This is a genomic window from Candidatus Thermoplasmatota archaeon, from assembly GCA_035540375.1.
Lineage (GTDB): Archaea > Thermoplasmatota > SW-10-69-26 > JACQPN01 > JAJPHT01 > DATLGO01.
Window position 1 is genome coordinate 1 of record DATLGO010000080.1, and the last position, 51,576, is coordinate 51,576.

At 69.5% G+C, this 51,576-nt stretch carries 46 protein-coding genes; 34 read left to right on the top strand and 12 right to left on the bottom strand.

Annotated elements, in window-relative coordinates; genetic code table 11:
* Positions 1–149: 149 nt before the first annotated feature.
* Positions 150–1,604 carry a dipeptidase gene (locus VM889_09680; GenBank protein ID HVL48814.1) on the bottom strand — a complete coding sequence of 485 codons (1,455 nt, stop codon included), beginning with the start codon at positions 1,602–1,604 and terminating at the stop codon, positions 150–152.
* Between the two features lie 110 nt (positions 1,605–1,714).
* Here VM889_09680 and VM889_09685 point away from each other — a divergent pair, with 110 nt between their 5' ends.
* The 4 genes from VM889_09685 to VM889_09700 all read left to right on the top strand — a co-directional run bounded on the left by VM889_09685 (position 1,715) and on the right by VM889_09700 (position 4,757).
* Positions 1,715–2,998 carry a cation:proton antiporter gene (locus VM889_09685; protein HVL48815.1) on the top strand — a complete coding sequence of 428 codons (1,284 nt, stop codon included), beginning with the start codon at positions 1,715–1,717 and terminating at the stop codon, positions 2,996–2,998.
* A gap of 43 nt (positions 2,999–3,041) precedes the next feature.
* Positions 3,042–3,413, top strand: coding sequence for a hypothetical protein (locus VM889_09690; GenBank protein HVL48816.1), 372 nt, complete (start codon positions 3,042–3,044; stop codon positions 3,411–3,413).
* A gap of 72 nt (positions 3,414–3,485) precedes the next feature.
* Positions 3,486–4,073 (top strand): hypothetical protein, encoded by a 588-nt coding sequence (locus VM889_09695; GenBank protein ID HVL48817.1) that lies wholly within the window; start codon positions 3,486–3,488, stop codon positions 4,071–4,073.
* 111 nt (positions 4,074–4,184) lie between these two features.
* A complete protein-coding gene (locus tag VM889_09700; GenBank protein ID HVL48818.1) occupies positions 4,185–4,757 on the top strand; it encodes a hypothetical protein in 573 nt (190 codons plus the stop codon).
* Between the two features lie 6 nt (positions 4,758–4,763).
* Here VM889_09700 and VM889_09705 read toward each other — a convergent pair whose 3' ends face one another.
* Both VM889_09705 and VM889_09710 read right to left on the bottom strand, forming a co-directional pair.
* Positions 4,764–5,741: a CapA family protein gene (locus tag VM889_09705; GenBank protein HVL48819.1), complete on the bottom strand. Its 978-nt coding sequence runs from the start codon at positions 5,739–5,741 to the stop codon at positions 4,764–4,766.
* Between the two features lie 49 nt (positions 5,742–5,790).
* Positions 5,791–6,780, bottom strand: a complete 990-nt coding sequence (locus VM889_09710) for an aminopeptidase (protein HVL48820.1) — start codon at positions 6,778–6,780, stop codon at positions 5,791–5,793.
* 95 nt (positions 6,781–6,875) lie between these two features.
* Between VM889_09710 and VM889_09715 the strand changes: the two genes are divergently transcribed.
* Complete coding sequence (locus VM889_09715) at positions 6,876–7,259, top strand: hypothetical protein (protein HVL48821.1); 384 nt, start codon at positions 6,876–6,878, stop codon at positions 7,257–7,259.
* Here the strand turns inward: VM889_09715 and VM889_09720 are convergent.
* Positions 7,243–8,817, bottom strand: coding sequence for a leucyl aminopeptidase (locus VM889_09720; protein HVL48822.1), 1,575 nt, complete (start codon positions 8,815–8,817; stop codon positions 7,243–7,245). The two genes, VM889_09715 and VM889_09720, sit on opposite strands and share 17 nt — an antisense overlap.
* A 214-nt stretch (positions 8,818–9,031) precedes the next feature.
* On the opposite strand from VM889_09720, the gene VM889_09725 reads away from it, so the two are divergent.
* Both VM889_09725 and VM889_09730 read left to right on the top strand, forming a co-directional pair.
* Positions 9,032–15,295 (top strand): PKD domain-containing protein, encoded by a 6,264-nt coding sequence (locus VM889_09725; protein ID HVL48823.1) that lies wholly within the window; start codon positions 9,032–9,034, stop codon positions 15,293–15,295.
* 87 nt (positions 15,296–15,382) lie between these two features.
* Entirely contained in the window at positions 15,383–20,713 is a 5,331-nt protein-coding gene (locus VM889_09730; protein ID HVL48824.1) for a PKD domain-containing protein, read from the top strand.
* 5 nt (positions 20,714–20,718) lie between these two features.
* Here the strand turns inward: VM889_09730 and VM889_09735 are convergent, their stop codons facing one another.
* Positions 20,719–21,870: an acyl-CoA dehydrogenase gene (locus tag VM889_09735; GenBank protein ID HVL48825.1), complete on the bottom strand. Its 1,152-nt coding sequence runs from the start codon at positions 21,868–21,870 to the stop codon at positions 20,719–20,721.
* Between the two features lie 124 nt (positions 21,871–21,994).
* On the opposite strand from VM889_09735, the gene VM889_09740 reads away from it, so the two are divergent.
* The 13 genes from VM889_09740 (at position 21,995) to VM889_09800 (ending at position 33,377) form a co-directional block, all read left to right on the top strand.
* Positions 21,995–22,726 carry an NYN domain-containing protein gene (locus VM889_09740; GenBank protein HVL48826.1) on the top strand — a complete coding sequence of 244 codons (732 nt, stop codon included), beginning with the start codon at positions 21,995–21,997 and terminating at the stop codon, positions 22,724–22,726.
* Position 22,727: 1 nt separating this feature from the next.
* Positions 22,728–23,456, top strand: a complete 729-nt coding sequence (gene fabG, locus VM889_09745) for a 3-oxoacyl-ACP reductase FabG (protein HVL48827.1) — start codon at positions 22,728–22,730, stop codon at positions 23,454–23,456.
* A gap of 56 nt (positions 23,457–23,512) precedes the next feature.
* Positions 23,513–24,454, top strand: coding sequence for an ABC transporter ATP-binding protein (locus VM889_09750; GenBank protein HVL48828.1), 942 nt, complete (start codon positions 23,513–23,515; stop codon positions 24,452–24,454).
* A 7-nt stretch (positions 24,455–24,461) separates the two neighbouring features.
* Positions 24,462–26,255 (top strand): PrsW family intramembrane metalloprotease, encoded by a 1,794-nt coding sequence (locus tag VM889_09755; protein HVL48829.1) that lies wholly within the window; start codon positions 24,462–24,464, stop codon positions 26,253–26,255.
* Entirely contained in the window at positions 26,252–27,379 is a 1,128-nt protein-coding gene (locus VM889_09760; GenBank protein HVL48830.1) for an ABC transporter permease subunit, read from the top strand. The genes VM889_09755 and VM889_09760 overlap by 4 nt, the downstream gene beginning before the upstream one ends.
* Positions 27,380–27,419: 40 nt before the next feature.
* Entirely contained in the window at positions 27,420–27,839 is a 420-nt protein-coding gene (locus tag VM889_09765) for a hypothetical protein (GenBank protein ID HVL48831.1), read from the top strand.
* 62 nt (positions 27,840–27,901) lie between these two features.
* A complete protein-coding gene (locus tag VM889_09770) occupies positions 27,902–28,555 on the top strand; it encodes a translation initiation factor IF-2 subunit beta (GenBank protein ID HVL48832.1) in 654 nt (217 codons plus the stop codon).
* A gap of 410 nt (positions 28,556–28,965) precedes the next feature.
* Positions 28,966–29,982, top strand: coding sequence for a PPC domain-containing protein (locus tag VM889_09775; protein ID HVL48833.1), 1,017 nt, complete (start codon positions 28,966–28,968; stop codon positions 29,980–29,982).
* An 88-nt stretch (positions 29,983–30,070) separates the two neighbouring features.
* Complete coding sequence (locus VM889_09780; protein HVL48834.1) at positions 30,071–30,850, top strand: electron transfer flavoprotein subunit beta/FixA family protein; 780 nt, start codon at positions 30,071–30,073, stop codon at positions 30,848–30,850.
* A complete protein-coding gene (locus VM889_09785; GenBank protein ID HVL48835.1) occupies positions 30,847–31,797 on the top strand; it encodes an electron transfer flavoprotein subunit alpha/FixB family protein in 951 nt (316 codons plus the stop codon). Before VM889_09780 ends, VM889_09785 begins: the two co-directional genes overlap by 4 nt.
* On the top strand, positions 31,794–32,213 hold the full coding sequence (locus VM889_09790; protein ID HVL48836.1) for a cupin domain-containing protein: 420 nt from the start codon (positions 31,794–31,796) through the stop codon (positions 32,211–32,213). The genes VM889_09785 and VM889_09790 overlap by 4 nt, the downstream gene beginning before the upstream one ends.
* A gap of 41 nt (positions 32,214–32,254) precedes the next feature.
* Positions 32,255–32,836, top strand: coding sequence for a methylated-DNA--[protein]-cysteine S-methyltransferase (locus tag VM889_09795; GenBank protein HVL48837.1), 582 nt, complete (start codon positions 32,255–32,257; stop codon positions 32,834–32,836).
* Positions 32,837–32,876: 40 nt separating this feature from the next.
* Positions 32,877–33,377, top strand: coding sequence for a hypothetical protein (locus VM889_09800; GenBank protein ID HVL48838.1), 501 nt, complete (start codon positions 32,877–32,879; stop codon positions 33,375–33,377).
* Here the strand turns inward: VM889_09800 and VM889_09805 are convergent, their stop codons facing one another.
* On the bottom strand, positions 33,378–33,881 hold the full coding sequence (locus tag VM889_09805) for a hypothetical protein (GenBank protein HVL48839.1): 504 nt from the start codon (positions 33,879–33,881) through the stop codon (positions 33,378–33,380). It lies immediately after the preceding gene.
* A gap of 10 nt (positions 33,882–33,891) precedes the next feature.
* A complete protein-coding gene (locus VM889_09810) occupies positions 33,892–34,323 on the bottom strand; it encodes a roadblock/LC7 domain-containing protein (protein ID HVL48840.1) in 432 nt (143 codons plus the stop codon).
* A 116-nt stretch (positions 34,324–34,439) separates the two neighbouring features.
* On the opposite strand from VM889_09810, the gene VM889_09815 reads away from it, so the two are divergent.
* The 5 genes from VM889_09815 to VM889_09835 all read left to right on the top strand — a co-directional run bounded on the left by VM889_09815 (position 34,440) and on the right by VM889_09835 (position 37,648).
* On the top strand, positions 34,440–35,411 hold the full coding sequence (locus VM889_09815; protein ID HVL48841.1) for a hypothetical protein: 972 nt from the start codon (positions 34,440–34,442) through the stop codon (positions 35,409–35,411).
* Positions 35,412–35,526: 115 nt separating this feature from the next.
* Complete coding sequence (locus VM889_09820; GenBank protein HVL48842.1) at positions 35,527–35,781, top strand: hypothetical protein; 255 nt, start codon at positions 35,527–35,529, stop codon at positions 35,779–35,781.
* Positions 35,778–36,008, top strand: a complete 231-nt coding sequence (locus tag VM889_09825; protein ID HVL48843.1) for a hypothetical protein — start codon at positions 35,778–35,780, stop codon at positions 36,006–36,008. The genes VM889_09820 and VM889_09825 overlap by 4 nt, the downstream gene beginning before the upstream one ends.
* Positions 36,009–36,326: 318 nt before the next feature.
* Positions 36,327–36,776 carry an arsenate reductase ArsC gene (locus tag VM889_09830; GenBank protein ID HVL48844.1) on the top strand — a complete coding sequence of 150 codons (450 nt, stop codon included), beginning with the start codon at positions 36,327–36,329 and terminating at the stop codon, positions 36,774–36,776.
* Positions 36,773–37,648, top strand: coding sequence for a CHAD domain-containing protein (locus tag VM889_09835; protein HVL48845.1), 876 nt, complete (start codon positions 36,773–36,775; stop codon positions 37,646–37,648). Before VM889_09830 ends, VM889_09835 begins: the two co-directional genes overlap by 4 nt.
* Here the strand turns inward: VM889_09835 and VM889_09840 are convergent.
* From VM889_09840 to VM889_09855, 4 genes are read right to left on the bottom strand one after another with little or no spacing between them, the layout of a single operon-like run.
* Positions 37,634–38,368: a thymidylate kinase gene (locus tag VM889_09840; GenBank protein ID HVL48846.1), complete on the bottom strand. Its 735-nt coding sequence runs from the start codon at positions 38,366–38,368 to the stop codon at positions 37,634–37,636. The genes VM889_09835 and VM889_09840 overlap by 15 nt on opposite strands.
* Positions 38,365–39,060: a dTMP kinase gene (gene tmk / locus VM889_09845; GenBank protein HVL48847.1), complete on the bottom strand. Its 696-nt coding sequence runs from the start codon at positions 39,058–39,060 to the stop codon at positions 38,365–38,367. The genes VM889_09840 and tmk overlap by 4 nt, the downstream gene beginning before the upstream one ends.
* A complete protein-coding gene (locus VM889_09850; protein ID HVL48848.1) occupies positions 39,047–40,594 on the bottom strand; it encodes a Ppx/GppA phosphatase family protein in 1,548 nt (515 codons plus the stop codon). Before VM889_09850 ends, tmk begins: the two co-directional genes overlap by 14 nt.
* Before the next feature lie 50 nt (positions 40,595–40,644).
* Positions 40,645–41,649 (bottom strand): phosphate uptake regulator PhoU, encoded by a 1,005-nt coding sequence (locus tag VM889_09855; protein ID HVL48849.1) that lies wholly within the window; start codon positions 41,647–41,649, stop codon positions 40,645–40,647.
* 216 nt (positions 41,650–41,865) lie between these two features.
* Here VM889_09855 and VM889_09860 point away from each other — a divergent pair, with 216 nt between their 5' ends.
* The 6 genes from VM889_09860 to VM889_09885 are packed head-to-tail and all read left to right on the top strand — an operon-like array spanning position 41,866 to position 47,766.
* Positions 41,866–42,804, top strand: a complete 939-nt coding sequence (locus tag VM889_09860) for a phosphate ABC transporter substrate-binding protein PstS family protein (protein HVL48850.1) — start codon at positions 41,866–41,868, stop codon at positions 42,802–42,804.
* A gap of 55 nt (positions 42,805–42,859) precedes the next feature.
* Entirely contained in the window at positions 42,860–43,780 is a 921-nt protein-coding gene (gene pstC / locus VM889_09865; GenBank protein ID HVL48851.1) for a phosphate ABC transporter permease subunit PstC, read from the top strand.
* Positions 43,780–44,673, top strand: coding sequence for a phosphate ABC transporter permease PstA (gene pstA / locus VM889_09870; protein ID HVL48852.1), 894 nt, complete (start codon positions 43,780–43,782; stop codon positions 44,671–44,673). Before pstC ends, pstA begins: the two co-directional genes overlap by 1 nt.
* A gap of 4 nt (positions 44,674–44,677) precedes the next feature.
* The gene (pstB, locus tag VM889_09875) at positions 44,678–45,547 is read left to right on the top strand and encodes a phosphate ABC transporter ATP-binding protein PstB (protein ID HVL48853.1); all 870 of its coding nucleotides are present in this window, start codon (positions 44,678–44,680) and stop codon (positions 45,545–45,547) included.
* A gap of 1 nt (position 45,548) precedes the next feature.
* Positions 45,549–46,229, top strand: coding sequence for a phosphate signaling complex protein PhoU (phoU, locus tag VM889_09880; GenBank protein ID HVL48854.1), 681 nt, complete (start codon positions 45,549–45,551; stop codon positions 46,227–46,229).
* Between the two features lie 43 nt (positions 46,230–46,272).
* Positions 46,273–47,766, top strand: a complete 1,494-nt coding sequence (locus tag VM889_09885; GenBank protein HVL48855.1) for a mechanosensitive ion channel family protein — start codon at positions 46,273–46,275, stop codon at positions 47,764–47,766.
* Positions 47,767–47,769: 3 nt separating this feature from the next.
* Here VM889_09885 and VM889_09890 read toward each other — a convergent pair whose 3' ends face one another.
* A complete protein-coding gene (locus VM889_09890; GenBank protein ID HVL48856.1) occupies positions 47,770–50,517 on the bottom strand; it encodes a PAS domain S-box protein in 2,748 nt (915 codons plus the stop codon).
* A gap of 98 nt (positions 50,518–50,615) precedes the next feature.
* On the opposite strand from VM889_09890, the gene VM889_09895 reads away from it, so the two are divergent.
* The 3 genes from VM889_09895 to VM889_09905 are packed head-to-tail and all read left to right on the top strand — an operon-like array spanning position 50,616 to position 51,342.
* Complete coding sequence (locus VM889_09895) at positions 50,616–50,747, top strand: hypothetical protein (GenBank protein ID HVL48857.1); 132 nt, start codon at positions 50,616–50,618, stop codon at positions 50,745–50,747.
* Positions 50,744–50,941, top strand: a complete 198-nt coding sequence (locus VM889_09900) for a DUF167 family protein (GenBank protein HVL48858.1) — start codon at positions 50,744–50,746, stop codon at positions 50,939–50,941. The genes VM889_09895 and VM889_09900 overlap by 4 nt, the downstream gene beginning before the upstream one ends.
* A complete protein-coding gene (locus tag VM889_09905; protein ID HVL48859.1) occupies positions 50,938–51,342 on the top strand; it encodes a topoisomerase in 405 nt (134 codons plus the stop codon). The genes VM889_09900 and VM889_09905 overlap by 4 nt, the downstream gene beginning before the upstream one ends.
* Positions 51,343–51,576: the final 234 nt, after the last annotated feature.

Consider the following 51,576-nt stretch of genomic DNA (forward strand, 5'->3'; position numbering starts at 1 on the left):
TCCATGAGGGGGTGAATAGGGGGTGAATAAGAATGCCGGACCCAGCCCTTGAGGCGCCATGGCGGCGAGGTTGCATAAGTGTTTGGAACCGCGACCGCCGCACGCGGTTTGACCTGTGTTTCCTGTGGATTACGTGCGGCGGGTCCACGTCACCGGCGCCCTCTCGCGCGGGCCTTCTTTGGCCGCTTCGCGCGGCCCGCAAGCGACGCGGGCGTCTCCTTCGCGAGCGCGTCGAAGAACCGGACCGAGGCCTCGATGCCCCGCTCGAAGTTCGCGACGCGGATGTGCTCGTTCGGCGCATGCAGGTTCTCGTCGTGGAGGCCGAAGCCCATGAGGACGGTGGGGACGCCGAGGACGTCCGCGAACGTCCCGACGACCGGGATGGAGCCTCCCTCGGCCGCGAACACGACCTTCGTTCCCGGGAAGGCGCCTTCGAGGGCGCGCACGCCGGCGCCGAGCGCGCGATGGTCGATCGGCACCTTCGCCGGGGGGTTCGCGCTCGGCTGCTCGACCTTGAAGCGGATGCCGGGCGCGCGCTTCTCGAAGTCCTTGACGAACGCGCGGAACCGTCTTCCGACCTTCTGCGGGTCCTGCCTCCCGACGAGACGCATCGAGACCTTCGCGTGGGCCTCGTTCGGGAGCACGGTCTTCTGACCCGCGCCGATGTACCCGCCCCAGAAGCCGTTGACTTCGAACGTCGGCCGCACGGTGGTGGCCTCGATGGGCGTCCAGCCCTTCTCCACGAAGAGCTTCCCGAGACCGAGGGACCGCCGATACTTCGCCTCGTTGAACGGCAGCTTCGCGAGGGCCTTGCGCTCGTCGGCATCGACCTCCGCCCCTTCGTAGAATCCGGGGATGAGCACGCGGCCCGTCTTCGGGTCCTTCGCGGCGGCGAGGAGCTTCGCGAGCCACTCGACCGCGTTCGGGACGGCGCCGCCGAACGTGCCCGAGTGCAGGTCGCCCGCGGCGCCGCGCGCCGTGACGTAGAAGTAAGCGAGACCGCGCAGGCTGTAGACGATGGAGGGGTGCTTCTCGTCCCACATGGAGGAGTCGGAGATGAGGACCACGTCGGCCGCGAGCCGCTTCGCGTGATCGCGCACCGCCTGCTCGAGGTTGCGGCTTCCCACCTCCTCCTCGCCCTCGATCATGAACTTCACGTTCACCGGCAGGCGTCCGTTCGCGGCGAGGTGCGCCTCGACGCCCTTGATGTGCGTGAACATCTGACCCTTGTCGTCCGTCGCGCCGCGCGCGTACACCTTTCCGTCGCGCACCGTGGGCTCGAAGGCGGGCGAGTGCCAGAGCTCGAGCGGCTCCGCAGGCTGGACGTCGTAATGGCCGTAGACCAGCACCGTCGGGGCGCCCTCCGCATGGAGCCAGTCGCCGTAGATCCAGGGGTGGCCCCGTGCGTCGCGCGCGCCGGTCGGAACGACCTCGACGTTCTCGAGGCCCGCCCGCCGCATCGCATCCGCGACCCACGTCGCGGCGCGCTCCATGTCCTTCGCGCGCTCGGGTTGGGCGCTCACGCTCGGGATGCGCAGAAGCTCAAACAGCTCCGCGAGGCTCGTCTCGCGGCGCGCGCGGGCGTGCGCGACCGGGTCCGGCATGGACATCGCCACGGCGCGGGGGCAGTATAAAACCCCTCGACACGGACCGCGCCTTGGCGCGGGGCGCGCCTTCATGAGCCGGCCGACCGCTCGACGGGCGGGCTGACCCCTTGGCGATCGACCCGCTCCCGATCCTCGCGACGTTCGCCGGCGTGATCGCGCTCGGGTTCCTCGGCTACGTCCTTTTCGACCGCACCCGCATCACGGACGTCCTGCTCCTCATCGCCTTCGGCGTCCTCGTGGGCCCCGTGTTCGGCGTCTTCGACGTCGAGGGCTTCAAGAGCGCGAGCGGTCTCGTGGGCACGCTCGCGCTCATCGTCATCATGTTCGATGGCGGGCTCGGCCTCCATCTCCGCGACCTCGTCTCGGGCATCGCGCGCTCGACCGTGCTCGCGGTCGTGGGCTTCGTCGCGACGGTGGGGCTCATCGCGGGCGTCGGCCATTTCCACCTCGGCCTCGATTGGCCGGCGGCGGCGCTCCTCGGCACCATCCTCGGCGGCACGTCGGGCGTCATCATCATGCCGATCATCTCGCGCACGACCGCCGCGAACGGCACGCGCGTCCTGCTTTCGGTCGAGAGCGCCCTCACGGACGTGCTCTGCGTCATCGGCACCGTGACGCTCGTCGCCTTCTTCACGACGACCGCCGACGCGAGCTCGGGCGAGCGCGTAGGCGGAGCGCTCCGGAGCATCGCCTCGCAATTCTCGACGGCGATCGTGCTCGGCCTCTTCGGAGGCGTGGTGTGGCTGCGTCTCCTCAAGCGTCTCCAGTCGATGCGCTACAGCTACATGATCACGCTCTCGGCCATCCTCTTCCTCTACGTGGGCGCCGAGGCCGTGGGCGGCAACGGAGCGATCGCGGCCCTCATCTTCGGCGTCGTGCTCGGAAACGGCTTCATCATCGCGAGGAAGCTCGCCTTCGAGGGTCTCGAGTTCAGCGACCAGCAGCGCCAGTTCCAATCCGAGGTGGCGTTCCTCATCCGCGCCTTCTTCTTCGTGTACCTCGGCGTCATCCTCGACCCCGCGCTCGTCCTTCAGACGAGGTTCCTCGTCGACGCCGCCGTCATCCTCGCGGCCGCCCTCGCCGCGCGCGTGCTCGCCGTCTCGCTCGCGACGCGCGGAGACGGCGAGACCTCGAAGGATCGCGGGCTCATCACGCTCCTCTTTCCCCGCGGCCTCGCGGCGGCGGTGCTCGCGGGCCTCCCGGCGGCGGCCGGCGTTCCCGGCACGGAGAGCTTTGTAGCCCTCGCGTTCATCGTCATCGTCGCGACGAACCTCGTGGGCACGGGGGCCGTCGTCGGCTACGAGATGAAGAAGCGGCGGATGGTCGACGTGCCTGTCGTCGCGCCCACGGCCGAAGCGCCGGCATCCGTTCCCGACGAAGCCGCCCGCTGAAGGGGCCACAAGGCATTCCCTTCGCGAACCGCCACGAAGGACCATGCCCGAGCAGCCTTACGAGGAGAAGGACGACACGGCCGGGCCCGCGGCGAAGCGAGCCATCGGGACCGTCGCGCGCGAAGGGCGGCCCACCCCAGAAACGCGCACGGGCGAACCGATGGACCGCACGCTTTCGCGGCGCATCGCGCGATCGCACGGCATCCCGACCGATCTCGACCTCCGGCTCGACAGCCTTCGGTTCCCCGCGGCGAAAGCCACGCTCGAGCGCGCCCTCGCGGACGCCGAAGGCGACGTCGGGACGGGCTGGCGCCGTGTCCGCGACCTCGTCGAGCGCCTCCCCAAGGACGAGTACGCCTCCGGCAAGGAGGTCCGCCAGGCCCTCGCCCGCCTCGCCGGGGAGGACGTGCGATAGGTCGATGGGTCCGTTCGCCCGCCGCCCAACCTCAAGCGAGGGCAGAAGGCCACCCCGCGCCTCGTGGGGTCGATGAACGCGCGAAACCCCCTCGCGAAGCGCCTCGGAAACGTGACCGCCCTCCTCGCCCTGCTCGCGGCTGCGGGCACCGGGCAGGCCATGTACATCGAGACACCGCTCCTCATCGACGCGCCCCACCGCGTCGACGTCGGCGACGTCATCGACATCACGATCATGCCCGCGAACGACACGCATCGCGCCGCCTTCGCGGGGCGCGTCGTGAGGATCGTCGCCGTCGACTTCGAGACGAACACGCTCACCGTCATCGTTGAAGCGCTGACGCTCGACGCGTCCGCGAGCGCGAAGTTCCAGTGGACGGTGCCCGCCGAGCGCGACGCGCAGAATCTCGAGATCCGCGTCCTCGCCGCGAAGGAGACGGTCGCCTTCAAGCACGTCGTCGTCGGCGACGCGGAGGAGATGGCCTTCGCCCTCGGCAAGGGCAACCTCGAGTCGCAATCCGGCCCCGCCGGGGACAAGACGGCCGACCGCCCGGTCGACGAGCGGCCCGCGGCCACGCCCGGGGCGGGCCTCGTGGTGGCCCTCGCGGCCGGGCTCGTCGCCGCCGTCGCCGTCGCCGCCGCGACCGTGCGCCGCAGGTAGAGTGCCTCCAACTCCGGGCGCCCGGGCGACCGGGCGCCCGGTCGTCTGGAGGGTGGGCGCGCGCCCAACCTGGAGCCAAATCCCTTATTCTTCGACGCCCTCCCGGATCGCATGAAGTTCCGAGCCCTGGCCCTCGCGGCCATCGCGACCGCGCTCTTCGCCGCCCCGGCGGCGCAGGCCATCTACATGGTGACCCCCCTCACGATCCAGGCCGACGAGGGGACCGCGAACGTCGGCGACGCCGTGCCCATCACGGTGACCGCCTACAACGACTCGACGCAGGCCGACTGGGCCGGCAAGACCATCGCCGTCCGCCTCTTCGTGGTCGAGACCGAGGAGGAACACCTCGTTCTCGAGTCCCTCGCGCTCGACGAGAAGGCGGCCGCCGCGTTCACGTGGGACGTCCCCGCGTACGCCGACGACAAGAACGTCGTCCTCCTCCTCAAGAGCGACACGAACGAGACGCTCGCGCGGCGCGACTTCGCGATCGGGGACGCCGAGCCCATCTACCGCCTGATGGCGGAAAGCGGGCCCGGCAACGAGAAGGTCTCCCGCGACGACAGCGCGCTCGACACGGGCGCCCCGCCCGCCTCGCCCTCGCGCACGCCTGGCCCCGCGGCCCTCGCGCTCGTCGGCGCGGGCCTCGCGGCGGCGCTCGGCCTCGCGCTCGCGCGCCGCCGGTAGGCGCGATCAATGGGCGGCTCGCATGACGAGCCGCCCGCCCTCCTCGTCGAACCGGGATCCATAGGCGCGGGACCGCCGGTCGAGCGCGCGGCGGGTCGCCTCCGCGTCCTCGCCGGGCGCGAGGTCGACCGCCGCGCGTCGCGGGTCGATGAGAACGGGGGTGAGCCTCAACGCGCGCGCTTCGCCGTGACCGAGGTCCACCTCGTAGAGGAAAGAACGGTCGTTGCGCAGCCGTGGGTCCACCCGATAATCGTCCACGAAATCCCCCGTGTCGTAAAGGATGAGCGAGCGGCGTCGCCGCTCGACGCCCTGGATGACGTGGGCGCTCGTCCCCCAGAAGACGGCCGCCCCCGCGTCCACGACGGATCGCGCGAAGGTTTCGAACGCGCGCGTCGGTCGCGTCCTCATGTTCGGGCCCCAGTGCGCGGCCACGACCAGCGCGTCGCATGCCCGGTGGGCGCGGGCCACGCGCGCAAGCAGCGAACCGTGGGCCCGCGACCCGGGTTCGATCGGACACCACGCGACGCCGGGACGCGAGGGCCCCGCGGCCCAACCGGGCTCGTTGTCGGTGAAGGCGAGGAGACCGACCCGCATGCCGCGGGATTCCACGAATGCGGGCGTCCAGGCTTCATCCGCGTCGCGACCCGCGCCCGCGCGCGCGATCCCCGCGGCGTCGAGCCGCTCGAGCATGTCCACGAACGCTTCCGGTCCGTAGTCGAAAACGTGGTTGTTCGCGAGCGTCACCGCGTCGATTGCGGCCGCGCGCAGCGCGGCGATCGCCTCGGGGGGCGCCCGGAAGTTGAAGGTCTTATCGACCGGGGCGCCCCGGTTCGAGACGACGCATTCGAGGTTCACGAAGCGCAGATCGGCGGCGAGGAGCGCCGGAAGCGTCCCGCCCCAGACGTGCTCCGCGCCGGCCTCCCTCAGCCGTTCCCCGACATGGCGACCGAGCATGACGTCACCCGCAAGCGCGACCCTGGGCATGAGCGACCAGCGGGCGGCGGGACCGAATGTCTTCGCGCCGCTTCCTCGATCAGAGGACGTAGCGCCCTGCTTGCTGGACCCTCTCGCCGTCGAGCCACACGTCGGTCTCGAGGATGACGCAGTCGACGTGGGTCTTCTCGTGCCAGGGCGCGCCCGTCTCCTCGGGATACGGGTTTCCGAACGCGACGTGGACGCCCACGATCTTCTCGTCCTGGAGGAGGTTGCCGACGAGCCGCGTGAGGCCCAGGTTCGTGCCGAGCGCGAACTCGCCCGCCCGCGCCGAGTTGGGCCCCGTCTGCAGATAGGCGCGGAACTCGGCGACGACCTCGGGGGTGCCGCCCGCGATGCTTTCGAGGTCGACCCACGAATCGCGCACGTCGAAGCGCACCGGAGGCACGAGCTCCCCGTATTTCTCGGAGAAGAAGTCCCCGAGCAGGTTCGTGACGACGCGCCCGTTCATGCGGTACGGCGCGGTGTACGTCTCGCCCGCGGGAAGGTTTCCCCAATCCCCCCTGCGGTGGAACTTGCCGGTGTCGGCGAGCCACTTCCAGTCGCTCTTGAACTCGACCGAGAAGTCCGTTCCGTTCGGGTTCGTGACGCGGGCGGTGCGCGCGCGCTTGGCTCGCTCGAACACCTTGAGGGTGAGCGCCTCGACGGCGTCGTAGTCCGCGTTCATGCCCTCCTCCATGAGGACGCGCGTGACCCCGGGCATGTGGCCGTGCCGGGCGCGACCGCGGATGTACTTGCGGAATTCCATCCGCGCGGGCAGCTCGCCCTTCACGCTCGCGGCGGCCCAGACGGTGACGTCCGCGCGGGAAGCGGCTTCGGCGAGCGCCTTGGGGACCTCCTTGAGCGGTCGCGCGCCGAGGTCGTCGAGATCGAAGCGCTCGACCGCGTCCGTCGCCGCGCGCGCGTGACGCTCGATCGCGTCTCCGATGTCGCGTGTCGATCCATCCGTCACGAGGACGACGCGCTCGCCGCGCTTGACGGCGAGGCACGTGGTCACGACGTTGCGCGCGCCCTGGTCGAGGGAGCCCATCGCGCCCGGACCGGGAGGCGTCTGGATAAGGGTTCCCGTACGGGCCCCGGGCCCGAGCCGCTGGCTTCAAGGTCGGCGCCGCGCGTGGGCGCGCGATGCGTCTCCTGTCCAGGCCCCGCGTGGCGGCCTCGATCGCGCTCGAGCGCGACCACGTCCGCGTCGCCCTCCCCCCCGCGGCGCGCGCGCTCGCGCTCAAACGGGACATCCTCGTTCCGTATTCGACGATCCGCGAATCGATCGCGACCGACGCCCCGTGGCCGGGCATCTTCGCGTTCAGGGTCGGAACCCACGTGCCGGGCGTCGTGTGCCTCGGCCGGTTCTGGATCGACGGCGAGAAGCGGTTCTACGCGTTCACGAAGGGCGATCGCGTGTTGACGCTCGCGCTGGACGGCCACGACTTCGACGCCATCGTCGTCGGGGCTCCGGACGCGGACGGGCTCGCGAGCGCCGTCCGGACGAAGCTCAGGTCGACTTCTTGACCTTCGGCATGGGTTTCCAGTTCTGGGCGAGGTCCACGAGGAGCCGCACGCCCGCCCCCGTCGCGGGGCCGGGGCTGTACTCCTCGTTGTAGCCCGGGCGCGCGCCGTCGTCCCACGCCGTCCCCGCGATGTCGACGTGCACCCACGGGTAGTCGACGAAACGCTCGAGAAACTTGCCGCCCTGGATCGCGTGCGCGGGGCGGCCGCCGGAATTCTTCACGTCCGCGATCTTCGAGTCGACGAGCCGGTCGTACTCCTCGTAGAAGGGCAGCCGGAACACGCGCTCCCGCGTGCGCGTCGCGCTCGCCTCGAGGCGCGCCATCAGCTCCTCGCTGTTGCCCATGATGCCGGAGGTCTGGTTGCCGAGCGCCACCACGACGCCGCCCGTGAGCGTCGCGAGGTCGACCACCGCGGCCGGGTCGTAGCGCGCCGCGTACGAGAGCGCGTCCGCGAGCACGAGGCGACCTTCGGCGTCCGTGTTGATGATCTCCATCGTCTTGCCGTTCATCGCCGTGATGACGTCGCCCGGCTTGAGCGCGGACCCGGACGGCATGTTGTCCGTGAGCGGCGCGAGCCCGACGACGCGCTGGGGGATCTTGAGGAGCGCGCAGGCCCGCAGGAACCCGAAGACCGCGGCGGCGCCGGACTTGTCGCTTTTCATCTCGTCCATCTTGTCCGCGGGCTTGATCGAGATGCCGCCCGTGTCGAACGTGATCCCCTTCCCGACCGCGACGAACGGGGCGCCGGACTTCGAGCCCTCGTGCTCGAGGACGACGAAGCGGGGCTCGCGCGCGCTTCCCTGGTTGACGCCGAGGAGGCCGCCCATGCCGAGCTTCTCGATCTCCTTCTTCGCGAGGACGGTGCACTTGAGGCCGACCTCCCTGGCCATGGCAGCGACGGTCTTCGCGATCGCTTCGGGATGCGCGTCGGGTCCCGAGACGGCGGCGATGTCGCGCGTGAAGTTCGTGCTCTCCGCGATGATCGCGCCGACGCGGACGCCTTCCTGGAGGTCCGCGAGCCGGCGGCGGTCGTTCTCGACAAGGATGACCTCGGCGAGCCGGCCGCGCTCCTCCTCGGCCTTCTTCTTCGTCCCCTCGCCGCGGTAGCGGTCGAAGCGATAGAGGCCGAGGAGGGCGCCCTCGGCAAGCGCTTGGCCCACGGCCTTCGCGGGGAGCCCCCCGATGCCGGCGCCGTGCGCGACCGTCGCGAACGACGCGACGCCGAGCTCGCGGGCGCGTTTCGCGGCGCGCGCGGAGACCTGGCGGACCTTGTCGAGGTCGGTCTTCGCGGGGTCGCCGAGGCCGATGAGCAGGATGCGCTTCGCGGCGCCTTCCCCCGGGTAGAGGACGAGCGTCTCCTTGAGCTTCCCCTTGAAATCGCCGGCCGCGAGCGCCCGGGCGATCGCGCCGCCCGAGGCCGCGTCCACGGCGCCCGTCGCGCCCGCGGGCTTCTTCACGCCTTCGAAGAGATTGACGACGACGAGGTCCGTCGGGACCTCCTGGACCTGACCCTGCCGGACGACGAGCTTGAGCGCGATGCGAAACCCCGCGTGGCGCACCGGGCGCGAGGCTGAAAAAGATTGCGCGCCGCGATGCCGTCTGGAGGCGGGGGAGCCGCGCGCGAGGGGTCACGAGGTCAGGCGCCCTCGACCGCACCCCTCCGGCGTCGCCGCGTGGGACCGGACGACGTCCGCTCGAAGGCTTGATGCTCCCGCCCATCCCTGAAGGCGCAGGGAGAGGAGAGCTATCGGGCAGGCTCCGGATTCAATGAGCGTGAGCGATCGACCGCCGCGAACCAAGGGTCGCCTCGGGGCCCTTCTCGTCGCCGCCCTGTTCGTCGCGCCGCCCCTCGCCGCGGCGCTCGAGGCCGAGGCTCCGTCCCTCGCGCGCGAACCGACCCCGAGCGACACCCTCCTGCCGCCTTTCCCCCTCATCGACCGTTCGCGCGATCGACCCGTCGCGGACGCGGGCGTTCACGGCGTCCTCCTCGACATCCTCCGCCAGGTGCCGGACCCGACGTCGATCGGCGGCACGATGGCCGACCTCCTCCCGATGACGGTCGAGGAGACCATCGAACGCATGGCGACCGACCCCTCCGCGAAGGTGAATACGATCACGTTCCCGCCGCAACCCGACGTCTACGTCATCACCGGCGTCCACCACGTGCACGAAAGCTGGGTCTTCCAGAGCGAAGTCCGATTCGAGAACGCGGAGATCATCTACCACAGCACCCGGGCCTCGAACGAGCACTGGTCGATCCGGGGCGACCCGAACGTGAAGATCACGGTCCTTAACTCCCGCTTCCGGCAAGTGGACGGGGACCGGGCGGCGTACGGCACGCTGAACGCGCGCGGCGACCTCCTCATCCGGAATTCCCACTTCAGCGAGGTGACCGTGTATGCGGACGTCTATTACTCCAAGGTCAATGACGTCGTCACCGTGGCCTACGCGGGCAACAGCCGCATCGAGGATTCGAAGTTCGAGAACGCGATCACGGGCCTCACCGTCACCCAGAACATCACAGTCGAGCGCTCGCTCTTCACGAAGAGCTACACGGGCATGCGCATCGCCAAACACGCCGCGATGCGCGGGATGGGCATCGGCACGGTCCGGGATTCCACCTTCGTGATGAACACGATCGGCCTCGAGATCGCCTCAGGCGCGGGCGGCACGTACGAATCGCTCCACGCCACGGCGAACGGCATCGGCGTCAAGTGCGCCTCGAACGGCGACCACGACGGCGTCACCCAGACCAAGGAGGTGCCGCCGCCGGTCGTCCGCAACTCGAACCTGATGGAGAACTACGGCGACGCCATCCAGGGCGTGAACGGCATCACGCTCACGGTCGGCACCGTCACGGTCAACGTCCCGACGAGCGAGTGCGACTACCTCGACAACCACTACGGCGGAACGGGCGTCTATGCGGACACGGTCTTCGCGAGCAACATGGACGAGCTCAACGTTCGCCGGGCCACGGCATGGAGCCTCCCCAACGTCCCCGCCCTCCCGTTCGCGCTCCAGATCATCACGACAGCCGTCACCATCCCCGCGAGCGGATCGCTCTCGCTCTCGGGGCCGCTCATCGTCAAATTCCCCGGTTCGCTCACCATGACGGGGACGCCCACGACGCGACCCCAGATGCACGCGAACGGGTTCCCGTTCGGCGCGAAACCCAACGGCCGCATGACCCTCACGCGCACGGACGTGAACGGCGACACGAACCTGTTCTTGCGCAACGACAACGACACGGTGACCGAGGTCGACCTCAAGGGCGGCTTCCTGTTCCACGGCGTTTACGCCCACCGCACAAACGCGACCATCTCGAAGCTCAACGTCCTGGGAGGCGGCCCGAACGGCTACGGTCTCTACTACATCGCGGGCACGCTCGTGGGCGACGCGGTCTACACGCACCTCGTGCAGGACAGCACGTTCAGGAACGCGGGCCTCGGCGGCATCGCCGCGCTTCTCGACGTGCCGACGATCCGCCGCAACACGATCGAGGATGTGGGCGGGTCGGGCATCATCATGGCGCTCGCCGCGAATCCCAAGGTGGAGAGCAACACGGTGCGACGGGTCGGCTCGAACGGCATCGCGAGCCTCCTCAACACGAACACGCTCATCGAGGGCAATACCGTCTCGCACGTCCCGACCGCGATCCTGCCCGCGCTCGACGTGTCGGCCGCGAACGTCAAGAACAACAAAGTCTCGCACATGCGCATCGGGATCGGGGCCGTCATCGAGCAGGTGACGACCGACGGCAACCTTCTCGAGAAGGGCCACCTCGGCATCCTGAGCGGCCTCAACCCGTCCATGCTTTCGAAGAACGACCGGTTCGCGAGCCTCGTCACAGGCTTCTTCAGCCAGACGGACCCGAACCCGGCCAAAGTCGAGAACGCCCTCTTCACCTACAACGTCATGGGCCTCGGGGTTCTCGACGGCACGGTGGATGCGAAAGACAATGACTTCCTCCACCACGCGGGCGCCGCGCTCTTCACGTGGGACGCGGAAGCCCTCGCGTCGATCAACTGCGCGGATTGCCACATGACCTCGGGCGACACGGTCGACGGCACCGTCACACCCGCGGTGGCGACGTGGCGGTCGACGCCCGACGCCGGCAAGATCAAGCCCCAGTGGTGGCCGAAGGCCCAGACCATCAGCGCCGGGAAATACACGCCCCCCGCCCTCCTCGAAGGCCCTGTCTTCGCGGCGAACGGCGCGACGATCGAGATCCTCGACAAGACGATCGACCTCGCGGGATTCGGCATCGCCGCGAAGGGCACGGCCACGGAGGGCAAGCTCGACGTCCGCCGCTCGGACCTCAAGGGAGGCGCCTTCATCGCCTTCGATTCCGCGGGGACGGTCTTCCAGGACAACGTGGTGACCGACTTCAGTTGGGGCACGTCCCTCTACGCCTACCGCAAGGCGCCCACGGCCTCGGTGTCCTGCAACTGGATCAAGAACACGCACGCAGCGCTCGCCTATGCTCGCGGTGCGTCGAGTTCGATCCTCAAGCTTGATCGCAATCTGTTCGAGAATTTCTCCGAATTCCGCCTCGGCATGGACCGCCGCATCGGGAGCTACGCCGAGAACGCCGAGGTGAAGAACGGCGCGTTCCTTCGGATCGGGAGCGCGTCCGTCTCGGGCGTCGACCGCGCGGGGAAAGGAACCCTCACGCTCACGGACAACAATTTCCTGAGCGGCCGCAGCGGCTTCGAGGACTACGCCGGCAATTCCGGGCACAAGGTGCCGGAGCAGGGCGCCCCGCAGGCCGACGTCCGCAACAACTTCTGGGCCCTCCCCGACGGGCCCCGCGTGATCGAGCGGAGATTCGTCCTCACGAAGATCGAAACCGAAACGACGCGCAACAGCCCGGGCGCGGAGCTCAGCCTGTGGGTCGACTCGCAAACCGGCAAAGCGCTCTGGGAACCCTTCCGCGTCGCGCCCGCCTCGCAGCTTCCCTGCACGCGGCCATTCTCGTCCACCCCCGCGTCCGCAACCGAGCTCGACACGATCACGTTCACGACGCGGTCCTTCGACCCCTCGGGCTTCGGAACGACCTCGACGTGGGACTTCGGCGACGGGTCGGCGACGGCCGCGGGGGCAATCGTCTCGCATCGTTTCCTCGACGGCGGCCCCCACACGGTGACCGAAACGGTCACCACGGGACAGGGCCGATCGTCGACCGTGAGCAGGACGATCACCGTCGCCCACGTGAACCCGGTTGCTGACTTCGCCGAGACGATTGTGAACGAACTCACGCCGGTGCCCTTCACGGACCTCTCGACGCACCCGAACCCGGCGGACGCGCCGCCCACCGGCTGGACGTACGCTTGGGACTTCGACGCGAGCGGCACCACGGACAGCACGGTCCGCGAGCCTTCCCACCGGTATGTCGACGGCGGCCCCTGGACCGCGCGCCTGACGGTGACCGACAACGACGGCCGCACGCACGTCCGGAACAAGGCGCTCGTCATCCCCCACGTCCCGCCGGTCGCGGGCTTCTCGACCGCGGGCGCCCTCGAGACGGATGTCTGGGCCTTCACGGACACGAGCACGCATCCCAACGCTCCCCGGGACGGGATTCAGGCGCGGGCCTGGAGCTGCACGGACGGCTTCACCGCGACGAGCGCGAACCCGACGCACAAGTTCGCCGACGGCGGGACCTACGGCTGCACGCTCACCGTCCACGACAACGACGGCATGAGCGACTCCGAGGGCGCGACGCTCGCCGTCGCGCACGTCCCGCCCCTCGCCGCCTTCGACGTCGCGGGGGCGAAGGACAGCGACACGTGGACCCTCACGGACCGCAGCACGCACCCCAACGCGCCCACCGACGGCATCACGACGCGGGCCTGGAGCTGCAGCGACGGCGCGAGCGGGTCCGCCGCGACGCTTGCGCACAAGTTCGCGGACGGCGGTTCCTACACGTGTTCGATCCTCGTCGGCGACAATGACGGCCTCACGGCCACGGCGGAGCGCTCGATCGCGGTCGCCCACTCGGCGCCCGTCGCCGCGTTCACGTGGACCGGCAGCCTAGAAACCGACACCTTCGCCTTCATCGACGGGAGCACGCACCCCAACGCCCCTGTCGACGCCATCGTCTCGCGCCTCTGGGAATGCGACGACGGCTTCGCGAGCACCGAGGCCGCCCCGACGCACCGCTTCGCGGACGGAGGAACGAAGCGCTGCACGCTCAGCGTGACGGACGATGACGGGATCGTGACGAGCGTCACGAAGTCGGTCGCCGTGGGCCACGTCGCGCCGCTCCCCGACTTCACGCACGCGGGCGCCACCGAGCTCGACACGTGGAGCTTCACCGACGCGAGCACGCACCCGAACCCGGCCGACGCGCCGCCCGCAGGCTGGAGCTGGTCATGGAATCTCGGGGACGGGTCGAGCGCGACCGGCGCCTCGACGACCCGCCGCTACGCGGACGGCGGCACGAAGACGGTCCGCCTCACGGCGACCGACAACGACGGCGTCAGCGCCTTCGCCGAGAAGAGCCTCGTCGTCGCCCACGTCCACCCCGTCGCGGACTTCACGTTCACGGGCGCGCTTGAGAGCGAGACGTTCGCGTTCGCGGACGCGAGCACGCACCCGAACGCGCCGCACGACGGCATCGCGACGCGCGCGTGGAGCTGCACGGACGGATGGACCTCCACCGCCGCCGCCCCGACGCACAAGTTCGTCGACGCGGGGACGTACACCTGCAGCCTCACGGTGACCGACAACGACGGGCGCTCCTCAACCATCGCGAAGAGCGTTCTCGTGGGCGTGACGCGGCCCGTCGTCTCGTTCACCGTCCTCGGCGCGAAGGAGACGGACACGTACGTCTTCACCGACGCCACGACGCATCCGAACCCGGACGACGCTCCGCCGACGGGTTGGACCTGGAGCTGGGCCTTCGGTGACGGCGGGACGTCGGCGATCCGGAGCTCCACGCGGCGATACGCCGACGGCGGCGAATACGTCGTGGTCCATCGCGCGACCGACAACGACGGCGAGGGCGGCGAGGCGACCCGTACCGTGAGCGTCGCCCATATCGCGCCCCTCGCGGCTTTCAGCGTCTCCGATCTCGCGCCCGAGCTCGGCGAACTCGTGACCTTCACGGACGCCTCGACCCATCCGAACGCGCCGAACGACGCGATCGTCTCGTGGTCGTGGACGTTCGGGGACGGCGCATCGAGCGCGGCGCGGAATCCGACGCACAGTTACTCCGCCGTGGGCTCGTACACCGTGCGGCTCGTTGTGACGGACGACGATGGAATGACGCGCGAGGCGACGGCGATCGTGAATGCAGGCAACCTGCCGCCGGTGGCGGACTTCACGTGGAGCCCCTTGTATCCCGAGATGGGCCAGCGCACGAATTTCACGGACCTGTCCCACGATCCCGATGGCAGCATCGTGAACTGGACGTGGTGGGTCGGCGTCCCGCCGTACCGGTACCTCCAGCACCCGACCAACGTGACCTACGCCGCCTCGGGCGGAAAGCTCGTCTGCTTGACCGTGAAAGACGACGGCGGAAGGACGACCACCCGATGCAAGACCATCATGGTTGACGACAACCTCGTTGCGACCGTCCACTTCGACGCGCACCAGCAGAAGGTCTACGAGCCCGTTTCGGGCAAGGTCTGGGTCCGATGGGACCGCTACGGGGGACTTCCCACCCAGAACGCGATGGTCCGATACGAGTCCTGGCTCAAGACGGACCACGCAAGCAACCCTCCCATCACGACCGAGTGGCCGGTCGAATGCGACGCGTACGATTGCCGGTTCGGAACGAGCGTATCGAGTCAACCATACTATCAGTACCAGGAAGGGTCCACCGACTCCGAGGGCAACTTCTACTTCTGGTACTACGACCGCGAGGGCGGCGTCGGAAATTGGGACCTCCGCCGCAACAACGTCCCCGGCCAGCACGACTACCGCATCCTCGTCTGGACCAACCAGGGGATCCTCGGCAATTGGGAGCGCGCCACCATCACGGGGAGCTACTTCGTCGGCGAGGACATCTCGCCGGTGATCAGCCACGGTTGAACGCGCTCAGGTCGGCGCCCGCGGGCGCCGACCTCGTCGCGAAGCGTTCAAAAGCTCATGAGAAGTTATCGCCTGCGGGAGTATTGAATGGAGAGGCAGGCACGCGCTGCGGTGAGCGGGAGCTATCGAACGAAGGTCGCCTCGTGGGGAAGGGCGATCGCGGTGGCGCTCGTGGCGATTCTCGTGACGCCGACGGTGTTGGCGGGGATCGACGTGACGCGACACGAGACCCCGACATCCGTGCTCGAGGCTTCCGGCCTTCCTGAAGTCGCCTTCGAGAAGCTACGGGAGGCCCTCCCCGAAACGCGCGGCCCCATCCTCGGGAGCCCTGTCGCCGAGGCGCTCGCCCCGCTCCTTGCCGGCATCGAAGACGAACGCCTCCGCGACGTTGTCCTCGGCCACCTCGGGCGCGGCGCCCGGGATGCCTTCGAGGAGGGCACGCGGCGGATCGAGACGCGCCGCTCGGACCCCTCCGTGGGGGGCCTCTTCGTCATCCCTTCCGGCGAAGCCGAAACCGTGCTGTCGGGAACGGTCTACATCGACGAGGACTGGGTCGTCCAATCCCCGCTCCGGTTCGAGAACGCCGACGTCGTCTTCCGCACCGGAAACGGCAAGCACATGATCCAAACGGATCCCGGCATCTCGCTCACGATCCTCGATTCGACGGTGCGGCAGGTGGACGGGCGACGCGAACTCTATGGCCTCATCGTGGCGAACGGCCCGCTCGTGATCGAGCGCTCGACCGTGAGCGAGATCATGGTGACCGCCGTTGCCCGCGCGGGATTCCTGGGTGCAACGAGCCGGATCGTGGACTCCAGGTTCGACAACGCCGTCACCGCGCTCACGCTTTCGCAAAACGCGCTCGTCGACCGGACCATTTTCACGCGCAGCTTCGAAGGGCTCCTCGTCGAAGGCACCGTGGTCGGCTCCGGCGTGCCCAAGGTCTGGCGGAGCGCCTTCGAAATGAATGAAAAAGGAATCGTGGTTTCCGCGGACGCGGGCGGTCAATTTGGAGCCCTCCGGATGAGCGCCAACGCGATCGGAGTCGAATGCAAATCGAGCGGCGAGCAGGACGCGAGCCTGCCTGGATATGAGATCGACCCGGCGCGCGTCAACGATTCGAACATCGCCGAGAACTACGGCGACGCCGTGAGCGGGTCGAACGGCATCTCGATCACAACGCCCTACGGCGAGCTCGTGGTCGCCGACAGTCGCTGCATCTACGACGGGAATTACTACGGCGGCGCCGGTCTCGCCGCGGATTCCACCTTCAAGAGCGACGGCGACACGATGACGAACACGCGCGACACCCCGAACGCCTTGCCCGGGACGCCCGCGCTTCCCTGGCCGATCCACCTCATCACGAGCACGACAACCTGGTCGAACAGTCAGCCACCGCCGACCCTTTCGGGCCCTGTGGTCGTGAAATATCCCGGCGCGCTCACCACCAGCAATCTGCAGATGGACCCACGCGGCTTCACGATCGGCGCCAAGAAGAACGGCGCGATCGAGGTCAAGAACACGGTCTTCAACGGCCGAACCAGCCTGTTCGTCCGCAACGACGGCGACAAGATCGAAAACGTGGACCTCACCCAGGAAGTTGTCTTGAACGGGGTCTGGTCGCACCGCGCCAATTCGGTCATCAAGAACCTCAATGTTCTCGCAGGCGCGCCCAACGGTTACGGAGTGTTCTTCTGGACCGCGCTCTTCAAGGGCGATTCGGCCTACGTCCGCACGGTGGATGGCGGCGTCTTCAAGAAGGCCGTCGGCGGCGTTCGATCCCAGCTCGACTCGCCGACGATCAAGAACGCCCGGTTCGAGGACACGGCCTATCCGGTGATCACGTTCCTTTCGACGCCCGAGGTGTCCGACAACGACATCGTCCGTCCGATCCTCGCGTTCACCACGGTTCTGACGTCGAACCCGAAATACATCAACAACGACGCGGTCGGCGTTTCCGCGAAACTCATCCCGGGGCTCTCGCTTCCCGCCAAACCCGAGATCGAGGAGACGGACGCCTCCAAGTTCATCATGTCGGCGCTCGACAACAATCCGACCGTGATCGGCAATTCGGCAACGGACATGGATTCCGGCGTGATCGCCGCGCTCGGCGTCGGAACGGTCACGATTTCGGACAACGACTTCGTCCGCGTGCGCTCAGGCGTCATGTCGGTGCTCGCGAAGGTCGCAAGCGACCGCAACGTCTATGATCGCGGGATGTACGGGTATTGGGGACTGCTGAACCCGGCCGGGATCACGTTCACCTCGGACGTGTTCACGAACCAGGTCTTCGGCATCGCGTCATGGGACCTTGGCGGACCCTCGATCACGTCCTCCTTGTTCGCGTTCAATTACATCGGACTTTCCGTCTCGAGCCTCGCGCTCGCGAACCCGCCTCCGCCGCATTCGACGTCGATCACGAACTCCAACTTCATCCACAACTTCGGAGCCGGCGCGGTCATGTGGAACTTCATGGGCAGCGCAATGACGGCGACGTGCACCGGTTGCTGGAAGGAAACCGACGAATCCATGGAGATCTCCGCGACGAGCACCTATCGCGCGTCGAGCCTCGGACCCAACCCCGAGGTCCCCACGCCGTCGTGGTGGTCGAGCCGCGTCATCACGTCCTCGGGAACCACGACGCTGAGCGGCACCGTCAACGGCCCCGTCGTCGCGCGGACGGGAGGGAAGATCCAGGTCAAGGACACGACGCTCGACATGAACGGCTTCGCGATCGGCGCCAAAGGCTCGGGGACCACCGCGAGCCCGACGGGCATCCTGGAAATCGTCCGCTCGGACATCGTGAACGGCGCCGTCATCGCGTCCAACAGCACCTCCGCCACGATCGAGCTCAACCGATTCGAGCACTTCAGGCGCGGCGTGGCGGTCGCGACCTTCGGGAACCCTGCGACGATCCGATGCAACAGCTTCGAGAACATCATGTCCCCCGCGTCGTTCCTCAAGGGAATGCCCGGGAAGGTCTTGACCTTCGAGCGCAACCTCGTGCGGGGCGCGACCTCGTTCTCGATCGGGCAGGGGCGATACCTTCCGGATTATCGGGAAGACGCCGTCCTGACGGGAAACGCCTTCATCAACATCCCGAACCAGATTACCCGCCTCGGCAAGGGCTCCTTGACCATGACGGGGAATGCGTTCCTGGATACGGGCGCGGTCCGGGATTTCATGAGCGACCGGACGAACAAGGCCCCCAGCGCCGACTTTTCCGGCAATTACTGGAATCATCCTGATGGGCCCCGCGTGACCCGCTACCACGGGAAGTCCCTTCAGGAGGTCCTCCACGCCGGACCCGGAACCCGCCTCAACCTGGGCGACGACAATTCGACGCCGCTTTCGACTTGGCAACCGTTCCTCTCGACGCTCCCATCGCCCGCCCCATGCGTCGATTTCCGGTTCACCGCGGGCCCCCTCACCGAGCTCGACACGATGGTCTTCACGGACCGCTCGTTCGACCCGATGGGAAACACCCTCACGAGAACCTGGAACTTCGGGGACGGGACGATCCTGACGGTCGATGAGCCCACCGTCACGCACCGCTACGCGGACGGCGGAACCTACACCGTCACGCTCACGGCGACGACGAGCCAGGGCTCCACCGCGAGCGCCTCGAAATCGGTCCTGATCCAGCACGTGAATCCCGTGGCAGACTTCGCGGCGAGTGTCGTCGACGAGATCACCCCCGTCCAATTCACCGACGCGAGCACACACCCGAACCCCGCAGACGCGCCGCCTTCGGGGTGGTCCTATGCGTGGTCGTTCAACAACGGCGAAGGCACCTCGACGGCGCGCCATCCGACCTTCAGGTTTGCGGACGGCGGCTCCAAGACTGCTCGCCTCACGGTGACAGACAATGATGGACGCACCCACACGAAGCAGATCACGATCGTGGTTCCGCACGTTGCGCCGATCGCGAACTTCGCTTTCACGCCGGCAGACGAAACGGAATCGGTGACGTTCACGGACACCAGTACCCACCCGAACGCCCCGACCGACGGCATCGTCTCGCGATCCTGGTCATGCAGCGACGGCAAAAAGGCGACAGCGGCGTCGTTTTCGCATCGCTTCGCCGACGGCGGAACGTACGAGTGCTCGCTGACGGTCACGGACAACGATGGAAAGGCTTCGACCGTGCTGCGCTCCGTCCCTATCGGACACGTCGCGCCTGCGGCGAACTTCATCGTGTCCGGTTCGACGGAACTCGATACGTTCGCCTTCACCGACACGAGCACCCACCCGAACCCAGCGGACGCCCCACCTTCCGGATGGACATGGACGTGGGACTTCGGCGACGGGGGCCACGGATCGGCGCGGAACCCGAACCACCGGTTCGCGGACGGCGGAACCGCGCGCGTGGCGCTCACCGTCACCGACAATGATGGCCGGACGTCGACGTTCGCGCGAGACGTACCCGTCGCGCACGTGAGTCCCGTCGCAGCGATCGGCGTCGACACCTCGAAACTCGAGCCCGCAACGCCGATCGCGTTCACGGACGCTTCGACGCACCCGAATTCACCGGGCGACGCCCTCGTTTCCTGGGCGTGGTCGTTCGGCGATGGCGCGACGAGCGCGGAAGCGAACCCCAGCCACGTGTACGCGGCGATCGGGACTTACCTCGTCACCCTCACCGTGACGGACGACGATGGTCTGACCTCCACCGCGACCCGAAGCCTGCGCGTCGGAAACCACGCTCCGGTCGCGGCCTTCGATTGGACGCCCGCCATTCCCAACGCGAAGGAGGTCGTGGCCTTCCGTGACAACAGCTCCGACGCCGACGGCTCGGTCGCAAACTGGTTCTGGACGTTCGGCGACGGCCGCTCTTCCTCGGAGCGGTCTCCTGAAGTGACTTACACCTCGCCGGGCGTCCGATCGGTGTGCTTGAGGGTCTGGGACAATGATGGAAAGTCATCCGCGCCGACCTGCCGCAGCGTCATCATCGACGATCGCCTCGAAGGGACGCTCCGGTTCGACCGGCCGCTCCGCACGGATCGCGAGATCAACGCGGAGCTCACCCTTCGCTGGGACGACGGGCGCCCCGTCCCGAACGTGTACGTCCGCTACGAAAAGTGGCTTCGGACAAATTACGTTCCGCCCCACAATCCTCCGCCGACGGACACGTGCGGAGGCGAGTCATGCCCCTGGAGCACCAGCATGGACGCCGCGCCCTATTACCGGTTGTACGAAGGCTACACCGACCCGGACGGCAGGCTCTACATCTACTATTACGACAATGAACCGCGTCTCGGAGCCTGGCAGGTCACCCCGAGCAACGTCCCGGGCAATCACGAGTACCGCCTCTTCGCCTGGACGAGGGACGGCTACCTCGGCAACACGGAACATCTCTGGATCACGGGTAGCTACTTCGTCGAGGAGGACCGGATAACGGCCGTCTACGGGACCTGATCGGACTACCCCAGCGCCTCGCGGGCCACCACGAGGCGCTGGACCTCGTTCGTCCCTTCGTAAATCTGCGTGATCTTCGCGTCGCGCATGTAGCGCTCCACGGGGTAGTCCGTCGTGTAGCCGTTGCCGCCGTGGATCTGCACGGCCTGGAGGGCGTTCTCCATCGCGGCGTCGCCGGCGAAGCACTTCGCCATCGCCGCCGCGGGCCCGTACTTCTGCCCCGCGTCCTTCTGGGCCGCGGCGCGGTACGTGAGGAGGCGCGCCGCCTCGACGCGCATCGCCATGTCGGCGATCTTGAATTGGATGGCCTGGAAGTCGCGGATCTTCTTCCCGAACTGCTCGCGTTCGTTCGCGTACGCGACGCTCGCGTCGAGCGAGGCCTGCGCGATGCCGACGGCCTGCGCGGCGATGCCGATGCGGCCGCCGTCGAGCGTGCTCATGGCGATCTTGAACCCGTCGCCTTCCTTGCCAAGGAGGTTCTCGGCGGGGATCTCGACGTTGTCGAAGAAGAGCTGCGTGGAGTGCGCGGCGCGGATGCCCATCTTGTGCTCGGGCTCGCTCCACGTGAATCCCGGCGTGCCGGCCTCGAGGATGAACGCGGACATCCCGCGGTGGCGCTGCTCGAACGGCAGGTCGAGGTTGGTCTTCGCGAAGACGATGTAGGTCTTCGCGTGACCGCCGTTCGTGATGAAGTTCTTCTGCCCGTTGAGGACGTAGGAGCCGCCCTTCTTCGTCGCGATCGTGGTCGCGCTGCCCGGGTCGCTCCCCGCGGCGGGCTCGCTGAGCGCGTAGGCGCCGAGCTTCTCGCCGCGCGCCATCGGCTCGAGGTACTTGCGCTTCTGCTCCGCGTTTCCGTACGTGAGGAGGGGCCAGCCCGAGAGCGAGTTGTTGACGCTCGCGATGACGCCGTGGCTCGCGCAGGCGCGCGAAAGCTCCTCGACGACGATCGCGTAGCTCACCATGTCCGCGCCCGCGCCGCCGTGCTCGGGGGGGACGTTGACGCCCATGAGGCCGAGGGCCGCCATCTTGGGGATGTTCTCCTCGGGCCAGCGCCGCGTCTCGTCAATCTTCGAGGCGATGGGCGCGACGTCCTTCTCGGCGAACTCCCGCACAAGGGCGCGGATGGCTTCCTGGTCGGCGGTGAGCTTGAAGTCCATGGGGGAGACCCGTCCTGGCGGATGCCGGACGCCCCCATGAAGGTTTGGCCCCCGGGAAGCGCGCGCCGGACGGGACAGACCCGAAGGTCAAGCCTCTTGAGCGTGGAGCGCGATGCAAGGCGCGATGCCCCGCGCCAGCGATCCGGAGAGCCGACGTTTCGCCGTCCTCATCGACGGCGACAACGCCCAGCCGCGCCTCCTCGCCGCGATGATGGAGGAGGTCGGCCGACACGGGTCGCCCACGGTCCGCAGGATCTACGGGGACTGGGCCTCGGGCCGCCTCAACGGGTGGAAGGACGACCTCCACTACCACGCCTTCCAGGCGGTCCAGCAGCACTCGTTCGCCCGCGGCAAGAACTCCACGGACGGTCGCCTCATCATCGAGGCGATGGACCTCCTGCACACGGCGCCCATCGACGCCTTCTGCATCATCTCCTCCGATTCCGACTACGCGGGTCTTGCGAAGCGGCTCCGGGAATCCGGCAAGTTCGTGCTCGGCATCGGCGAGCGGAAGACGCCCGATCCCTTCGTGCGGGCCTGCGACCAATTCACGTTCACGGACCTGCTCGTGAAGCAGGGCCGGAAGGAGCGGGAAAAAGACGGCGGCGACGGCAAGAAGCGGCCCCGGGACCGGGCCCTGCGCGAACTGCTCATCGAGGGCGCGGAGGCGATGGAGCGCGAGGACGGCTACGCGAACCTGGGCCGCATCGCCGAGTTCCTCCAGAAGAAGGACCCCGGCTTCGACCCTCGGTCGTACGGCCGCAGCAAGGTGAGCCAGCTCTTCCGCGAGTTCCCGGAAACCTTCGAGTTCGACCCGGACGATCCCAACTACGTCCGCATCCTTCCCGAGGAGTGACATGGCGAAAGCGGTCCTCGTGACGGGCGCCTCGCGCGGCCTCGGGGCCGCCGCCGCGCGCCGGCTCGCGCGCGATGGGTGGGACGTCGCGGTCCACTATCACGAGCGCCAGCGCGGAGCCGAGGAGACGGCCGCCGCGGTCCGCGCGGCGGGGCGCAGGGCGGTCGTCGTCGGCGGCGACGTCGGCGACCCGGCCGAAGCCGCCGCGCTCGTCGACGCCGCCGCCGAAGGCCTCGGCCGCCTCGACGCGCTCGTGAACAATGCGGGCGTCTACAAACGCGCGACGATCGACGGGGTCAGCGTCGAGGACTGGCTCGAGACGATCGACACGAACCTCTCCGGCATGTTCTACGTCACCCGGGCCGCGCTCCCGCGGCTCCCGGACGGCGCGCGCATCGTGAACTTCACGAGCATCATCGGCGCGATGGGCTCGAAGCACGGCGTCCACTACAGCGCCTCGAAGGGGGGCGTCATCGCGTTCACGAAGAGCCTCGCAAAGGAGCTCGCTCCCCGGGGAATCCTCGTGAACGCGATCGCGCCCGGCGCCATCGAGACCGACATGATTGCCGCCGACACGCCGGAGACGCGGGCCCAGCGGCTCAGGACCATTCCCCTGGGGAGGGTCGGCGAACCCGACGAGATCGCGGGCGTCGTCGCATTCCTCCTCGGCCCGGACGCGTCGTACGTCACGGGGCAGGTCCTGCACGTGAACGGCGGGCTCTACGTCTGAGTCCCGAGGCCCGGGATCGAAAGGGTCTTGACGCATCCCCGAGAGACGGGGGCGCCGTGTCCGAGGGCAGTCCCTGGATGGGCCACGTCAAGCTCGCCGCGAACGGCGCGAAGCCCGCCTCCGGGGAGGTCGTGCTCTCGGCCCGCGGCCTCGTGAAGCGCTACGGCGCGTTCGCCGCGCTCGACGGCCTCGACCTCGACGTCCGCCGCGGCGAGATCTTTGGCGTCATCGGGCCGAACGGCGCCGGCAAGACGACCACGCTCAAGATCCTCTCCGGGCTCCTCACGCGCACCTCAGGCGAGGCGCGCGTCCTCGGCTTCGACGTTTCCGACCCCGCCATGAAGGCGCGCCTGGGGTACCTTCCCGAGGAGTCGCCCCTCTACGACGACATGACGCCGCGCACGTATCTCGCGCTCTTCGCGGAGCTCTTCGCGGTTCCCAAGAAGGAGGCGAAGGCGCGGATCGAATCGCTGCTCGACGACCTCGCGCTCGACCACCGCGACCGCAAGCTCGGCGACATGTCCAAGGGCATGCGCCGCAAGGTCGCGATCGCGCGGAGCCTCGTGAACGATCCGGACCTCCTCATCTATGACGAGCCCGCCTCGGGCCTCGACCCCGTCGCGAGCGCGCACGTGCTCGAGATCGTGCAGCGCGTGCGCGACCGCGGCAAGACCGTCATCTTCTCCGCGCACAACCTCTACCACGTCGAGCGCATCTGCGACCGCATCGTGCTCCTTCACAAGGGCAAGCCCGCGCTCTCGGGCACGATGAAGGAGATCCGCGCGCGCGTCGGCGGCACGGAGTACGCGGTGCGTCTCTCCGTGGAGGTCCCGGGTTCCACGCCCGCGGAGGACGGCGGATACGAGGCGCGCGTGAAGAGCTTCGACGAGGTGCGCCCGCTCGAGGAGGCCGCGCGCGCCGCGGGCGGCCGGCTCCTCGACGTGAAGAACGTGGACGTCCCCCTGGAGGAGATCTTCCTCCGCACGACGCGCGGGTGAAGCGCGCGTGGCGAACGGCTCCCTGCGACGCGTCCTCATCATCGCGAAGGGCGAGCTCAAGCGCGGCCGCGGCCAGATGGACCGCAAGAGCCTCGTCGCGATGGCGGCCGTCGCGCTCGTGGGCCTCCTGCTTGCGCCCGCCCTCACGTCGCAGACGCTCGACTTCGACCATGGCCTTTACCGCGCGGCGGTCGAACCCAGCCATCCGATCCTCCCCGCCCTGCTTTCCGCGCCCGCGTTCACCGTGACCGTCACCTCCGACGCGGTCGGCGCGCTTTCGCGCGGCGAGGCGGATCTCGTGGTCGTGGGCAAGCACATCGGAGCCGCGCGCGGCGACAAGGGCCAGGCCGCGCTCGCGGCGCTCAAGGACGCGACGCGCTCGTACACGTTCCGCCTCATGGCCCTCGAGGAGGACGAGGATGCCGCGTTCCCCGTCCGGGTGACGCTGCGCTACGAGGAGGCGAAGCCCGCGCCCCGGACGGCAGGCGGCGCGCCCACGCCGATGCCCGCGCCCTCGACGCCGACCCAGGAGCCCGCAGGCGGCGTCTCGGGCGGCGGTTCCGGCGGCGCAAGCGGCGGCGAGGCGCCGCCCGTCGCGCCCGGCACCGCGCCCCCCACCGGCTTCAGCCTGCTCCCGCCCGCCGAGCGCACCGACGTGCCGTCGAGCCTCATGCCGCCCTTCCCGTTCCGGAGCCTCATCCTCTCCTACTTCTTCCTCATCCCGCTCAATTTCGTCGTGCAGTCGTACGCCTCGAGCATGATCGCCGAGCGCCTCGGCCGCCGCGGCGAAGCCATGCTCGCGTCGCCCGCGCGGCCGTGGGAGATTGTCGCCGGAAAGACGCTCCCGTACCTCGCCGCGATGATCGCGGTCGCCGCGCTCGTCGCGTGGGCCGTGGGCGGGACGGTCGCCTCCGTCGCGGCCATCCTCCCGATCGCCCTCGCGTTCCTCGGCTTCGAGTTCATGGCCGCGCTCATGGCGCGGTCCTTCCGCGAGCTCACCTTCCTCACGGTGTTCGTGTCGGTCATCCTCACGATCTACTGCTTCCTGCCCGCCGTGTTCACCGACATCCACCCGGTCTCGCTCATCTCGCCGATCACGCTCGTCGTCTTCGACCTCAAGGGCACGGTCGCGACGCCGATCGAGTACCTCTACGCGACCGCGCCCCTCATGCTCGTGAGCGCGGTGCTCTTCATCCTCGGCACGGCGCTCTGGCGCGAGGAGGACCTCTTCCACCAGAAGCCCGTCCCGTCGAAGGCGCTCGACGCGATCGCGCGCCAGGTCTCGCGCCCGCTCTCGGGCGCGAAGCTCGCGCTCCTCCTCATCCCCTTCGTCTTCGCGGCGGAGCTGCTCCTCGTCGCGTTCCTCTTCGCGTGGCCCGTCGGCCCGCCCCTCCCGCTCGTCCTCCTCATGGTGTCGCTCGTCGAGGAGACCTTCAAGGGCGTGCCGAGCTACGCCGCCTGGAGAGCGAACGCGCTCGGATCAAACAAGCGCGTGATCCTCTTCGGCGCGCTCACGGGCGCCGGCTTCTTCCTCGCCGAGAAGATCGTGATCCTCGCGAGCCTCGTGGGGCTCATGGACGTGAACGCCGGGAGCGCCGTCTTCCTCGACACGCCGCTCCCGTACCACCCCGCGATCCTGTTCATGCTGCCGCTCGTCCTCCACGTCGCGACCGCGACGATGTCGGCCTATGGCGCGACGAAGGGGAAGCGCGGCTTCCTTATCGGCATGGGCGCCGCGATCGCGGTGCACACGATCTACAACGCGTCGATGATCGCGCTTGCGCGGGGGTCGATCGCGTGAGAGCCCGCTGGATCCTGGCCCGGAAGGAATTCACGTCCATCTTCACGGAGAAGACGATCCTCCTCGCGGTCGTCATCCAGGTGTTCGTGGCGGGATTCTCGGGCTTCCTCGTCGTGGGCCTCGCGAGCCTCGTCGACCCCGACGCGATTCCCGCCGCGGGCGAAACGCGCCTCGCGCTCGTGGGCGACAATGGGCTCGCGGACGTCCTCGAATCCTACGGGATGAGGATCCGCAACGTGAACGCGACCCTGGCCCACGAACTCTTCCGCGAGGGCCACGTCGAGGGCGTCATCGAGGTCGGAAACGCCTCGTGGGAAGGCTCCGACCCCATCCGCCTTCGGGTGACGCTCCCCGACGGCACGCTCGAAAGCACGATGACGCTCGTGAAGGTGAAACGCGCGCTCGAGGACTACGAGCGCGCCGTGCGCGACGCGCGCGGCGACCGCCTCGTCGCGGAGCCGCTCTACGTCGAGGTGCCCGCGGGCGGCGGATCCTACGCGTTCGTGTACTCGCTCCTCGTGCCGCTCCTCGTTTTCCTCCCCATCGTCCTCTCCGGGGCGCTCGCCGCGGACAGCCTCACGGAGGAGGTCCACCGCGGCACCCTCCCGCTCCTCCTCACGACGCCCGCGACCGCGGCCGACGTCGTCGAAGGCAAGCTCCTCGCGAACGCCGCGCTCGCGCCGCTCCTCACCGCCGCGTGGCTCGGCCTCCTCAGCCTCAACAATCTGGGGCTCTCGTTCGCGGACGCGGCGTGGATCACGCTCTTCGCCTTCGTGCTCGCGGTCGTCATGGGCCTTCTCGCGTGCCTCATCGCGATCCTCACGCGCGACCGCAACAAGGCGCACATGCTCTACGCGCTCGCCCTCATCGCGCTCATGGCGGGCTCCATGGCGCTCCCCATGTCGCCCGTGAACGTGGTCGCGCGCCTCGCGGCGGGGAGCGCCGACGCCGCGGTCCACGCGGAGGTCGCCGCCCTCGCGCTTCTCGCCTTCGCCGGGCTCTTCGCGCTCGACCGCATCCTCAAGACGCGCGCCGCCGAGGTGCTGAGCTGGCGGTGGGAGGGCAAGCCGCGCGTCCGGCGTCGGCGCCGCGCGGAATCGGTCGAGCCCGCTTCGAACGAGTGACAGCGCAAAAGCTATGACCGGTCCGACCCCCGGAGACCGGGTGAAGCGCGTACGCCTCCACGGCGTCATCCTCCTCGCGGCCCTCCTCCTTGCAGGCTGCACCTCCGCGACGGACCTCCCGGGACAACGCCGCGTTCCGATCACCGCCGTCTGGGCCGAGAACGTGCCCCTCGACCTCGGGCCCGGCGAAGTCGGAAACGTGTCGTTCCGCATCTTCGAGCCGGCGACGGCGGCTTGGAACTGGTCCGCCGACGGCCCCGTCGAGGGGTGCCTCCTCCATGCGAACGACCTCGCGGCATGGACGCGCGGCGACGTCGCGGGCGAGGCGTGCCGGAGGTCGCGCGAGGCGAACGGGACGTTCGAACTTCTCCGCGGCGACTACGTCCTGGCGCTGCGCTGCGACGCCGCTCAACCGTGCGCGCTCCACGTGAGCCTCCAGGCGACGCCGCACGAAGCGTGACCCCCGCCGCCCCAAATATATATGAACGCGCGCGTCTAGTCGCCCACCCCGGGGCCCCCCTCATGCCGGACGAATACGAATCCCTCCTCATGCGCGCTCGCGCCAAGGTGCCCGCCATCGCCGGCACCGGCGAGCGGTTCCAGATGCCGCCTGCGGATATCCTGCAGGAAGGCAAGATCACCGTGGTCCGCAACTTCGCGGAGCTTCTCGAGAAGATGAACCGAACCGCGGACCAGGTCGTGCCGCTCCTCCTGCGCGAGATCGGCATCGCCGGCAACTTCGAGCCCGGCGCCGGCCGCCTCGTCCTCCAGGGCCGCGTCCCCGACCGCTCCATCGAGGAGCGCCTTGCGAAGTACGTCGAGACGTACGTCATCTGCGGCGAATGCGGCCGCCCCGACACGCACCTCGTGCGCGAAGAGCGGACGCTCGTCGTGAAGTGCGACGCCTGCGGCGGTCACCGCCCCGTCCGCGCCACGAAGAAGGCGCAGACGCAGCAGAAGGCCGAAGCCGTCGAGGAAGGCAAGCAGTACGAGGTCATGATCGAGGACGAAGGGAAGCGCGGCGACGGCATCGCCCGCCGCGAGAAGTTCGTCATCTTCGTGAACGGCGCCAAGAAGGGCCAGGTCGTCAAGGTCCGCATCACGAAGGTCACCGGCACGCTCGCGTTCGCGGAGATGGTCCGCGAGCAGGGGCCGCCGAGCAACAGGCCCAGTTGAGGACGGGGCTGACAGCGCGCACTCCGTGGCACGAGCCTGCGGGCTCGTGCCACTCCGTGCCAAGGGAGGGGCTATCCGCCCCCTCCCTTGGATCCCTCCCGTGGACCAGGGGGCTGCCGCCCCCTGGACCCCCGACCCAGACCCGCGTTTCCTTCTCGAACCGGGGTCAGGTTTCACGCCCCTCCTTTCTGGCGGTGCGGGGGCGGACGGACTGCATCTCGCGACGGCCGAACACGAAACCCGGGCGCGAACACCGCTGCGGTCCCGGCACCCGACGCCCGGCTTCCGATCCCCGTCCCGAGGCCCGCCGCCCGATCCTCGCGACAGCGCGCGAGTATCGCGCGCGCGGCCGCGATGAGCCAAACTCCATCGCAAGAAGATTCATACGTCCCTCAGGGCGTCCCGCGCCCATGGCCTCCCTGCGGGTCCTCGCCCTCGCGATGGTCCTTTCGATCGCCCTCGCCGGCTGCTTCGGCGCCAAGGAGGCGAACGTCTCCGGCTTCGAAGCCACCGGCAAGCAACCCAAGTTCGCGCGCGGATGGGCCTACAATGGCCAAGGGCTGCAGGCCGCCACGGGGACCGTCGAGATCGCGACCGACGAGGCCGCGAACACGGGCCTCGTGAACCTCAGCGTGAAGGTCGGCGCCGACGCCTACGAGGTCCGCTGGACCTCCTTCGTCGGCGACGCGTCGAAGCCCTTCCAATCGGGCGGCGTCGCGAAGCATCTCCCGGAGCACGGCGACACGGGCAACGGCGACACGCTCTCGCCCAAGATCATCGCCGAGTCCGCCGCGTGGGGCGAGGCCGAGATCCTCCTGAACGGGCAGGTCCTTCCGGACCCCGTGACGGGCCGCGCCCTCTGGAACGCCCACTACATGTACGCTGACGAGGGCTTCCGCGCCGCGGACGGCCGCATCCTGAATGCCGCGAAGAGCGCGCCCTACGACCCCGCGAAGCCCTCGGACGGCTCGAACCCCGGCAAGCCCCAGCTCGTCGTCGTCTTCAAGTCCGGCGCCTCGAGCGACCCCGCGCTCTGGGGCGAGAACTTCACCGAGACGGTGCTGAGCCCGACCTATTCGAAGGCCTACACCATCCCCGTGAACCGCGCGGGCGACCGCCTCGCGGTCAACCTCTCGATCGAAGGCCCCGCGGCGGGCGGCCCCGTCCCGGCGGACCTCACGTTCACGCTCAAGGGCCCCGACGGCGCGAAGCTCGCCGAGGCCAAGCTCGGCGGCGCCTCCGCGACGCAGACGCTCAAGGGCCTGCTCGAGGTCCCCGCGCCGAAGCCGGGCGAATACAAGCTCGAGGTCGCGGGCCCCGGCGCCCAGGCGAAATACGTTGCCGCGGCGACGGTCCTGTATCCCACGTCCGCGACGCTGCTCTTCCACTTCGACGAGGTCGAGGTCCGGAAGCTGCCGGCGTCGTGATCGACGCTCCCGCGTCCGCGTGAAAAACCACGGCTCGCGCAACGTATTTAGGAGGGCATCCTCTCCACCCCCCGGAGGAGAGAACTCCATGGCGAAGATCGTCGTGCTCGTGAAGCAGGTGCCGGACGTCGAAGCCGTCCGCATCGATCCCCGGACGAGCGAGCCCGATGTGGCGGGCGCGGGCCTCAAGGTCAGCGACTACGACAAGAATGCCGTCGAGGCCGCCGTCCAGCTCAAGGAGAAGAACGCCGGGAGCCGCGTCGTCGCGCTCTCGCTCGGCGGTCCGAAGGTCGAGGAGTCCCTCAAGGAGACGCTCGCGATGGGTTGCGACGAGGCCGTGGTCCTCCGCGACCCCGCCTTCGAGAAGGCCGACACGGCCGAGAAGGCGCGCCTCCTCGCGCTCGCCGTCGCGAAGATCGGCGGCGTCGACCTCGTGATCGGCGCCGAGGAGTCGGCCGACAGCCACTCCGCGCAGACGGGCCCGCGCGTCGCCGAGCACCTCGGCTGGGGCCTCGTCGCGTACGTCACGAGCCTCAAGCTCGAAGGCGGCAAGGTCATCGCGGAGCGCGACATCGACGAAGGCATCGACGTCGTCGAGGGCGCGACCCCCCTCGTGCTCACCGTCACGGAGTCGCTCAACGAGCCCCGCCTCCCGGCGCTCATGCATATCCTCCAGGCGAAGAACAAGCCCGTGAAGGTCATGTCCGCGGCCGACCTCGGCGCGGGCGACGTGAAGCCGCTGCTCGCGCGCACGCGCAATGTCGCGCCGAAGCAGGAGCGCAAGCAGCAGATGATCCCGGTCGAGAGCCCCGAGAAGGCGGCCGACGATCTGGTCAAGATCCTCGTCAAGGAAGGGGTGATCGGATGAGCGGCGTCGTCGTCTGGTCCCCCGAGCGCAAGTTCGCGTTCGAGCTCATCGCGAAGGCGAAGGAGCTGGGCCTCGGCCCCGTGACCGCGGTCGCCCTCGGCGACGCGGTCGCGAACCCGGAGGAGTTCGGGAAGCGCGGCGCCGACCAGGTGCTGACGTTCGAGGACCCCTCGCTCAAGAACCTCAACCCCGAAACGGTCGTGGACGCCGTCACGGCGGCCGCGAAGCAGACGGGCGCGACGCACGTCTTCACGACGGCGACGCGCCGCGGCAAGGAGGTCGCGCCGCGCGTCGCGGTCCGGCTCGGCTGGGCCGCCGTCTCGAACGCCGCCGGCGTCCGCAAGGGCGACAAGGGCCTCGAGCTCGACCGCCCCTTCATGGGCGGCAAGACCGTCGCGACGGAGGTCCCGGCCGGGAACGCCGTCGTCGCCTTCAGCGCGCGCCTCTTCGAGCCGCTCCCGGAGAACGCGGGCGCGAGCGCGAAGGTCGCGAAGCTCGACCTCAAGCCCGCCGCGGCGAAGGTCACGATCACCGAGCGCAAGCCGCGCCCGTCCACCGGCGTCAACCTCGAGGAGGCGCAGGTCGTGATCGGCGCGGGCCGCGGCGTCAAGCAGAAGGACGACCTCAAGCTCCTGCAGGATCTCGCGGATCTCCTCGGCGGCCAGATCGGCTGCTCGCGGCCGCTCGCGACGGACCTCGGCTGGCTCTCCGACGACTACTGGATCGGCCTTTCCGGCAAGGAGATCAAGCCGAAGCTCTACGTCGCGGCCGGCATCTCGGGGCAGATCCAGCACACGACCGGCATCCGCGGCGCGAAGGTGATCGTGTCCATCAACACGAACAAGGACGCGCCCATCTTCAAGATCAGCGACTACGGCGTCGTCGGGGACCTCTACAAGATCCTCCCGGCGCTCACGGCCGCGATCAAGAAGGAGCTCGGGAAGTGAGCGGCATCCACCGCTGGCCCGACCTGCCCGCGATCGAATGCTGGAGCGAACGCGACCCGAACGTGGATCCGCCCGACTTCCGTGTCGCGGATGTCGCTGCCGCTGAGTCGTGTCTCGTCTATTGCGAAGTCCTCCCCGGCGGAACGGTCGGGGAACACACGGACAGCGCCGAGGAGGTCGTGGTGGTGATCGAGGGCGTGCTCGATGCATGGGCCGGCGATCGCCGGACGACGCTCCAGAAGGGTGACCTGCTCGTCATCCCCGCGATGCAACCCCACGGGCTCGCGAACCGAGGCAGGGAACCTGCTCGATTCGTGGGCGTCTTCGTGGAACCTCGGGTCGTGAACACGTTCGCGAAACCGCTCATGCCATTCAATGAGCGCGTGCTCGAGACGCCCTCGCCACCGCCGTCGTAGTTCCCCAACGTTCATGGCCCCGACGGGGCCTCTCCGTCTCCTTGGACGCCGAAAGCGCGATCTACCTGGAGACGACCCTGGGACTCTTGCGGGTCCGCGCGTCGGCGAAAGCGATCGTTGCCGTCGAATTCGTCGACGAGACGGACGAAGGCCCCGAGCCCTCGGACCTCGCGATGGAAGCCGCGCGTCAGCTCGCCGAATACTTCACCGGGGTGCGGAGGAGGTTCGATCTTCCGCTCGCCCCGGAAGGGACCGCCTTCCAGAAACGTGCATGGCGCGAATTGCGAGCGATTCCCTACGGGCGCCGCACCACCTACGGCGCGATTGCCGAGCGGCTCGGCGACGGCGGAGCCGCGCGCGCGGTCGGGGCCGCGACGGGCGCGAACCCGCTCGCGATCGTCGTCCCGTGCCACCGCGTCGTGAGCGCGACCGGCGCGCTCACGGGCTACAGCCACGGGGTCGCGCGGAAGAAGTGGCTGCTCGTGCACGAGTCGCGCGTCGCGGCGGGCGATCCTTACGTCACGCTCGACATCGGCCCGTCGCGCCGCCTCACCCCGCGCGGACCGCCGAGCGAGACCGCGCCCGCGCCGAGGAAGCGCGACCGGTCGATCGGCGAGTGGTGAATCCCAAGCCTTGAAGTGCCGCGGGCGCGATCGAACGTCGATGGACGGCTTTCGCATCCGGCGACCGGCGAAGGCGGGCCGCACGAAAGTCGTGGACCTCGTGGAGGGGCTCGAGAACTCGCCCGCGCTCCACGCGCTCTGGGGCTCGCGCGAAAAAGCCGTCGAAGCGATCCGCGCGGCCGAGCTCCTCCTTGTCGACGACTGGGGCTACATGTGGGTCGACGACACGGATGGGTGCCTCTGCGCGTCGCTTCCCTACTGGAACGAGGCCCCGCCGCACTTCATCTACCTCGACCTCGTGCACGAGCTCGTCCACGTGAAGCAGTTTCACGAGGGGCTCGATCTTTTCGACGACCGCTACAAGTACGTCGCGCGTCCCACGGAGCTCGAGGCCTACCGGGTCGCGGTCGCGGAGGCGAGGCGCCTCAAGGTCATGACGGAGGAGGAGCTGACGGACTTCCTCTACGTCGAGTGGATCAGCAAGGCCGACCACGCGGAGCTTTGCGCGGCCTGCGGCGTCGCGCCCCCGAAGGGCGCGTGATCACGCCTCGCGCCGGCGGCGGCGAGGCTCGTCGTCCCCGTTCGCGCGGCGGCCCTCGGCGCGTCCGCCGGCGATCGCCTCGGATCCGGGGGCGGCGGGGCGGCGCTTCCGGCGGGCCTGGCCCGCGAGGAAGGCGAGGGTCTCGAGCGAGTCGCGGATGCGCCTGTCGAGGCCACGCTGCGTGTACCGCGCGACGACGAGGTAGACGAGGGCGGCGCTGAGGAAGAGCGTGAGCGCCTCGAGCGCGGCGAGGGCGAGCGGCAGGTCGTTGAGGCTCGCGGGCAGCACGCCGCGCGCCTTCATGAACGGGAGGAGGAGATCGATCGCGGCGAGGATGAAGTACGCGAGGATGAGGTACGCGGGGGTCCTGAGCTCGCGGCCGCGCAGGTAGATGAGCTCCGGCGTGACCTCGCCGACCGGGTTCGAGCCGAGGATGTAGAGGACCCGGAAGAGGAAGAGGAAGAACAGGATGCCCGCGATGAACTGGAGGCCGTTCAGGACCACGACCGCGGATTCAGAAACCAGGCGCGATCACCTGCCGCAGGCGGTCGAGGGCCTTTCCGACCTCGACGATGACGAGGATGTTGTTCGTGGAGGGCTGGAGGAGAACGATGAGGCTCACGCGCGCGGAGACGCGGAAGACCGCGATCGAGCCCTTGTCGCTCGTGAGCACCGTGTTGCGGGCGTTCCCGAAATCGAGAACCTCGGTCGTGCGGTCGGAGGCCTTGGTGAGGAGCGCGCCCGCGGTCGCGATGAGGGTCGGGTCCGCGCCGCCCTTGAGATCCCACGCGAGGGGGAACCCCGATTCGTCGACGAGGACGGAGCCCAGGATGCCGGAGAGGCTCGCCTGGAGGTCGCGCAGGATGCTGTGGAGCTCCTGGCTCACCTCCTCCGAGGGCGTGAGGCTCGCCTCGCCCTCCGTTTCCCGCACCGCCGTGGGCGCCAACGGCCGCCAAGCGGGATGACGGCATTTAAGCGTAGCGGGCCGAAACCTAGTACGATCGTTATCCCTTCGTCGATTGCCCCGGAACGGTCATCCCGGCCCGCCTCGTCGCTCGGCCGATGACCCGCAAAACCCTGCTCGTCGTCCTCGCGGCGGCGCTCGTCGCGGCCGCCCCGGCCGCCGCGGCCTCGGAGGCCGCCAAGCCCGCGTATCGCGAGGAGGACGATCGGCTCGTGATCACCAACGATCTCGTGACCTTCGCTTTCGAGCACAAGCGCCCGGTCGTGCGCGCCTCTCCCGCGGCGAACGAATCGACGGGATGGACGTTCGCCGCGAAGCGGCTCGTCGAGTTCTTCGACGAGGACGGCGACGGCGTGGTCGACCCCGGCGAGACGCGCGCGGTCCTGAACCTGTCCCGCAACGCGCCCTGGACGCTCGAGCATCGCCTCGACGAGAGCGTCGTCGAGCTCTCGATGACGTACGTCGGCAGGCTCGCGATCGAATCGCCCGCGGGCGAGGTCCCGCTCGACCTCCCCGCGGCGGCGCCCACGGGCAACGTGACCCTCAGGTTCGCGCTCGCGGCGTCCCCGGCCGAGGTCGCCTTCGCGAACGGCACCTTGAAGGTGCCCGCGAGCGCGGCCCGCATGAGCGTCCTCGTGAACGCGTGGACGTTCATCGACGCGCGCGACAAGCTCGCCTTCGTCGCGGACGTCGCCCACGGCCTCGACCGGATCGAAGGCGGCGTCTACGAGTCGGCGGCCGTCCTCGCAAACGACGCCACCGTCGGCGAGCTTGCGTGGTCGCGCGAAGCCGTCGCGTCGACGGGTCGCGAGAACGCGACCGTGCCCGTCCGCGCCGACCTCGCGGCCGCGGGGAACGCGACGCGCGTCGTCTGGTCGTACGACGCGCCCGGCGCGGCGCGGCTCGAGCACGCCTCGATGCTCGCCGTCGCCGTCGCCGACACCGACGCGCCCGCGGGCGGCGCGCCCGACCTCCTCGGCGGCCTCAAGACGCCGGGCGCGGGCGCGCTCGCGACCGCGGCCGCCGTCGTCGCCACGGCCGGCCTCGCGACCCTCGCCCGCCGCCGGTAAGCGGCCGGCCCCCCGGGCGCCCGCCGGTCGATCGATCGACCGGCGGGCCGCTCAGGGCCCGCGTTTCGCGGAGCGTACCAACACCTTGAGGCCGCACCGGCCTCGGCGCGGACACATGACGCTCCGCCTCCTTTCCCTCCTCCTCGTGGTCCTCGCCGCGGCGCCCGCCGCGCTCGGGCAGGGCAACGCGACGAACGAGTCGAACCGCTCATTCCCCGATCCCTTCGCGGACGACGAGCCGCCGCCCGACGAGGTCGTCGGGGAGGAGCGGCCCGTCTGGTCGTCGTCGGCGTTCCTCCTCGCCTCCCTTCTCGTCGTCGTGTTCGTGAGCGCCCTCCTCCTTGCGACGGGGGGACGCCGCCGACGTTGACGCGACTCGCGCCCCTCGTCGTCGCGCTCGCCCTTCTCGCCCCCGCGGCTGTCGCGCAGCGCGAGCCCACGGGCCCGCCTCCCAACCACGACGGCGCCCTTCCCACGCCGGACTTCGTGGACGGGTCGCGCGCGCTCCCCCTGTTCGCGCTGGCGCTTCTCGCGGGGCTCCTCCTCGCGCTCTGGGGGTTCGTCCTCTGGGCCGGCCGGCGGACGAAGCGAAGGTAATTCAAGGAAGCCCGCGTACGAGCGTTGCCCTGCCACAATCACACCCCCGCGATTTGTGACCGGGGGACGGTGCGCGGGGCGACACGGGACGTCCGGCCAATGGGCCTTCGGACAAGCAAGGCCTTTCCGGCCATCGATGCGTCCGAAACAACCGGTCGTCCGCACAGCTCGTCCGCGAGCCCCGCTATCCCGGCCGGGTCAGGAAGGGGAGAGCCGCATCCGCGGTGTCGAGGATCCGCACTGTTAGCGTCGGGGCACAGGGGCTCGGGGACACCCTTCGGGGCAAAGCCTATCGCCGGGCGCGCGCCTCGCGCGGCCGTGGATCGCCCGAAGCTCGTCGTCCTTTTCGCGTGCGTCGGCAACAGCGCCCGCTCGGTCATGGCCGAGGGCTTCGCCCGCGCCCTCGGCGGCGCGGCGGTCGAGGCGCGAAGCGGCGGATCGCGCCCGCTCGGCCACCTGCTTCCGGAAGCCGTGCAGGCGATGCGCGAGCGGGGACTGGACATCGCCGACATCGCAAGCAAGGGATTCGACGAGGGCTGGATCCGCGACCGATGCGACCTCGTCGTGACGATGGGCTGCGGCGACGATGCGTGCCCCGCGTTCATCGGCAAGCGCATGGAGGACTGGGCGCTCGAAGACCCGAAGGGAAAGGATCTCGAGACCTTCCGGCGCGTGCGCGACGAGATTGAGGCGCGCGTCCGCGGCCTCCTCGCCCGCCACGGCGTCGCGAAAGAGCCTTCCACGCCCGGCGACCAAACGCTCCCGTGACGCCCCGCATCTCCGGCCTGGTCGCCCGGGCGCTCGTGGAGCGCGACCTCGCGAACCTCGACCGCCGCTGGCGCGCGCTCGAGCGCGCGCCGCAACGACCGCGCGCGCTCCACAAGCATCGCGAGGCGTGCCAGCGCCTCCACGCGGCCGTCGGCCTCCTCGCCGGGTTCCTCGACGACCGGGCGATCGACGCGCTCGAGACCCTCGCTTCAAAACCCAAGCGGGGCACGGGTCGCTTCCGCGACGCCGACGTGCACGCGCGGCGCCTGGCGCGGCCGGAGGCGGAAAAGCCCGCTCCGGCCGCGCTCGTCGACGCCCTCGGACGGATCGGCCGCGAGGGCCGCAAGCGGGCCTTGGCGCGCGCCGCGCGACGCGCCCGCCGGGTCGAGCCGAGGATCCGCGACGCGCTCGCCGAGGTCGATCCCGAGGCGCGCGCGGAGCCCCTCGCGCGATCCACGGCCGCCGCGCGCGCAGCCGTCCTCGCCGCCGCGGCCCACGGTTGGGACGACGCCACCCTCCACGGGGCGCGCATCGCGCTCAAGCGCCTGCGATTCGCGCTCGAAGCGCTCGCGCCCGCGCTCGACGGCGACGCGCTCGACGTCGCGCGGCGCGCGGCGGAGGAGACGCACGACGTGACGCGGCTCCTCGGGATCGCGACGGACGCGCGCGCCTTCGCGGAGCGCTTCGCGGAAAATTTCCCGGCGGAGGGTCCGCTCGGCGAAGCCTTCGAGGCCGAGCGCGCGGACATGGAGGCGCGCGGATCCGCCGCCCGGACGACGTTCCTCGAAGGCCTCGCGGCGGACCGCTGGCCGACGCTTCGGGAAACCCTCGGTCTCGATCGCCTCGACGCGCCCGCGCTAAGCGTCCGGTGACGGCGGCGGTTCGAGGCCGATCCTGTCGCCGGGAATGCCGAGAAGCGGCGCCACGATCCGGCGGATCTCGAGCTGCGTGGCGGCGATGGAACGCGCGGCGTCGACGACTTTCCAACCGCGCGCCTCGGCGAGGCGGTCGTATTCGGAGATCATCCTCCCCTGGTACTCGATGAACGAGTCGTAGATGTCCTCGCCCATGTGCTGATCCATTCCCGACTCCCAGTAATTGAGGCGCGTCCGGTCGAGCGTCCGCAGGAGGAGGGCGTCGACGCCGAGACGCATCTGGATCGTGAGGTCGGGCTCGGGCGCGAAGGCGTAGATGCCCTGCATCCACGCGCGGTCCACGCCCCTCACGGCTCCGCGCGCGAGCGCGGTCCCGACGTAGCGGTCCGCGACCACCACCATTCCGGCCTTGAGGGCCGGGATGACGACGCGCTCGAGACGGTCCGCGAAATCCGTCGCGTAGAGGAGCGTGTACGTGACCTTGTTGAGAAGCGTCCCCTCCTTCGCGCTCGTGATGAGCTTGGAGACGAGAAGGGAGCGGTTCCAGCCTGTCTGGACGACGGCGTGGCCGCGCGTCTCGATCCAGGGCGCGAGACGCTCGATCTGCGTCGAGCGCCCGACTCCGTCCGTGCCTTCGATCACGATGAGCTTGCCGGGCGTCTCCTCCCGCGCGACACGGGGCAGGCCGCGTCTCGGACGCATGGCGTCCGGGCTCACGCCGGGATCCTCCTCAGCGCGCGCTTCTCCTCGAGGACGCGGTCGGCAAGGCGCCTCACGTCGCGCTGCTGGGCCTCGATGCTCGTCGTTGCGTCGACGACCTCGAGGCCGTGCTCGTCCGCGATGCGCGCGTACTCGTCGAGGACCCGACCTTGGAAGATGCGGAAGGATTCGATCGTGTTCGACGCGAGGCCGAGGTCCATCCCGGCCTCGTGGTACTTGATGCGGGCCCGCGCCGTCATCAGGCGGTCGAGCGAGACGTCGATCGGCACCTCGAAATACAGCGCGAGGTCGGGCTTCGCGGCGAAGCGGTAGAGGTTGCGGACCCAATCGGCCTCCACGCCGCGCACGGTGTCGCGCGCGAAGGCCGTGTAGACGTAACGGTCCGCGAGCACGATCATCCCCGCCTTGAGGGCGGGGAGGATTCCGTAATAATAGCGGTCCGCGAAGTCGGTCGCGTGGAGGAGGCTGAACGTCGTGGGCGTGAGGAGGTTCTTCTTCTTGCCGACCTTCATCGTGTCGCGCACGAGTGCGGACGAGTTCCATTCCGTGAAGAGTATCGAATAGCCTTGCGCCTCGAGATGCCTCCTCAGGAGCTTGAGCTGCGTGCTCTTGCCGGACCCGTCGATCCCCTCGACGACGATGAGCGCGCCCGGATACGGATGGGACCGCGCCGGCTCACGCGACGGCATCGCTCGCCTCCCGCGCGGACTGCTCGATCGCCGCGTCCAACCCGAACGCCTGCGCGAAGAGATCGGCCTTGCGGCGGGCGCCCCATACTTCGAGCTCCGCGGGCTCGTTTGCGCCGACCTCGATCCGCACCGCGTCCCCGCCCACCTCGACGGTCACGTCCTTCACGACCCTCCCGTGCGAGCGGTCGAGCCCGTCGGCGATCCTGAGGAGCGCCGCGGCCTTCGCGACCGTGACCCGATCCGCCGCGCCGAGCGAGGCCCAGTTCTCGTGCCTGCGGCTCGGCGCGGCCTTGCGGTGGTAGCGGGCGATCGCGGCGATCATCCGGGTTTCCCGTCCCGAGAAGGCGCCCCCGAGGCCGTTCAGGATGAGATATTCGGAATGCTTGTGGTGGCCCCGCTCCGACACCGCGTAGCCGACGTCGTGCAGGAGCGCGCCGTATTCGAGCAGCTCGCGCGCGTCCTCGTCGAGGCCGTTCACGGCGCGCGTCCCGTCGAAGAGGCGCACGGCCAGGTTCGCGACGTGGTGGGCGTGCGGGGCATCGTAGCGGAAGCGCTCGCCGAAACGCAGCACCGCGCGCCGCCGCGCGTTGGGCTCGGTGAGGTCCCATTGCAGCTCCGCGCCGTGTCGCTCGATGAAATCCGCGAGGAGCCCTTCACGCAGCGCGCGGTCGGTCGCGTGGAGCGCGGGCGCGTCGAGGGTCTCCGCGAGGGCCCGGAAGAACGCCGCCGCCGGGACCACGAGATCGACGCGACCCGGTTCGAGCCCGGGGAGCCGGGCGCGACGCTCGCGCGGCATCGTAGCGAGGTCGTCGTCGAGGGCCGCGAGCGCCTTGCGCGGCATGGCCGCGTCGTTCGACCCGACCTCCTGGCGGGCGCGGAGGAGCTTGAGGACGGCGCCGGCGCTCCCGCTCGTGACGAAGACCTTCGAGGGCCGGACGGCTTGAACGCGCTTCGCGACCGGCGCGAGCTCGCGCGCGAAACGCTCGCGGGCCTCGGCCCGCCCCTCGGGAACCGGCTCGCCCTCCGCAAGGAGGAGGTTCTCGAGCCGCTGGACGCCGAGCTTGAGGCTCATCGCCCAGGCAAGCTGCCGCGAGTTGCCGAAGGCGAACTCGACGCTGCCGCCGCCGAGGTCGACGACGAGGATCGGCGCCTCGTCGAGCGGAAGGGCGGCCTGGACGGCCTTGAAGACGAGCCGGGCCTCCTCGAGGCCGGAAATGACGCGCGGATGGATGCCCGTCGCGTCGAGGACCTCCGCGAGGAACGCCCCGCCGTTCTCGGCCTCGCGGACCGCACTCGTGGCGACCGCGATCCAGCGCTCCACGCCGCGCTTCTCGGCGAGGCGGAGGAAACGGCGAAGCGCTTCGAGGGCGCGGCGCTGCGACTCCTCGTCCAGCCGGCCGCTCTCGAAGGCGCCTTGGCCGAGCCTCACCATCTCCTTTGCGCGGTCGAGGACGTGGACCTTCAGGTCGACGTCGACTCGGACCACGAGCATGTGGATCGAGTTCGTTCCGATGTCGAGGACGGCGACGTGCACATCCCCGACTCTGAGGTACGCTCAAGCAAAGGGCTTGCGCCCTTGGGCGGTCAGGCGGGCGAGGACACCTTGTGGTTCATCGCGACCTCGCCGATGTCGGCCGCATAGGCGGCCGTGCGGCCGATCGATTCCACGATGATCGCGAGGTGGGAGACGCTCGCGCCGCCGAATGAGGCGGCTTCCTCGAGGAGACGCTCGCGGCCCTTGAGGACGACGTTGACCTCCTCGATGATCGCGTTCGCGCGTTTCGCATCGCGCTTCGTGAACGTGACGAGGCTCGCGCGGAAGAGGTCCGCCGCGCGGCGGCCCTCCCTGTCGAGCTTCGCGAGGAACTGGTCGACGGCCTTCGAGCGGGGCACGAGGAGGGCCTGCTCGGCGATGCGGTCCGCGTGGTCGGCGGTGCGCTCCACGAGACGGGCGACAAGGAGGAAGTTCAGGGCCTGCGACGGCGTGAGCTCCATCTTGGCGGCATAGGTCGCGTCGCGCAGCATCGCGTGGTATTGCTTGTTGACGAGCCAATACAGCCGATCGACCTCGTCGTCGCGGTCCTCGACGCTCTTCAGCACGCCGGGATCGGGCTTTGTCAGCGCCGCGAACGCCTCGTCCTGCATCGCCTGCGTGAGGAGCGACATGCGGCGGAGCGCCTTGTCGAGGTGGAATTCGCGCGGGTCGAGGAAATCCTGGAGCGTGATCGTGTTCGCCTCCTCTTCCACGATCTCGATCCCGATGATGCGGCGGACGGCTTCGCGCACGGCGTGCCGCGCCACGGGGGGAAGCGGGCGCTTCGACGTGACCACGATCGCGTCGTATCCCATGAGATAGGCCGCGATGATCTTGCGGAAGAGGTATTCGCCCTCGCCCTCGCCGAAGTCGACGACATAGCGCTGGACCTTCCGCTCGCCCTTCGCGTGGGGAAGGATGGCAAGGCTGCCGTCGGGGAGCACGTCGCAGCCGACGACGTCGCCCGCCCGCAGCTCAACCTTCTCGACCCAGGCCTTGGGGAGCGTGACCGTGATGCTCGACCCGCCCGTGAGCTGCACCTTGCGAAGCTCCATGATTGCTCCATGGAAGTTCGACGATTATATAATTCGTTCCCTGTTCTCCATATATCTATGGAGAAGAATGATTCTTCCGAGGGAATCCGTTTCCCCCTTGAGGTCGTCGCGCGGCCGGGCCTCCTGAGCGATCCGGAGCCGCGGGGAGAATCCCAGGGCTCCCCTCAAGCATCGCCCGCGCCCTGCGAGCGCGGTCAAAGGCCTATGGTGTCTACCATGAACTTCCGGAACCTCTGCATCCTCACCGCCCTCGTCCTCGCCGCGGGCGCCCTCGCGGGCTGCGTCTCGAACAACGGCGGCGCGGGCGGCGAGAAGCTCCAGCAGGCAGGCTCGTCCACCGTCTTCCCGATCGCGGCCGCCTGGGCCGAGGCTCTCGCGCCCGGCCTCCAGGTCACGGTCGCGGGCGGCGGATCCGGCGCGGGCGCCTCGAAGCTCTGCGCGAAGGAGATCGACATCGGCACGATGAGCCGGCCCTTCAAGGACTCCGAGAAGGCGACGTGCGCGTCGAACGGCGTCACGGCCACCGAGTGGCCCGTCGCCTACGACGGCCTCACGGTCGTCGTCGCGAAGTCCAACGCCTTCATCGACCACCTCACCGTCGACGAGCTCAAGCACATCTGGCGCGCGAACGACCCGGCCCGGACCTGGGCCGACGTGCGCGCCGGGTGGCCCGCGGAGAGGATCGTCCTCTACGGTCCGGACTCGGACTCCGGCACCTACGAATACTTCAACGAGGAGATCCTCGGAAAGAACTGCGGGGCCGACGGCAAGAGCATCTGCCCGCCGCGCTCCGACTACACCGCGAGCGCGGACGACAACCGGCTCGTGCACGGCGTCGTGGCGAGCCCGCACGCGATCGGCCACTTCGGCTTCTCCTACTTCCACGAGAACCAGAACGACCTCAAGGCGGTCCCGATCGTCCCCCCCGGCGGATCGACGCCCGTCGCGCCGACGTTCGAGACCATCGCGGACGGTTCGTACAAGCCGCTCGCGCGCCCGCTCTTCATGGTCACGAACGGGGTTCCGGCCTCCGGCACCCCGCTCCACGAATACCTCTCGTACGCCTTCGGCGACGGGCAGAAGCTCGTCCGCAGCGTCGGCTACGTCGAGCTGGACGCGGCGAAGCTCGCCGAGATGAAGGGACGGCTCGGCTGAGCCGCGAACGACCATGAGCCCCTCGCCGCCACCTCCGGAACAGGCCGATCCGCCCATGCCGCGCTCGCTCGCGGCGACGGCCCTGCCCTGGGCCCGGGTTCCGCGCCCGGTCGAGCGGGGCGTCGAGGGGCTCCTCTTCCTCTCCGCGTTCACGGCGGTGTTCCTCACCGCCGGCATCCTCTACGTGCTCCTCTCCAACTCCTTCACGTTCTTCTCGTTCCCCGAAGTCTCCATCGTCGAGTTCCTCACGGGAACGGTGTGGAATCCAGACATCGGCGACACGAGCTTCGGGGTGCTGCCGCTCGTGAACGGCACGCTCATCGTCACTTTCGGATCCTCGCTCATCGCCGTGCCCCTCGGCATCGCGACCGCCATCTACCTGAGCGAATTCGCGAACCCGCGCGTGCGCGCCGTGCTGAAGCCCGCAATCGAGCTCCTCGCCGGCATCCCGTCGATCGTGTTCGGGATCTTCGCGCTCATCGTCATCAGCCCGATCCTCCAGGAGACGTTCGGCGCGAACGTCTTCAACGCGGCGAACGCCATCATCGTCCTCTCGTTCATGATCCTCCCCATCATCACGACGCTCGCGGAGGACGCCCTCAGGGCCGTCCCGCAGGAGCTCCGCGCGGGCGCCCTCGCGCTCGGGGCGACGAAGTGGGAGGTCACCAAGCAGGTCGTCGTCCCCGCCGCCCTCTCGGGCATCGTCGCGGGGATCCTTCTCGGCTTCAGCCGCGCGATCGGAGAGACGATGGCCGTCACGCTCGCGGCGGGCGCGCGTCCCCGCATGGGCCTCGACCTCTTCGAGCCCATCCAGACGATGACCGCGTTCATCGCCCAGCGCGCGCAGGGCGACCTCGTGCAGGCGGGGCCGCCGTTCTATACCCTGTTCGCGGTCGGGCTCCTGCTGTTCGTGATGACCTTCACGGTGAACCTCGTCGCCGCCCGCGTCCTGAAGCGTTTCAGGGAGGTCTACTGATGGAGCTCAAGGCCCTTCCCTCGCACCGACGCCTGGAGGAGCGCATCGTCCGCGGCCTCCTTCTTGCCGCGTCGAGCTTCTCGGTCCTCATCCTCGCGTGGCTCCTCGTCCGCACGGGCCAGGTCGCTGAGCCCTGGGTCGACTGGCAGTTCCTCACGAGCTATCCGAGCATCCTGAGCGCGGAGCGCTCCGGCATCATGCCCGCGGTCGCGGGTTCGGCCTGGCTCGCGGTCCTCACGATGGCGCTCGCCCTCCCCACGGGCGTTCTTGCGGGCGTCTACCTCAACGAATACGCGAAGAACACGCGGCTCACGCGATTCCTCCGGCTCACGATCGCGAACCTCGCGGGCGTGCCGAGCGTCGTCTTCGGTATTCTCGGCCTCGCCATCTTCGTGCGCGGCTTCACCCTCGGCGGCGTCACGTTCTTCGGCTACGGATACGTCCTTCTCGCGGGCGCCCTCACCCTCGCGGCCATGGTCCTCCCCATCGTCATCGTCGCGACCGAGGAGGCGCTCAAGGCGGTCCCGACGAGCATGCGCGAAGCGGCCTACGGCCTCGGCGCGACCAAATGGCAGGTGACGCGCGACCACGTTCTCCCGTATGCTTCCCCGGGCATCCTCACGGGCAGCATCCTCGCGCTCGCGCGCGCGGTCGGCGAATCGGCGCCCCTCATCCTGGTGGGCGGAGCGAGCGTCATCTACTTCCTGCCCGACGGACCCACCTCGCTCTACACGGCCCTTCCGCTGCAGACGTTCGTCTGGGCCGAGGACGCGCGCGCCGACTTCCAGTCGCTCGCGGCCGCCGGCACCGTGGTCCTTCTCGCGTTCATCCTGCTCGCGAACCTGACGGCGATCGTGCTCCGCAACCGGTTCCAGAAGAAGTACCGATGGTGAACCCATGAGGCCCCTCCTCCCCGCGATGGACGCGCGCCCCTCGGAAAAGGTCAAGGCCGAGGACAAGGCTGGAGCGCACGTGCCCCCCCGCGGCGACGCGCGCGCCACGACCGACAAGCCGGAGGCGCTCTTCCGGCTCCGGAACCTCAACCTCTGGTACGGCGAGAAGCAGGCGCTCAAGGACGTCACGCTCGACATCCCGAAGAACCGCGTGACGGCGTTCATCGGCCCCTCGGGCTGCGGCAAGTCCACCGTGCTCCGGTGCATGAACCGGATGAACGACCTCATCGACGGCGTCCGCATCGAGGGCAACGTCACGCTCGCGGGCCACGACGTCTACGGCAAGGGCGTCGACCCCGTCATGCTCCGCCGGCATGTCGGCATGGTCTTCCAGAAGCCGAACCCGTTCCCCAAGTCCATCTTCGACAACGTCGCCTACGGCCTGCGCCTCGAGAAGCGCGCGTCGAAGGCGGAACTCCGGGCGCAGGTCGAGGAGGCCCTCAAGTCGGCGCATCTCTGGGACGAGGTGAAGGACCGCCTCGACGACGCCGCGACGGGCCTTTCGGGCGGCCAGCAGCAGCGTCTCTGCATCGCGCGCGCCCTCGCCGTGCGGCCCGAGGTCATCCTCATGGACGAGCCGTGCAGCGCGCTCGACCCGATCGCGACCGCGAAGATCGAGGACCTCATCACCGAGCTGCGCGACCGCTACACGGTCGTCATCGTCACGCACAACATGCAGCAGGCCGCGCGCGTCTCCGACTACACGGCCTACTTCTACCTCGGCGAGCTCATCGAGTTCGCGGAGACGAAGGCGATCTTCGAGAACCCGCGCGACGAGCGCACCGAGGCCTACATCACCGGACGGTTCGGTTGACATGAGCCCCCACGAGCGCCGATTCCACCACGACGTCGAGGACCTGGTCGCCCGCGTCGCGAAGATGGCCGACCTCAGCCGCGCGAGCGTCCACGACGGCGTCGAGGCCTTCGCGGCGCTCGACCTCGAGGCCGCGGACCGCGTCATACGCATGAACCAGGAGATCAACCGCCTCGACGTCGAGATCGAGGCCCGCGCCCTCGACCTCATCGCGCTCCACCAGCCGATGGCGGTCGACCTGCGCACGCTCGGCGCGACGCTCAAGGTGATCACGTACCTGGACCGGATCGGCCGGTACGGCTACGACGTCGCGAAGGCCACGCACGCGATGGAGGGCAAGACCCACATCCGCCGGCTCGTCGGCATCCCGCTCATGCGCGACAAGGCGCTCGCGCTCCTCGAACGGGCCGTCACGTCGCTCAAGACCCGCAACGCGACGCTCGCCCGCACGGTGCAGCCCATGGACGACGAGGTGGACGGCCTCTACGAGCAGATCTTCCGCGAGTGCGTCACGCACATGATCGAGGATCCGCGCAACATCACCCCCTGCACGCAGTACATCCTCGTCGCGCGGCACCTGGAGCGCGTGGGCGACAACGCCGGCAAGATCGCCGAGAAGGCCATCTACGCGATCACGGGCGAGCGCCGCCTCGACCTCGACGCAGAGCCCGCGGGTCCATGACGCGGCGCGAAACCCGCAAATAGGCCCGCATCCTTGACGGCGCGTGTCGGGCCGCTCGCTCGCTCTCGTCGCGCTCCTCGCGCTCCTCGCGCCGGTCGCCCTCGCGCAATCGTCGCCGGTCATCGTCCGCGACGTCTCGCCGAGCTACCACGTTCTCGTGGAGCGCGACGCGACGGTCACGCTCGAGTGGAACGTGCGCAACCTCAATCCGGCCGTGGTTTTCCTCGTCAACGTCTCCGTCGCGGACATTCCGGGCTGGCGCGAGTCGCTCGAGCCCGCGGGCGAGTTCTACATTGCCGCGAACAGCACGAAGAGCGTGGCCCTCCGGCTCGTTCCGGAGGACCCCACGGGACGCGTCGCGTTCAACGTCGCTTTCGCCATCTACGACCTCCAGACGGGCGCCGTGACGAACGTCGTCCGGGAGGCGAGCGTTTCGGTTCCCGAGGAGCCGCTCGTCTTCGGCCTCTTCGCGAACCCGCTCCCCGCGCCCTTCGACGGGTCCATGGGCGTCCTCCTCATCGACCTCGCGATCGTGATCGCGGCGGCCCTCGCGACGAACCTCGCGACGGACCTCCTCATCCGGAGCCTCACGCGCGCGGCCTCGGCAACGACCACGCGCCACATCATCCAGAAGATGCGGCGCAGCGTCTTCCTCTTCGCCGTCTTCTTCGCCCTGCACCACGCGCTCGCGGGCCTCCCCGGCGGGACCGTCGCGGACGGCGCCGCGGCCCTCGCCGAGCTGCTCTACACGCTCTTCGGCGCCTTCGTCGCGTACAAGCTCATCGACAGCCTGCTCTACTACTACGGCGTCGAGATCGCGCCGCGCACGAGCACCGACCTCGACGACATCCTTGTTCCGACCATCCGCAAGGTGGCGCTCGTGGTCGTGTCCGTCGTCGGAGCCCTCGCGATCCTGAACGCGCTCAACGTCGATCTCACGTTCTTCGTGGCGGGCGGCGCCATCGTCTCGCTCGTCATCGCCTTCGCCGCGCAGGACACGCTCTCGAACTTCTTCAGCGGGATCTTCCTCCTCGTCGACCGACCGTTCAAGGAGCGCGACGACATCAAGCTCGAGAGCGGCGAGATCGCGCGCGTGGACCGCATCGGCCTCCGCTCCACGCGGCTCTACCATTATGCGAACCACGAGACGATCGTCGTACCGAACAACCGGCTCGCGTCCACCAAGGTCGTGAACCTGACCGAGCCCGACACGATGTACAGGATGAACGTGATCGTCGGGGTCGCCTACGACACGGATCTGCCCAAGGCCGAGGAGATCCTCCTGCGCGTCTCGCGCGAGACGCCCGGGGTCCTTCTCGACGCCGCGCGGCCGCCGGTCGTCCTCGTCGATGATTTCGCCGAGAGCTCGATCAACATGAAGCTCGTCTTCTTCGTGACGGACTTCCGCCAGCGCTTCGCCGTCGCGACCGAGGTGCGGAAGCGGATCCACAAGGCGTTCGACGCGGAAGGGATCGAGATCCCGTTCCCCCAGCGGACGCTCTGGATCAAGGACGGTCGCGCCGACGTCCCGCGGTGACGGTCACGGTCCGGGTTCCCGCACGCGGACGACCCTGACGACGCCCCGTTCGGTGACGGTCTCGCTGACGGTGATCTCGACGCGGAACTCGGTTCCGTCCGCTCGGAGCCCCGCGGCGTCGACCACCTTCGGCCTCCGCGGCTCGCGCCGCTTCAGATCGGGCGGGCCGAGCCCCGGAAGGATCGTCGTCACGGGGGACCCGACGAGCCGCGCAGGTTCGATTCCGAACACGCGCGCCGCCCTGCCGTTCGCGAGAAGGATCCGACCGTTCTCGTCGACGAGCAGCACGGCGTCGGACGAGGCCTCGAACACCTCGCGCAGCTCGCGCTCCAGGCGACGTTGCGGGCCCACGTCGTGGAACGAGACGACGGCGCCTTCGCCTTCGAGGAACGGCGCCGCCGTGGCCGCGACCTCGAGCGATGGTTTCCCGGGACAGGTCGCGACCGCGTCGAATGCGGCGGCGGCGCGCCGTTCGCGCAGGACCGCGCCGATCGGGTCCGTCCCGGGCTCCTTGGGGACGAGCCAATCCTTCCCACGGGCCCGAAGCTCCGGCGCCGCGCATCCGAGCATGCGTTCCGCGGCTGCATTCGTGAAGGTGGGCTGGCCGCCGGCGTCCACGAGCACGATGCCTTCGGCCACGGAGGCAAGGACGCTCGCAAGCCGCGCCTCGCTCGCGAGGAGCGCGGCCTCGGCCCGGCGCCGGTCCGTGATGTCCTGCGCCATGACGGCGGCGAGGTTCGGCGCGCCCGCCGCGTCCCGGATGAGGCTCACCATGAGGTGGATCCACACCACGCGGCCGTCCTTGCGGACGTAACGCTTGTCGATTTCGTAGGTGTCGATCTCGCCCGCGACGAGGCGCCGCGCAAGCGCTTCGTCGGCGTCCAGGTCGTCGGGGTGGGTGTAGTCCGCGTAGGTCATCCGCGCAATCTCCTCGGCCGAATATCCGAGAAGGCGTCGGAAGGCGGGATTCGTCTGGAACAAGCGTCCCTCGAGCGTCGCGATCGCGACGCCGACGCTCGCGCGGTCGAACGCGGCTCGGAAGCGCGCTTCGCTCTCGGCCAACGCCTCTTCGATGGCGCGCCGATCGGATTCGTCCTGGGAGGTTGCCGTCAAACGCAGGGCGCGCCCCGTGACGCGGTCCACCGCCACCTCTCCCCGGGTGTGGAACCAGCGCACGATCCCGTCCGGGCGGACGATGCGATGGTGGTGGTCGACCGGGGCCGACGTGCGAACGCTCCTAACGAGGAGGTCGCGCAGCGCGAGTCGATCGTTGGGATGGACGAGCAGGAGGAGCGCATCGAAGTCGGCGGGCATCTCCGGAGGGGCGAGACCCGCGATGCGCGCGAACTCCTGGCTCACGGCGACGGCCCCCGTGGCCGGGTTCCATTCCCAGCTTCCGATGCGCGCGAGCGCCTGGGCCTCGGCGAGGCGACGCCGCGAATCGCGCAGCGCCGCGTCCGCGGCCTTCCGTTCCGTGATGTCGCGGGCGGAGATCGAGGCGGCGACCACTTTTCCGGTCGCGTCGCGAAGCGGCGAAGCCGTGAGGGACACGGCAATGAGGCGTCCGTCCTTCGTCCGCCGCTCGGTCTCGAACTGCTCGATGCGCTCGCCGCGTTCGATGCGGGCCAGGATCTCCGCGGGCTCGTGGACGCGGTCCTCCGGGATGATGATCGCGAGCGGCTTCCCGACCGCCTCTGAGGCCTCGAAGCCGTACACCCGTTCGGCGCCGGGATTCCAGCTCAGGATGATCGTGTCGCGATCCCAGGCGTAGATGGCCTCCTCCGACGTCCGGATGATGGAGGCGAGGAAGCGCTCGGCCTCCTCCGCGCGCCGCCGCGTCGTCACGTCGCGCACGACCGCGATCACAAGGGGGCCCCGCGGGGTTTCGAGGGGGCTGAGGCTGATCTCCACGGGGAACTCGGTGCCGTCGCGCCGGCGGGCCCAAAGATCGAGGCCCTCGCCCATGGGCCGCAGGCGCGGGTCCCGCCCGTATCGCGCGCGGTGCGAGGCGTGGGTATCGCGGAAGCGCTCCGGAACAAGGTGTTCGATCGCGACGCCGGGGAACTCGTCCTTCGAATAGCCGAAGAGCGCCTCGGCGCGGCCGTTGGCGAGCGCGATGCGGCCGGAGCGGTCGACGGCGAGGATGGCGTCGGGGGCGGATTCGAGAAGCTCCCTGAACAGGGCCTCGGAGGCGCGGATCGCCTCCTCCGCGCGCCGACGTTCGGTCACGTCGCGGAAGATCGCGACCAAGCCCTGGACCTCGGCGTCCTGGATGACCGGCGAGGCCGTGAGCGAGACATCGAAACGAGATCCGTCGGCGCGCGCGAACGAGAGGTCGTCGAGCCGGACGGTCACGCCGCGTTGGAGCACCTCGCGGAACGGGCCTTCGTCCTCGGGGATCGGATGGCCGGCGACGTCGTGGGGCGCGACGACCTCGTGGCCGCCGCGTCCGACGAGGGACGCCACATCGACCCCGAGGAGGCGCTCGGCAGCGGCGTTCACGGTGAGGATGGCGCCGTCGCGATCGAGGGAGAGGACGCCCTCGCCGAGGTTCGACGCGACGGCCGACATGCGCCGCGTCCGGTTGTGGGCCTCGGTCGCAAGCACGTTCGCGAGGTAGGGATCCCTGCGACGCGAAGCCTCCGCGAGGGCCGAGATGACCTCCTCGTCCGTGAGCCGGCGCAGCTCGACCATCGGATTCTCGGCGTCGTGCACGCGATCGTAGTGCGATGCGAACCGCGTGTCACCCATCCTCCTTTCCTGGGGCGCTTCGGGTTGATAAGCGCGGCGACACGCCTCTTAGCGCCCCCGCCCGCCACATCCATGCCTCGCGCCGGCCATCACGGGCCATGCAGGCCGACCTCGCCTCCGCCGTCCGCGAGGACGGGGCGGGCGCCGCCCTCGTGGACCTGGAGGTGACGCCGGGGGCGAAGGGGGCGATCGCTTCCCCGCCGGGTTCAACCGATGGCGAGGGCGCGTGACCGCGCGGGTTGCGGCTTCGCCCGAGCGGGGAGAAGCGAACGCGGCCCTCCTTGCGCTCATCGCGCGCGCGTTCGCCGTCGAGGCCGCCGCCGTCACGCTCGTCGCGGGGGCGACCGAGCGACGCAAGACGGTCCGCGTCGCGGGCCTTCCCCGCGCGCGGGCCGTCGCGCTCCTGCGGGAGGCCCTCGCGTGAACGACGAGGAGCGCCTCGAGGCCCTCGAGAAGGTCCTTTCCGCCCTCGACGAGCGGGACGAGACCATCATCGTCGAGGGTCAGCGCGACGAGGCGGCCCTGCGCGTCCTCGGGGTGGGGGCGCCGGTCGTCCAGGTGCAGACCGCGCGCGGCGTCACCCGCCTCGCGGAGCGGCTCGCCCGCGCGGGCATCCGGCGCGTCGTGGTCCTCGTGGACTGGGACCGCACCGGCGGTCGCGTCGCGCGGCTTCTGGCGGACGCGCTGCCCGCGAACGGCATCGCGGCCGACCTCGCCTGCCGCCGGGAAGTCGCCCGCCTCGCGAAGAAGGGGACGCGGGCCGTCGAGGAGCTGCCCGCCTTCATGGCCGCCCTCGAAGCCACGCGCCGCCCGAGGCACGGGTGAGGGATCCCTGCAATTCCCCCGGAAATCCCCCGGAAAAAACACGGGGGCGCCCCTTCTCCCGACCTCCAAAGGTATAAGAATGGGGCGAAGGATAAGCGGCGCGTCGGATCCAGGATATCCGTGCATGTCCTCCCCGCTTCACGCTCCTCCGTGAAAGGCCGGCCCGGCCGCGTTGCGCCCCCCTCATGGCGCCCGGCTCCCGCCGTCCGATCCCGGCCCCCCGCGTCCCCCGGA

What these genes read in the sequence shown, in the direction of transcription:
- VM889_09800 (HVL48838.1), top strand. Translation starts at nt 32,877, where the DNA reads ATGGACGGCTTTCGCATCCGGCGACCGGCGAAGGCGGGCCGCACGAAA.
- VM889_09895 (HVL48857.1), top strand. Translation starts at nt 50,616, where the DNA reads ATGCAGGCCGACCTCGCCTCCGCCGTCCGCGAGGACGGGGCGGGCGCC.
- VM889_09690 (HVL48816.1), top strand. Translation starts at nt 3,042, where the DNA reads ATGCCCGAGCAGCCTTACGAGGAGAAGGACGACACGGCCGGGCCCGCG.
- VM889_09710 (HVL48820.1), bottom strand. Translation starts at nt 6,780, where the DNA reads ATGGGCTCCCTCGACCAGGGCGCGCGCAACGTCGTGACCACGTGCCTC.
- VM889_09775 (HVL48833.1), top strand. Translation starts at nt 28,966, where the DNA reads ATGGCCTCCCTGCGGGTCCTCGCCCTCGCGATGGTCCTTTCGATCGCC.
- tmk (HVL48847.1), bottom strand. Translation starts at nt 39,060, where the DNA reads ATGCCGTCGCGTGAGCCGGCGCGGTCCCATCCGTATCCGGGCGCGCTC.
- VM889_09680 (HVL48814.1), bottom strand. Translation starts at nt 1,604, where the DNA reads ATGCCGGACCCGGTCGCGCACGCCCGCGCGCGCCGCGAGACGAGCCTC.
- VM889_09855 (HVL48849.1), bottom strand. Translation starts at nt 41,649, where the DNA reads ATGGAGCTTCGCAAGGTGCAGCTCACGGGCGGGTCGAGCATCACGGTC.
- pstC (HVL48851.1), top strand. Translation starts at nt 42,860, where the DNA reads ATGCCGCGCTCGCTCGCGGCGACGGCCCTGCCCTGGGCCCGGGTTCCG.
- VM889_09780 (HVL48834.1), top strand. Translation starts at nt 30,071, where the DNA reads ATGGCGAAGATCGTCGTGCTCGTGAAGCAGGTGCCGGACGTCGAAGCC.
- VM889_09730 (HVL48824.1), top strand. Translation starts at nt 15,383, where the DNA reads ATGGAGAGGCAGGCACGCGCTGCGGTGAGCGGGAGCTATCGAACGAAG.
- pstB (HVL48853.1), top strand. Translation starts at nt 44,678, where the DNA reads ATGAGGCCCCTCCTCCCCGCGATGGACGCGCGCCCCTCGGAAAAGGTC.
- fabG (HVL48827.1), top strand. Translation starts at nt 22,728, where the DNA reads ATGGCGAAAGCGGTCCTCGTGACGGGCGCCTCGCGCGGCCTCGGGGCC.
- VM889_09815 (HVL48841.1), top strand. Translation starts at nt 34,440, where the DNA reads ATGACCCGCAAAACCCTGCTCGTCGTCCTCGCGGCGGCGCTCGTCGCG.
- VM889_09695 (HVL48817.1), top strand. Translation starts at nt 3,486, where the DNA reads ATGAACGCGCGAAACCCCCTCGCGAAGCGCCTCGGAAACGTGACCGCC.
- VM889_09860 (HVL48850.1), top strand. Translation starts at nt 41,866, where the DNA reads ATGAACTTCCGGAACCTCTGCATCCTCACCGCCCTCGTCCTCGCCGCG.
- VM889_09705 (HVL48819.1), bottom strand. Translation starts at nt 5,741, where the DNA reads ATGCCCAGGGTCGCGCTTGCGGGTGACGTCATGCTCGGTCGCCATGTC.
- phoU (HVL48854.1), top strand. Translation starts at nt 45,549, where the DNA reads ATGAGCCCCCACGAGCGCCGATTCCACCACGACGTCGAGGACCTGGTC.
- VM889_09820 (HVL48842.1), top strand. Translation starts at nt 35,527, where the DNA reads ATGACGCTCCGCCTCCTTTCCCTCCTCCTCGTGGTCCTCGCCGCGGCG.
- pstA (HVL48852.1), top strand. Translation starts at nt 43,780, where the DNA reads ATGGAGCTCAAGGCCCTTCCCTCGCACCGACGCCTGGAGGAGCGCATC.
- VM889_09700 (HVL48818.1), top strand. Translation starts at nt 4,185, where the DNA reads ATGAAGTTCCGAGCCCTGGCCCTCGCGGCCATCGCGACCGCGCTCTTC.
- VM889_09890 (HVL48856.1), bottom strand. Translation starts at nt 50,517, where the DNA reads ATGGGTGACACGCGGTTCGCATCGCACTACGATCGCGTGCACGACGCC.
- VM889_09770 (HVL48832.1), top strand. Translation starts at nt 27,902, where the DNA reads ATGCCGGACGAATACGAATCCCTCCTCATGCGCGCTCGCGCCAAGGTG.
- VM889_09740 (HVL48826.1), top strand. Translation starts at nt 21,995, where the DNA reads ATGCCCCGCGCCAGCGATCCGGAGAGCCGACGTTTCGCCGTCCTCATC.
- VM889_09715 (HVL48821.1), top strand. Translation starts at nt 6,876, where the DNA reads ATGCGTCTCCTGTCCAGGCCCCGCGTGGCGGCCTCGATCGCGCTCGAG.
- VM889_09785 (HVL48835.1), top strand. Translation starts at nt 30,847, where the DNA reads ATGAGCGGCGTCGTCGTCTGGTCCCCCGAGCGCAAGTTCGCGTTCGAG.
- VM889_09735 (HVL48825.1), bottom strand. Translation starts at nt 21,870, where the DNA reads ATGGACTTCAAGCTCACCGCCGACCAGGAAGCCATCCGCGCCCTTGTG.